Consider the following 57671-nt stretch of genomic DNA (forward strand, 5'->3'; position numbering starts at 1 on the left):
AAAACTCAAAACTCAAAACTCAAAACTCAAAACTCAAAACTCAAAACTCAAAACTCAAAACTCAAAACTCAAAACTTTCCTGCTCCCTATTTCAACAGTCGAATAAACTCTAGTGGCAATCCGTCCGTGTCGGCGATGAAGGCGACTTCGTAGACGAGATCGCCGATCATTTGTTGCTCTGGTTCTAGCAATATCTGAAGCGGTGGCAGTTGAGCGTGTTTGAACTGATCTTGAAGCGTGTTAAGCCAAGTTGCAAGATCGGAAGTGTGGTGAGTCAGGTCAAAAGAAAGATGGTAATACCCCACATAATGTTCGTCGTGAAAGGCATCGGGTGCGGGTTTAGGCTGGGGAATTTGAATCAGTTCAATCCGTCCCCCCAACCCTTCCATCCAGCACGCCAGGGTGTAACCTGTGGTAAATCGCTCGTTTACGGCAAAACCGAGCATTTCGTAGAACGCGATCGCCTGATGAATATCTGCCGTCCGAATTGAGATGTGATGCATTCAAATCACTAGCTTATTGCCAGAGCTAATCTATTGCCGAACATAATCATCTTGAAAACGGATAATATCATCCTCTCCGAGATAATCTCCATTCTGTACCTCTATCACAATTAAAGGAATCACTCCAGGATTTTCCAACCGATGCACTTTGGTTTGAGGAACATAGGTGGATTGATTGCTGCACAGCACGATTTCTTCTCGATCACAGGTCACTTTTGCCGTGCCAGACACCACAATCCAATGCTCACTTCGATGGTAGTGCATTTGTAAGCTAAGACGATGCCCCGGATTGACTTCAATTCGTTTAATTTTGTAGCCGACTCCTTCATCCAAAACGGTGAAAGAACCCCAAGGGCGCGTATCGGTGACTCCAGTCATTTGAGCAAATGCCAGCGCAGTCGCAACGGCTGCGGTTTCAGAATCATGGTGTAGTAATGCCATAAGTATTATCGGTGTAAATACGCTGCAATCTGTCTTATTAAGCCCAAAATAACGCGATGTGCAACTAAGTTCTTGCAAGAAAAGTCCCACTGGACAATGCTAGAAGTACAACCTATCTAGCTGGAGTGGGACTGATGTTTACTATTGAAGAGTTTATCATCGCTGTTTTTTGCTGTGTAGATGACTTGCTTAAGGAGATCCCCCAAGGGCAACCGATTCGAGCAAGAAGTGCTGACGATGGAAATTGTGGCAGGCGTTGCATAATTAAAGGATGATATTGAGTAAATGACCTATGCAATGCCCGGAATGTGGATCGACTAACATCCGTAAGAATGGACATCGAAGAGGTAAACAAAACCACATTTGTGCTGATTGCCGACGACAGTTCCTTGAGGATTATCAAGTTCATCTGGGCTATCCCGATGAGTTCAGGCAGGAATGCCTCAAAATGTATGTCAATGGCATCGGCTTTCGGGGCATTGAACGGGTTAAAGGAGTGCATCATACGACGGTGATTAGCTGGGTCAAAACGGTCGGTGAAAATCTCCCGGATGCCGATGATCCAGACCAAATTCCCCAGGTAGGTGAACTGGATGAACTGGAAACCTTTGTGGGATCAAAAAAAACAAAATTTGGCTGTGGACAGCGGTAGACCACTTTTATAAAGGCATCTTAGGCTGGGTCTTGGATGAAAAATATGTATTGGTCTACCATGCGCCCGAACCGGATCGATTGCTGCGGCTTCAAGATGCGTTAGAAGGGGACGCGATCGTTCCAGGATTTTCGATGTCGGTTGTAGAGTTGTTTGAAGAGTGGGATTTTTAGCGATCGCGGATACAAGATCTGATTGAGACTTATAACTTTAAGTCCAGAAGAACCACCGGAATTAAGCTAAAAACTTTTGATGATCTCAATAGACCCAGTTTGATTGGGAACCCTAACGTATAGCTTTTACACTTCAAAATCACCTTCACTTTCAAACACAACGATTATGGGATTCCTCATTTTTCTGGTCATGCTCGTGCTGATGATTGGCGTGATCATCATGAACGCCTACAACAGCCTAGTCACGCTGCGAAATCGTTACAAAAATGCCTATAGCCAAATTGATGTTCAGCTTCAACGCCGTTACGATCTGATTCCCAACCTGGTAGAAACTGCCAAAGGGTATATGAAGCATGAGCGGGAAACCCTAGAAGCGGTGATTACTGCCCGGAACGCTGCCATGAGTGCCAACAGTCGCGCCGCCCGAAACCCCGGTGATCCGCAAGCAATGCAGCAATTAGAATCGGCTGAGGCAGTTCTGACGGGCAGTTTGGAGCGGTTACTGGTTTTGTCAGAAGCTTACCCAGATTTGAAAGCGGACCAAAATATGGCGCGGGTCATGGAAGAGCTAACGTCTACAGAAAACCGAGTTGCCTTTGCTCGTCAAGCTTTCAATGATGCAGTCACCGTCTATAACACCAAGCGTGAAGTATTTCCGAGCAACTTGATCGCGGGTTCATTTAACTTTCAAACGGCAAACTTGCTAGAAGAAGCCACTCCAGAAGTAAAGGCTGCTCCACGAGTCTCGTTTTAAAGATGTATTCGCCCTTTTTTCACACTTGGTACTGACTCATGAACTTCTTTGAGCATCAAGACCGTGCCCATCAAAATACTCGTCGGTTGGGGTGGCTGTATTTATTGTCGTTGGTCGGTATTATTGGCGCTATTCACTTCGCTCTATGGCTGATCTGTCGGCTGATTTTGAAGGCGAATATTAGCTTGCTGAGTCCAGGGATGTTGCTCAGCGTGGCGGTGCCAACGTTGCTGTTGATTTTGAGTGGAACGCTGTTTAAGCTAATCAAGTTGAGGCAGGGCGGGGCAGCGGTGGCAAAAGAGCTTGGGGGGCGGTTGATTGAGCCAGAACAGGCAACCGTCCTAGAAAAGCAGTTGTTGAATATTGTGGCGGAAATGGCGATCGCGTCTGGGATTCCGGCTCCTCAAGTCTTTGTGCTCGATCTCGAAACCAGTATTAATGCATTTGCGGCTGGTAATTCACCTCAAAAAGCGGCGATCGGGGTGACTCGTGGCTGTTTAGAAACACTGAACCGAGATGAATTGCAGGGCGTAATTGGGCATGAGTTTAGCCACATTTTGAATGGCGATATGCGGCTCAACATGAAGCTCATCGGCTTGCTCCATGGCATTGTGCTGATCTATATTTTGGGTCGTTTTGTTCTGCAATACAGCCCTGACATTTCCTTCACATCGGAAAAAGAGTCTGATTCCGGCTCAAACTTTTTCGCGACTATCGCACTGGGCATCGCTTTAATGGCGATTGGAGGAGTGGGATATTTCTTTGGACGGATTCTGCAAAGTGCGGTGTCGCGGCAACGTGAATTTTTGGCAGATGCTTCTGCTGTGCAGTTTACTCGTAACCCCGATGGACTGGCTAGCGCTTTGCAAAAAATCGAATCTCATGTCAACCATGCGAGGGTGTCAGCACCTCAAGCGGCGGCAATGAGCCATCTCTTTTTTGGGGAGGCAAATACTAACTGGCTGAGTGCCGATTGGTTTGCAACTCATCCCCCTACGCGCCAACGTTTGCAGCGGTTGAGTGGGGTCGCCCGTCAAGTACCGCCTGAAGCGGTTGTGGGAAACGCGATCGCTAGCCCTTCAATCGCTTCTCAGTCATCTCAGCCATCCCAGTCATCCAGCGTGATGGGTTTCGCCGCCACACCCGCTGCTTCGTCAGTCGTTTCAAATACCTCAAGTGCTTCCCAGCCTCGCAGTCAAGCTCCTTCTTCATCTCGATCGACTTCATTACCCAATGCGCGAGTTGCTCCAGTGCCAGAAATCTTACAGCAGGGAACCCAAACCTTGGAAGGCGCGATCGCGATCGCCCAAAGCCTCATGCTGGACTATCAAAATCCTTCTGTTCGCGCCCAGCAAGAAATGTGGCTACAGCAAACGGTGCCTGTTTCCCTTGCCGATCTAACGATCCAGAGCGGTAAAGTTTTGGAGACCTCCAATCCCCGTTTGCGCCTGCCGCTGCTTGATTCGGCAATTCCTGTTTTGCAGCAAGCTACTGTTAGCGAATTGCAGCAGTTGTTCAAAGTTCTCCAGGGCTTGGCAATCGTGGATAAACGCTGGTCACTCACCGAGTTTGTGATTTATACAGGACTTCAGCATCGATTGCAGCCTCGTGTACCACAACCCGCGATCGCGGCAACCGATCCATTAGAGTCCGTTTGGCAAGACTGTTTGATGGTTTTGGCAGCCATGGCGCGAGTCGGGCACACGGAGCCGGATACTATTGCCTATGCTTTTCGATCGGGGGTGTATCAGTTACCCGGAGCCAGTACGCGAGAAATTCCTACTACGACACCCAACGGCAACTTTAACCAGTTGAAAAGCAGCCTGGAACGGCTGAGTTCGCTGTCTGCCAAACTGAAACAAGTGATCGTCAGTGCCTGTAGTGTGATTGCGCTCCAAGATCAAACCGTGACGCTGCCAGAATCAGAGTTGCTCTGGGCGATCGCGACATGTTTAGATTGCCCCCTACCGTCTTGCCTGCATCTCAACAAGCAAAAGGCAAGACTAGCAGTATCTTAGGGAACAAAGGGCGCGCTATAAGATTGCCCACCGGGTAAGAAACTACGACACTAGGAACCGAGTTGGCGGTCTGCTCTCAGTGGATTAAGCAGAGTCGCAATCCACTGAACTGATGAGTACTCAGAGAAAGTACTTATTCCCTTTTCACCAGTTAATTTTAAGATTCTGTAAATTTACGGAATATTTAATTAATTAGTCATAGAAATATTTTATAGTTTTGTCAAATCTACGCTAGGGAAATTGACAGTAGATAATTTACGGGTATTCACAGAACCCAAGTCTCAGGACAATAAGAGTTGCTTTTTTAGGGGCAGCCTTTATTGCCGTGGAAAATTTTCGATTTCCTTGGGCGGCGGATATCTGTATGTAGTTTTTATCACAGTTTGATATTTTATAGGCGAGTAATTGTAATGATTGATTCCCAAGTCCCAGTGTCCGCGATCGCGCGTCCTGTTCCAACGTTTGATATGCCTGCCTCCCTGTGGGTTGCTTCTCCCCTGAGCGAGCCGTTTGCACCGCTGGCTTTGAGCAGGAGCAGCACTAGCAGCGCGATTCCCGTAGGGAGTCCTGTGGGAAGCTTCGCGAACGTTTCACGAATCGCCTTTGTCGATACGGGGTTATCCGACTATCAAACCCTGGTGGATGGACTCGCCCCCAACACTGCGGTCTATCTGCTCAATCCCGCTGGCGATGAACTGAGCCAGATCAGCCAAGTGTTGGCAGGCTACAGCAATTTGGCTTCGGTGTCAGTGTTTTCCCACGGCAGCAATGGCGCGTTGCAACTGGGCAATACCAGTCTAAATAGCGCTAACCTGATCGACTACGCCGGAATCTTGCAATCCTGGTCAAGGTTCCTGACTGAAGACGCAGACTTGCTGTTCTACGGCTGTGATCTAGCGGCAGATGCCACGGGACAGAATTTTGTTAGTCAGATTGCGGCACTCACGGGAGCAGATGTGGCGGCATCGAGTGACCTGACGGGCAGTAGTGCCTTGGGTGGGGATTGGGAACTGGAATTTGCGACGGGCAGTATTGAAACCTCCGAGTTTCTCTCCGACTGGGCACAGGCAGCCTACCAAAACGTCCTGGCAACCTATACAGTAACGACGACTAACGACGTAGTAGATGCAGGTGACGGAGTTCTTTCATTGAGGGAAGCGATCGACCAGGCAAATGCTAGCGTTGGAGTGGCAGACACGATCGACTTCAACCTCAGCGGCACAATTACCCTCGACAGCCAACTGGGACAACTGACGCTGACCGATAGCGCCAAAACCACCATTAATGGGGGCAATGCCATTGCCGTCAGCGGCAATAACGCTGTCCGCGTCTTTCAAGTCAACATTGGAGCCACCGCAGAATTCAACGGGCTGACCATCACAGGCGGTCGGGCTACAAACACTTCTACCAGAGACTTTTATGGTGGCGGCATCAACAACCTGGGTGCCCTGGTGGTGAATAACAGCACGATTACGGGGAACACAGCGACTCGCACGGGTGGCATCAACAACGGTGGCAGGGACAGTGCCTTGGGAGGCAATGTCCCTGCCACATTAACTGTCAACAACAGCACCATCAGCAACAACACGTCCACCAGTAGTGGTGCGATCGGCAACGTCGGCACCACCGCGATCAATAACAGTACTGTCTCTGGCAATAGCGGTGGCACGAACGGGGGAGCCGTTGCCAATGAGAGTGGGACGTTGACGCTCAGTAATAGTCTCCTGACTAATAATTCGTCCAGCAGTAGCGGTGGTGGCATCATCAACGGGGGCAGAGTGAATGTGATCAACAGCACCCTCTTTGGCAACTCGAGCGGCAGCGGCGGTGGCATCTTCAACCGTGGCAGGGTCGATGTATTCAACAGCACCATCAGCGGCAATACCGCAACAAACTCAAACGCCTCTTTCGGTGGCGGCGGCGGCATCTTCAACTTCAGTGGCACGCTGAATTTGAGCAACAGCATTGTGGCAGGCAATATTGCCCCGATTGGCTCGGAAATTAGGAGCGATTTCTCAGTCACCTCGGACGGCTACAACCTGTTGGGCGACAGCAACAAAACCACTGCCCAAGCCCTGGTCAATTTCACGCCCCTCGCCAGCGATATCCTGGCAACCAGCGATAGTCTGACACCCGCCGCCCTCGCCAGCATCCTCGGTCCCCTTGCCACCAACGGCGGTGCTACCCAAACCCTCGCCTTGGTAGCGGGGAGCCTCGCGATTAATGCGGGTAGCAACGCTCTGATTCCCGCCGGAGTCACCACCGACCAGCGCGGCTTTGTTCGCATCATCGGCGGCACCGTGGATATTGGAGCTTTTGAGTTTGGCTCTTCCCTCCCTAACACCCCCCCTATTGCTACCAATGACAGCTTCACCACCAATGAAGACACGACGCTGACGGGTAACGTGATCACCAACACCACTCCTAACGGGGCGGATAGCGACCCAGATAATAATCCGTTTACCGTCGCTACTGTCAATGGCAGCGCCGCGAATGTCGGCACGGCAATTTTCCTCACCAACGGCATCCTCACCCTCAATGCCAACGGCAACTTCACCTACACCCCCACTGCCAACGCCAACGGCAGTGATTCCTTCACCTACACCCTCAGCGATGGCACCTTTGCCTCCAACACGGCAACAGTCGGGCTTACCATTAACGCCGTCAACGATGCGCCCATTGTTGCCAATCCCCTTGGTAATCAGAGTAGTCCTGAAGACACAGCGGTGAATTTCACGATTCCTGTTAACACCTTCAGCGATGTGGATAATTCCACCCTTGCCCTAAGTGCCTCCCTCGCGGATAACACCGCGTTGCCCAGTTGGCTCAGTTTTGACTCCGCAACAGGCACTTTCTCCGGAACTCCGCCGCTCAACTTCAACGGCACCCTGGCGCTGAAAGTCACCGCTACCGATGCCGGAAATCTCTCTGCCGCCAGCAACTTCAATCTGGTGATTACGTCGGTAAATGATGCGCCAGTGGTTAGCACGATCGCCGACCAAACCACTGGGCAGAACACCGCCACCTCTCCCATTTCCTTCACCATTAGCGATGTGGAAACCGCCGCGAGTTCCTTAACCATGACGGCAACCTCCAGCAACACTGCCCTATTTCCCAACGGCAACATTGTCTTCGGTGGCTCTGGTGCCAATCGTACTCTGATCCTCACTCCTGCCAACAACCAATTTGGCACCGCAACGATTACCGTCAATGTCAGTGATGGCAATCTCGTCACACCCACCACCTTTACCGTCACTGTTGGACGCAACCTGAACGGGGGCAATGGCAAAGATACCCTAAATGGCACTGCCGGGAACGATCGCATTAATGGCGGCAATGGCGAAGATACTTTGTTTGGAGGGGCTGGCAATGACTTCCTGTTGGGTGGTAATGGGGATGATGTGCTGCGCGGCGGTCTGGGCAACGACATCCTCAACGGGGGCAACGGCAGCGATCGCTTTGTCCTGACGGCAGGCGAAGGGACTGACACGATTCAGGACTTCCAGAATGGTACGGATAAATTCGTTTTAGCAGGGGGATTGACCTACAACCAACTGACGGTTCAGCAGGAGGGTACTCGTACCCGGCTGTTGGTGACGGCAACGGGTGAAGTATTGGCATATCTGGATAATGTGAACTTCAACCTGATTGATGTCACCGATTTTGTGGTGGTGTCCTAACCCCATTTATTGTTTAGACGCTCTAGCTAAAGATCCCCTTGCCCCCTCAGTCCCCCTCTTATCAGGGGGGACTGAGGGGGAGTGCGTTGACCGCACGCTTCGCGAACAGTGCAAGAAATATATCACTATTACTGCTGAAATCGGTATGGCTAACAGTAAGTACTATCCGAGGTTAAGAGACGGCGCTGAAACTGAATTTATAGTCATTTCCTCGTAAATTGAGTACTATTGCCAACACTAAGCTTCCGATAGAGCTAACTGCGATTGTTTGGTCTTTTTGCAGGTTGGGAGTAGGATGTCAACGGTGTGAATTGCAGCAGGGCTAAAGAATGGCTCTCTAAGATGATTTATGGCTAGAGAACGAGGAAATCCGGAGCAACAGCCAGCGCGGCAGACCCAGATCCCACAGGATGAATGGCAGAGAGAGTCGCGATCTACTGGGCAAGGCATACCGCCTTTAGCCCCCAAGCGGACGGCAAGAGCAGTTCCCCCGCCTGTTTCTCAGCCTGCTTCAGTGGCAAGCGATCGCCCAGTTTCAGGAGCCATCAAACCTCCAACTAGAACCGAGAAGGCAACCCAGGTTCAACCGCGATCGCCCGCTTCGCATCCTGCATCTCAACCCTATAAAGATTTGCAGCAATTCCCTTCTTTAAATAAGCCCGCAAACAAGACCGCTGGTTCTCAGCCTACGCAACCCCAAAGAAGCCAACTGCGGCAATTGGGCGATCGCTGGCGACGGCGACTGTTGAACTGGAAAACATTGTTGCTTGTTAGCTTTATAGTCTGCGGTGGCTCTGCGGCATTGGCACTGGCATATATTTTTCAACTACCAGGATTGCCCAACTGCCCAGCGGTGTTTTGGCCTCTTGCCTCTGCCTCGATGCGGTTTGAATGTGCCCGAATTGCGGCAAGTAAGCAAACGGCGAATGATTTGCTCGAAGCGATCGTCTTAGTGGATGGCTTGCCCGCCGATCATGCCATGCGCGCAGAGGCAAACCGACTGGTAGAACTATGGTCGCAAGAAGTACTGAAGCTCGCAGAAGACCTGTTTCAACAAGGAAAGCTTCAGGAAGCGATTGATGCGGCTCAAAAAATCCCGACTCGCGTGACGGCGCATAAGCTGGTTGAGAAGCGGGTAAACCATTGGCAAACGATTTGGGCATCGGCAGAAAAAGCCTACCAAAATGCCGAAGCAGCGATGAAAAAGCGGCAGTGGCGACAAGCTTTTCAGTTTGCGATCGATCTATTGAATCTAGATAATCGCTATTGGCAAACCACGAAATATGATGAGTTGACCAATCGGATCAACACCGCTCGCATTGATGGCAACAAGCTGTATGAAGCAGAACGGTTAGCCGATGACGGCGGCTTGGCAAACCTACTAGAAGCCGTCAAGTTAGCAGAGCAGATTCGCCCAGACAGCTACATCTATCCGCTGGCTCAATCCAAAATCAAAGGGTTTGGGCGCAAAATGTTAGCGCTTGCAGAAGAGACATTGGAGCGCAGAAATTTGCAGGAGGCGATCGCGATCGCCAACAAAATCCCTAAAAACGCGAAGCTCGAAGAAGAAGTAAAGGACTTTACTATCCTGGCAAATGCTCAGTCGCAGGCATGGCAAGATACCGTTGTTAACCTGGAAGCTGCCATTAGTCAGGCGCAGCGCCTTCAGCCCAACCGTCCACTTTACAAAAAAGCGCAGCAGTGGATTACTCGCTGGCAGTACAGCATTACCGGATTGGCTCAGCTTGAGCGTGCCCGTCTACTGGTGCAAGCCAGAGGGGGAAGTTTGGAAGCCGCGATCGCCGCCGCCTCGCTGATTTCTCCGGCCAATCCTCGCTATCGGGAAGCGCAAACTCAAATTCAAGCGTGGGAGTCCGAAGTTCAAATTTCGCAAGATCGCCCCATTCTCGATCAAGCCGACCAGCTTGCCCTGCCGGCTGATGTGGCTTCCCTGCAAGCGGCTGTTAATCAGGCAAATCAGATCGCAGCGGGACGCGCCCTTTCCAAAGAAGCTCAGAGCAAAATTCAGCAGTGGACGAGCCAAATTCAGCAGATTCAAGATCAGCCCTATCTCGATCAAGCGCGTGCCTATGCCAATGCTGGAAATTTGCGAACTGCCATTAAAATTGCCGAACAAATTCGGTCTGGGCGATCGCTCTATGGTGAAGCGCAAGCGGCGCTGGCTCCTTGGCGTAGGCAACTTCAAGCAGACGCTGACCAAGCCCAGGCACAAAGTGATCTTGCCCAAGCGGAACGGACTCTGCAAGATGCGCGACAAATTGCCAGCGTTGGACTCCCTGCTAGCCTTGCCAATGCCATTCAACTGGCAAATCAAATCACTCGCCCCGCCGCTCTGCGCTCTGAAGCTACAACCGCCGTTAATGATTGGAGTCTGCAACTTCTGCAACTCGCCCAACAGCAAGCAACAAGCAACCCCGCCGCCGCGATCGCGATCGCCCAACGCATTCCCTCCAACACTTCTGTTTATTCAGAAGCTCAAACCCAGATTGCCACCTGGCAAAAAATGATTCCAGTGCCGTATTGAATAACGCAATGTGCGACTTTCCTGAAACAATGCAAAGACCGCCCTCACCCTAGCCCTCTCCCATCGGGCGAGGGAACCGGAAATGTCTGAAAGCCCTTCTCCTTGCAAAGACCGCCCTCACCCTAGCCCTCTCCCATCGGGCGAGGGAACCGGAAATGTCTGAAAGCCCTTCTCCTTGGGGAGAAGGGTTGGGATGAGGGCGAATTAGTTGCACATTAGGTTAAACAAGTTCTTTAGATTCAGAGATCAACTTCGGCGCTCTTGCAGCTTGCGATACACAGCTTTGAGATCGACGTTGTGATGAGCCAAGGCAACCAGCGTATGGTAGAACAAATCGGCAACTTCGCCCGCGATCGCCGATTGTGTCACCGCATCCTTGGCAGCCGGATCATCATCCTTACACGCCATCACCACCTCAGCGGATTCCTCGCCAATTTTTTTGAGAATTTTGTTATCGCCTCCCGCAAACAGCTTAGAGGTATAAGAGGTTTCGGTGGGATGATCGCGGCGATCGCGCACCACCGCATACACCTGAGATAGCGTATCCGCAGGGGGTGCCTCCACATGGCTATTCACGCGATGAAAACAGCTTCGTTCCCCCGTATGGCAAGCAATATCGCCAATTTGCTCTACGGTAATCAGCAAACAATCGCTGTCGCAGTCATAGCGTAACGATTTCACGAGTTGCAAATGACCTGAAGTTTCGCCCTTATGCCAAAATTCCTGCCGCGATCGACTCCAAAACCAGGTTTCACCCGTTTCAATCGTCTTTTGCAACGACTCTTGGTTCATCCATGCCATCATCAGCACGGTGCCATCCAAATAGTCCTGCACAATTGTCGGAACTAAACCGCGATCGTCGTATTTAATAGCTTCAACCGGAATCGCTTGATTGCCCATGTCCACCTATCCTCCAGATCTCTGCATTGTTTAATCATCTCATTCCCCTACCCCTATCCACTTTCATTTATGACTTCTGCCTCGCTCCAACTGACCCACATTGGCGTTCCCCCCATCAAATGCCAGGGAATTAAAACAAAATTGGTGCCTTTTATCTTGAACCAAATTGTTTGGCAAGAAACAAAGGATGCCACCTGGATTGAACCCTTTTTAGGATCGGGAGTAGTTGCCTTCAATCGGCTTCCTCACCGGGCAGTGCTTGCCGATACCAATCCCCACATCATTGGGTTTTATCAAGCGATTCAGCAGGGAACTATCGATCGCGCATCGGTACAAAAATTTTTAGTCCAAGAAGGCGAAATGTTACGGCAACACGGAGCAGAATACTACTACACAGTGCGCGATCGCTTTAACCAAGCGCCATCCCCCTTAGACTTTTTATTTCTCAATCGCGCCTGTTTCAATGGGTTAATGCGGTTTAATAGCAAAGGACAATTCAATGTGCCTTTTTGCCAAAAACCCCAGCGATTTTCTCAGAGTTACATCACCAAAATTTCTAACCAAGTTGACTGGGTTGCCCAACGCATGATAGGCAAACAGTGGAAACTGTGTATCGCCGACTGGCAACAAACGCTCCAAGCTGCGAAGCCAGAAGATTATGTGTATTTTGATCCCCCTTACATTGGTCGCCATGCCGACTATCACAACCAGTGGAGCTTGGAAGACGCAGAGAAACTAGCCGCGATCGCCCAACAGTTACCCTGCGGATTCGCTGTATCCATGTGGCTGGAGAATCGCTATCGTCAAAATGATCATATTCAACAATCCTGGTCAAACTTAGACACGCGAACCCATCAGCACTTCTATCATGTCGGTTCCCACGAGAAACTACGCAGCGCGATGACAGAAGCGCTCATCATCAAACCAGGCTGGGTCGCATCCTAAAATGATTTCTGGTAGCTTCTAAGTCGCTGAGTGGCAAGAGAAAGAAATGCAAATATTGACGACGGATGTTTTGGTAGTCGGTGGGGGCACAGGAGGAACGGCAGCAGCACTCCAGGCAGCGCGACGGGGAGCGCAGGTCATTTTAATCAGTGAGTTTTCCTGGCTGGGGGGAATGCTGACGAGTGCTGGCGTAACGGCACCGGATGGTAACGAATTAGAGGCATGGCAAACAGGGATTTGGGGCGCTTTTTTGCGAGAATTAGAACAACGACAGCCAACCGGATTGAACCACGGCTGGGTCAGCTTTTTCACCTACGATCCGCGAGTGGGCGCTGAGATTTTTGCCGATTGGGTGGCAGCATTACCCAATTTGAAATGGATTGCAGGACAGGTGCCGCGATCGCTGTTGCGCCAGGAAAACCAGGTAGTGGGCGTTCAGTTTGCCGATTACACGATTCACGCCAAAGTGATCCTAGATGGCACAGAACTGGGGGATCTGTTGGCACTGGGCGAGATTCCCCATCGTTGGGGTTGGGAGTTGCAGGCAGAGTTTGGAGAACCCAGCGCTCCAACAGCAGCCAATGCCCTGATTGAAACCTATCCGGTGCAGGCTCCCACTTGGGTCATGGTCATGCAGGATAGGGGCGAGGGGAGCGAGGCACCTGTGATCCCGGTTCCCCCCCATTACAATCCTGAGGTATTTCAGAACGCATGGGCAGATTACGGCGGCGACAAGTTTTTGAATTATGGACGGCTTCCGGGCGATCGCTTTATGATCAATTGGCCCATTCACGGCAATGATTATGGGGAAGGCGTTCAGCGATTAATCGGCACAGAGTCCGACAAACAGCAATTTTTGCAAGAAGCGCTGTGGCATTCCCAAGGTTTTGCTCACTTTATCCAAACCCAACTAGGACGACGCTATGGGCTAGCTGAAGATGTGTTTCCCATTCAAAACTCAAAACTTAGAACTCAAAACTCGCCAAGTGCCTACGCGCTACACCCCTACTATCGAGAAAGCCGCCGATTAAGGGGACTAACGATAGTACGAGAGCAAGATCTACTCCCGATCGCCAAAGGACAGGTGGCAGCATTACCGATTGTGGTCAATGCTCAAGGCTGTGAGCAGGCTGAGAATATCTGTGATGCGATCGCGATCGGCAACTATGCCAATGACCATCACTATCCCAGTGGTGATATCAAACTTGCGCCAAAATCCATCCGGTGGGGCGGGCGTTGGACCGGAACACCGTTTACGATCCCCTATCGGGCTTTGATTCCTGAAACAATCGATGGCTTTCTAGTCTGCGAAAAAAACATTTCTGTCTCACACATGGCAAATGGCGCAACTCGTTTACAGCCTTGCGTGTTGGGGATCGGGCAAGCCGCAGGAATGGCAGCAGCACTCTGCATTGAACAAGATTGTCAGCCCCGAAATTTGCAGGTGAGATCGCTTCAAACAGCCCTACTAACCGACGCGATCGCGCCCACTGCCGTAATTCCATTATTTAACCAATCAATTGATCATCCAGAGTGGCTCTACTGGCAGCAGTTTTATTTGAATCAACCGGATGCCTATCCAGGATCAGGCTATGCTCCAACACCGCAAGAATCTACCCAAAAAACTGTAGAACGTGGTTTCTCCCCAACTCAAGTGGAACTATCGGGTATCTTTAAACGGTTAAGCAAACAGCAGTATGAACTGTTTATTACTAATCCCAAGCACCTAAGCGATCGCACCGTGAGTCTAGTAACGCTAAACGCTAGCATCGATCATCTACTTCAGGACTTGGATGCAGAACAGACTGTCGTCGTTAGCGGACATCTGAATCCCGCTGGAAATTGGTTTTTAGCAAAGCACTGCTGTCTCCTGAGTACCCATTAGCAACTCACCAAGGTATTGACAGTCAAACAAGCGCTAGAACCTTTATCAATCAGGATTCGTTCACTTCTTACAGAACAGAGACTTCTAGGCTTTTGGTAGGCGATTCTGCCAAGTCATCGTAAACCGTTAACTTTGTCGGCTTACACCGCTTGATTAAAACTGCAATACCTTGAGCGCCTTCCAACTGCAAATCTTCTAAGTATCCTGGCTTCTCACTTTCTGCCTCTTGGCGACTGAGAAAAGGACCGAAATAATAAGTACAGCGAGGAGAATCGGTTTTAACCTTTACCCACCAAGCAAAACCAAAAAAATCGATGAGTCTTACCAAAGATTCCTGCATTGTTATCTCGCTATTTTTTCAGTGGCATTCAGTGGCATCTTGATAAAGCTTCACAGCCTTAAATAATTTCAATTATTTCATCAGCTATGGTTTGTTATACTCTGCAACCTCACTTTTTTTCAACCCCATTGGATGAGATCTATCCAGATGTAAGGTTTTAAATTGGCGCTGGCGATAAACTTCATACAATGCCATACCGGTCGCAACAGAGGCGTTAAGGCTTGGCGTATTTCCAGCTAAAGCAATAGAAACCAATCGATCGCATCCCCGTTGAATTAGCATACTTAAGCCTTCCCCTTCGGCCCCAACCACTAGGGCGATCGCTCCCGTAAACTCAACCGTGTGAATTGGCTCACTTCCTTCCATTTCGAGTCCATACATCCAAAATCCGGCTGCCTTCAAATCTTCTAGGGCGCGATTCAAATTGACAACCCGTGCCACTGGAAAAGTTTCTAACGCTCCGGCTGCCACTTTTGCAACGGTTGCAGTGATCCCGGCGGCTCTTCGTTGGGGAATGATTAAGCCTTGTGCGCCCATTGCTTCTGCTGAACGGATAATGGCACCCAAGTTATGGGGATCAGTGATGCCGTCTGCAACCACTAGCACAGGTTGATCCACCTTTGCTTTAGCTTGCTCAATCAAAGTGGCTAGTTCAACATACTCGTAGGGTGCAGCTTGCGCCACAACGCCTTGATGATTAGCACCCTGAGTCATTTGATCTAAGCGACGGGGATCAACCTCATCAATCACCGCACCGTTAGTTTTTGCCTGCTGCAATAAAGTATGAAATCGATGATCGTAGCGTAAACGGGGAATAATCCAGATGCGATTTAGGCTACGCTCGGCTTCTAGGGCTGCCAAAACTGGATGACGACCATAAATCAACTCAGCAGAGTCGTCTTGAAGCGTAGTAGATGAATCACCCTGAGTTTCTGAAAACTCCCGTTTACCACGGGGAATAAAAGTTTCTGCCCGCGATCGCTTCGGGTCTCTAGTTCGCGCAGGATGAACAAATGCGGCGGAACGAGTTCCTTGAAACTCTCCAGAAGCAGATTCTGCGGAATTGGATCGTGTATCTCTGAAGTCTCTAGAGGCTTTCTTTGGTCTAGGTGAATAGCTTTCAGATCGTGAGCTTCTCCCATCCCTAGAAACTCGTTCAGGTCTAGAGGAATAACCTTCCGAGTGAGAGCTTCTTGCATGAGAAGCACGTTCAGGTCTAGCGGGATAGTCTGACCGTGAGCCTTTGGCATCTTTGGAAGTTCGCTTAGGTTTAGGAACATTGCTGTTTGAGCGAGATCCTTCTGAATAAGATCCCTCTGAGTAAGATCCCTTAATGTCTCTAGCCGCACGCTTGGGTCTAGAGGTGTAATCTGAGGGAGCGCTTCTACGATCCTGGGATGTCCGCTCTGGCTTGGATTTAGGAGCGGCAAGATATTCTTCATCACCAGTTTTGGAAACTGGGCGAGGTCTGCTCGTTGTAACGTGCTTTTTATGAACCTTTTTGTCTCTTGATGATAGAGCGGCATCTCCACGCACAGGACGATCTCGATCTCGCCGTGCCCCTTGGGGTTTAGGTGAACTACTACTTCTAGAATCGGTACGGGAATGTCGAACAGGCTCAGGTTTACGCTTTTTGTCGGTCATGGCTCGTTAACAATAAAAATAAGGACTGGAGACTTGATGATTAATCCAAGAAGATAAAAGTACTCATCCTTTAATAAAGGACAATTTTTCAAGTAATGAGGCGATCGCTATTCGCAAATAGCCGTCGAATCAATTTGCAAATGACCTAGCAACTCCATAAGTCGGTGCAAATCAGAAAGGTAAAGATAGCCAATTAATGTCTCCAAACTGGTTGCTCGCTGGTAGGTCTCTGGATCAATCCGTTTAGGACGGCTAGCTGTTGCATTCCGTCCACGCTTTAAGAGATCTAATTCTGTAGAAGTCAAAAAGGGGAGCAACTGATTTAAATAGTGAGCTTGAGTTTCAGCCCGCACTTGTGAGACAACTTGTTGATGATAGGCTTGGATGCGTTTGGGTGGATTTAAATAGTAGCGACGAATATAAAGCTCATACACCGCGTCTCCTAGATAGGCTAATGCTCCTAGAGGCAGTTGCTGAAGCTGATTAGATGATAGTGTTTGGCAAAATAGGGCTTGAGCGATCGCCCCTTTATCTAAATTAGCGTCCAAGGGATCACTAGCTTGCATCATCTCCAGGATTTATACCAACTTTCTGCCAGCGTTCTCTAGCATGTAATCTAGCATGTAGTAAACTACTCCATCTTATTAATCAAGAATCCCTGTAAGGAAATCTACCTATCTATTATTCAAATAACAGTTATTCAATTAATAGATTAATTGACGCAAACTTGAGGCGAACGACTAGCCCTGCTTCTCAACCGCTATATCGTTCTTCTGCCCAAGGTTCGCCCCGTTGATGGTAGCCATTTCGTTCCCAAAAACCTAGCTCCGTTTGAGCGAGAAACTCTAATCCATTAAGCCATTTAGCGCTTTTCCAAGCGTAAAGATGAGGAACCACTAACCGTAAAGGTCCACCATGCTCAGCAGGAAGCGGCTCACCAAAAAGCGTATGAGCAAAAAAGTTTTCTTCTCGCAGAAAGTCATTCATTGAAATATTGGTTGTGTAGTCTCCATAGCAATGCTCCATGATATGAACTGCTTTGGGATCTACTTCAACATGTTTCATGAAATCTACCACCTTGACACCGCGCCATTCAACATCAAGCTTTGACCAAGTGGTAACACAGTGAAAATCAGCAGTAAAGTCGCTTTGAGGCATTGCCATTAGGTCATCCCAAGTAAAGATGACCTTCTGTGCTAATCCACATATTCTCAGCGTCCAGTCTTTAAAACCTATCTGGGGAGTATCCCCATAGGTCAAAACTGGAAAACCCTTAGCTAAGTGCTGTCCTGGTGGAACTCGATCTTGTAAGGAGGGATCTGGTTTTTGGAAAAATTTTCCTAACATTTTAGAAAGCGCTCTATGCTTCTTCCTCTTCTTCTTCTGCTTGGGGATAGATAAACCCTTCAGCGCGTCCAGTCAAAATCGACTTGCCAAGTGATAGGGCACGTTGTGCCTGCAATCTCGCCTTGCCCTTCCATGTTGCCCGCCGCTTATCACGCTTGGACTTAGATGTTTTCTTTTTCGGTTGAGCCATAATAAACGGGATGATTTTTCATAACTTTTCTATTCTAAAGCATGATTTCAGTTAGTTTATACAGAATTCTGAAATGTCTGGAGTTAATGAATAGTCATGAAAAACCACTCATGGTATAAACTACATAAACCCTATCAAATAACTGGGTTTTGATTTGACAGGGCAGTAGGCACACAGTTCTAAGGCGGGTTAGAGAAGAATAGTCTTCCTACTAACGGCGTTTTCGCTCTAAAACTATTTCTTTTTTACAGTCATTTACTCTGATTTTGAGGTCGCATTCCGTGGGCATTATTGTTGAGGACGTATCCAAACAGTTTGGTAACTTTCAAGCGGTTAGTCAGGTCAGTCTTGAGATTAAAAGCGGCACTCTGATTGCATTGTTAGGTCCTTCCGGGTCAGGAAAGTCTACGCTGCTACGTCTAATTTCAGGGTTAGAAACTCCTGATAGCGGTAAGATTTGGCTCACGGGTGAAGATGCGACCCATCGAAGTGTGCAAGACCGCAATATTGGGTTTGTGTTTCAGCACTATGCCTTGTTTAAACACTTAACAGTGCGTAAAAACATTGCTTTTGCGTTGGAATTGCGAAAAACTGCACCTAAGCAGGTAAAAGCGCGAGTGGATGAATTGTTAGAACTGGTGCAACTGCATGGATTGGGCGATCGCTATCCGTCTCAACTATCGGGCGGACAACGGCAGCGGGTGGCGCTGGCGAGAGCATTAGCGGTGGAACCGAATGTGCTGCTGTTGGATGAACCGTTTGGGGCGTTAGATGCCAAAGTGCGAAAAGATTTGCGCGTTTGGCTGCGACGCTTACACGATGAAGTGCATGTCACCACTGTGTTTGTGACTCACGACCAAGAGGAAGCGATGGAAGTGGCAGACGAAATTGTGATCATGAATAAGGGCAAGGTAGAGCAAGTGGGGTCGCCGGCACAAATTTATGATCATCCCGCTAGTGCCTTTGTGATGAGCTTTATTGGTCCAGTGAACGTGTTGCCTAGTACCTCCCGAATTTTTCAGGCAAATGGGTTTGAGTCGCCCCATCCAGAGGTTTTTTTGCGACCCCAAGATATTTTGGTGGAAACCCAGCAAACGGAATCATCGGTGGCGGCAAGGGTTAACCGGATCATTCATTTGGGCTGGGAAATTCAGGCGGAATTGATTTTGGACGATGGGCAGGTACTCATGGCACATTTAACCCGCGATCGCTTTGATGAACTGAACCTAGAACCTCAGCAGCGCATTTTTGTGAAGCCCAAAGATGCCAAAGCGTTTCCCTTGTATTATTCGATTTAGCCTAATGTGCAACTAATTCGCCCTCATCCCAACCCTTCTCCCCAAGGAGAAGGGCTTTCAGATATTTCTTGTTCCCTCTCCCGCTGGGAGAGGGCTAGGGTGAGGGCAGTCTTTGTGTTGTTGCAGGAAAGTCGTACATCGCGTGATTTAGTAATTTAGTCGATGCGTGAGATGGGGAGCGCAATAGTGAAGCTTTGACTTGTCAGTTTGCACTCAGCGATCGCTCGGTATAGTGGTTTCTATGCCAAATTTTCAAACAGATTTCCAAAATCGATCAGCTAGATTTCAATTCCATTTTCCAGCCTGGAAACTCCCAGATTGGCAGTCATTGAGTATTGCTTTTTTCAGCGGTGTTGCCATGAGTTTGGCAGTTGCCCCCTTAAATTGGTGGGGTTTCGCGTGGATTGCGATCGCGCCATTGTGGGTCATCGTTAATGGCGAAAACCATAAAGCAAGTGGACGAATGATCTCCCCAACTGTCTGTGCGATCGCTTGGGGCATTGGGTATCACGGTTCGGCGCTTTTTGAGATTAGAGGCTTACATCCGCTGATGTGGCTGGGAATTCCGTGGCTTGCTAGCATCGCCATCACCTTTTTTTGCTGGGCATTCATCACACTTTGGGGTGCGGCACTTGTAGCCATTTGGCAGGGGGGCATGAGATTAGGGGTGAGGAGTTGGACTTCTGCCGCGAGCGGCAGTCGAACCAAGATAGGCAATAGTGGAGTTGCGTTCAGTCTATTTCGGGTTCTCCTAGGAACGGCGCTTTGGTGTGGAGTAGAAACTTTGTGCAACCTAACTCCCCTCGCGTGGACATCCATTTCTTACACCCAAAGTCCGGGCAACCTAGCCATTTTACATTTGGGACAGCTATCGGGCGCAATGACGGTAACGGCGGCGATCGCTGCTGTGAATGGATTAATTGCAGAAGCTTGGATCAGTTGGCAAGCAAAAGCAAAAGATAAACAGCCTTACTTTTTGGTCGCGATCGCAGTTTTACTATTCGTTATCGGTCATCTACTTGGCTACTGGCTCTATCGTCAGCCGTTAAACGATCTGGCAACCTCGGCTCTGAAAGTAGGGCTTATTCAAGGCAATGTGCCCACTCGAATTAAGCTGTTCCCGGAAGGGTTGCAACGGGCAGAAACAGGATATGCCAAAGGCTACACAACTTTGGTAGAACAGGGCGCAGAAGCGGTATTAACCCCGGAAGGAGCGCTCCCATTTTTGTGGAACGATCGCAGTCGGATCAACAGTCTGTTTTATCAATCCGTGTTAGACAAACAGAAAGTGACCTGGTTGGGGACGTTTACGGCTCAAAAGGGTGGCGTTGCTCGCAGTTTACTGACACTCAATGCTCAAGGTGACGCAATCAGCCGCTATGACAAGGTGAAACTCGTGCCCCTAGGCGAATATATTCCCTTCCAAGAACTGCTGGGGGGACTGGTTAGCAAGCTCACGACGGTTGCAGAAAATGGCTTACCTGGCGGATTGAATCAGCGTTTAGATACTCCGTTTGGTCTGGCGATCGCCAGTATTTGCTACGATTCTGCCTTTCCTGAAATATTTCGGAGGCAAGCAGCGCGAGGCGGACAGTTCATTCTTACCGCGTCTAATCTTGATCCCTATAGTGAGGTGCTAATGGCACAGCATCAAGCCCAAGACTTGATGCGGGCAATTGAAATCGATCGCTGGGCGGTGCGAGCGACAAACACAGGCTACTCCGGCGTGATTGATCCCCATGGGCGAATTGTCTGGCGATCACAGCCCCAAACTTACGACATCCACGTTCAAACTATTTATCGTCGCCAAACTCAAACTGGGTATGTTCGGTGGGGCGATTGGCTCACTCCCGTGCTGCTAATTTTGGCGGCAGTTGCTGGCGTTGTTCGCTGGGTGCGATCGCAATAATCCTTGGTCAACTGGAAAAGTCAACTTGGAAAGGCGATCGCCCTAGCCTGATACTGATACCCTAGGAGTAACCGCTAAAGCTTCTGAACCTGTATGAGATTTTCTCGTGATTGCGCGTTTGCAATACGAACCTTGACGAAAGCACCCACTCTTACGTCATCGCCAACTCTTGCTCCAGTAAAGTCTGGTCAAACGACGCGCGACCCTTATCCCAACTTTAAAGTCATTGTATTAAACGATGATTTCAACACCTTCGAGCATGTATCTAGTTGCTTGCTGAAATATATTCCTGGTATGACTCCCGACTATGCCTGGGATTTAACCAACCAAGTGCATCACGAAGGGCAAGCGATCGTTTGGGTCGGTCCGCAGGAGCAAGCTGAGCTTTATCATATGCAACTGGGGCGAGAAAACTTAACCATGGCTCCTCTAGAAGCGGCATGATTGGTTTTAGTGATTAGATTTTGCAGAATCAAGCCAAACACCGCAGGATACTACTATGGCAAGTCCTACTGGAAGACTCGTTCTTAACCATTCCACCCACATTCCAGGACTCATTGCCATTTTGGATCGTCTGACTCAAGAAGTGGGAGTTCAAACGATTACTCCAGGGGTGATTGGTCCGGTGCGATCTCATACCCCAAAAATGACGCTAAAAGTATCCGTTCCAATTCGAGGCGGCTTCAAGCTGATCGCTAGAAAAGGGAAAACTGTTCAAGAAGTGTTTGTGATTGCGACCCTAGATCAAGCCGAGCTAGAAGCCGCGATCGCAGCAATTCTAGCTCGGTAAAGCAATTATTTATTCGGCTTGCCGATCTGCGACCCGATTGAGCGGCAAACTAAGGATGCAGCTAGCGGTCAGCAAAAACGCAATGACGCTCGTTAACTTAACGCTAAGTATGGCAGTTTCCCACTCTGGCAATAGTATCTTTTGTAAGCCCACGGCTCCGCAATAAACCAACCAGTAAGAAAACGTCATCAGCATCAGCATGTGGTCGGCTGCTTCCACATCATCTTTTGTGCTGTTGCGATCGCTGACTAAGAGACTAATTCCAGCAACACAAGCAAAAGACGAAAAAATAACCAACAATTCGTGCAAAGAAAGTTCAAACATAATCTTACTCAAGCCGTTTTTAAAGAGGACGTTTTGAAGTGAGATTCAGTCTAAAGGACTATGCTGTAAGACAGATAGCAATCCTTACAAAGATCAATAAATTCAGGATTTAGCTTAACGAAACGCAAAAAATCTACCTAATTCTACTGAATTACACTGAATCAATCCCTACTATAAAAATACTCACACTAATAAACTGATCCACAAAAATTAAGCTTTGAACCAGTCTTAAAAATACTCATTGCTTAAATTCTGAACCCCAAACCCTGTACTTAAGGTACAGACAGCAACGTCGTTAAATCTTGTTTAGCTTACTTTTTGTTTCAATAAACTTGCCATTTTTCCAAACGCCCTCAAGCCGTGCGCCAGTTGCCAGCGTATAAACTCCTTTTCCACTTTGCCGCCCCATGCGAAATTCTCCTTCATAGCGCGTTCCACTCGAAAAGCGGCATACTGCAAAACTGTTCAGTAGATCAGTTTGAAACTCTCCCTCGCAGCGAGTGCCATCTGCCAGCACTAACAGCCCTCTTCCTTGTTTCTTACTATTTTGAAAATTACCTTCATACCGATTGCCGCTCGGATAAGTACAAACTCCTACCCCATTCAACATATCTCCTCGAAAATTTCCTTGGCAGCGTGCCCCGTTTGCAAAAAAGAATTGTCCTTGCCCTGCTCGAATGCCTTTTTGAAACTCTCCCTCGTAGCGATTTCCTCCTGGAAAAACGCATACGCCCTTGCCATGCAGTAAATCATTCCGAAATTCTCCCTCACAGCGAGTGCCATCCGCAAATCTGAAAACGCCTTTTCCGTGGCGCTGACTATTTTTCAGTTCGCCTTCATAGCGATTGCCACTTGGAAACGTACAGGTTCCTTTTGCTTGTAGCAATTCATCCCGCAGTTTTCCTTCGCAGTAGCTTAGTGCAAGCAGGGTGGGAGCGTTGGCTAAAACGGATGGTGCAGCACCAAGAATAGAAAAGCTGGCGATCGCGATCGCGCCGATTAGCATCATTACCTGAGGTTGGGGTAGACGATTATTTGATGCGATCGTCGAAAAAGTGGGCACACTAGAGAGGTTGTTTTTGCCGGAAGTAGACGAATGAGGAGGTTGTCGCATAAATCTGTAGCTAGGAGAGATCTTCAGTTTAGATAGTGCATTTCGTATAGTGCATTTCGTAAAAAGTATTGACAACTATCTAAAGTTTGAAGTAAAGCCAAGGAGAAAGTTGGAAAACGAAAAACGAGCAATAAATGCACTAAAGCGAAAAAGTTTAAAGAAATTGAACGATAGTAGGGTCGAAGCTTTATGTACTCGACAGCTTAAAGAAAGTACAGTAAAACTAACAAGGGGAAATTTAATAAACTGCAAGGTTTTTGTCATACAAAACAAGACTATAAGATGATTGATCTAGAGGGGCAACCTCGATTTATGATTTCAGCCGGGGCATTTTTTACTTACTATTTTTTCTAATAACCTGATCTTTCTTTTTCAAGAATGTTTTTCAAGATTGGAAATTTGTCAACACCCTGAATTAACTAGGTATCACGACTATTTAACCAATCCACTGCCACTCTCAACCCAAGGAATTCCTAAATTCACTCATGCCTTTTTTCCCTTTCGTCACTCTTGCGCAAGTGTCTCCTCCGCCATTTCTGATACCAACCCAGCCATTTCGGGGTACGCCACAAGAATTAGTTTTACCGAAAGAATCTCTCCCTGCTCAGCCTACTCTTCAAACGCAGGAAATTTTTCAGCCCCAAGAAATTCGCCCCCTGCCTGGACAGTTGGATACTGTACCTGTTCTGAATAGCAATAGTCCAGAAGTGGTGCAAACCGATGGAATCCTTACCTCTACGTTTCCACCCGTGGGCAAAGATTTTCCTAACGCTCATTTGAATTATGCTTTTCAAGGGCGGTTTGATATTTTTGCTCACCATATTGCTAGATCTCGAAGTGGTACGCCACGAACGCTGTTTCAAGCCATTATTTTAAATAACCCGACCTCTAAACCCGTTGCGATCGAAATCTTACAGGGAGCTAGCTATCTCACTCGTCCAGATGCTTCTTTCATTCAGCTACCTGCCTATGTAGAAGACCCGCTAGGAACCGTCTATGCCGGACCGGGTAGCCGAGTGATGAATGATTTACTGCGAGGTCGCCGCCAAGGATCTTTTCCGCGAATGATAGTGATTCGACCGGGTGAAAATCATTTATTAATGAACTTGCCGATTCCGGTGAGTGGCTCTCCGGGGTCAAATGGGCGAACGACCCTAATGCGATTGAAAAGTAATGGTTCCGTGTATGGGGCGAGTTTGGCGATGTTTGCCCCTTTGACTGAAGATGGACGAGAACGCAGCCCCACGCTAGAAGAGTGGCAGACGTTGGTTGTGAAAGGGGGACTGGCGGGACCGCGTGATGTGCCGCCTACGCCGCCTAATGTGAATGTCGTTAAGGTTTTTTATGGGCGCGTGTCTGGGGTGGCGATTGGTTCTCAATGGCTCTCAATGGTCACAGATTCACCAAAGGGCGATCGCTTAACAATTCCCAAGAAAGGACGGGCATTCTCCTACGGTCTAAGTACTCTCTATCGGGGTACTCTGGGTACAGGGCAAATTCAGAGTGCTAAGCTATTGGCGCGTTATCCTGATACGGCTTATCAAGCGCATGGCAATTATGGAATTCAATATAGTTTAACGATGCCGCTCTACAATCCCACAAAGCAGCGGCAAACTGTGACGTTGGCGATTCAAACTCCCTTAAAAGACGACAAAAGGAAAGGAGGGTTGTTATTTTATCAGCCACCTGAAAACCGAGTCTTTTTTCGGGGGACAGTACGGTTGCGTTATAACGATGATGCGGGAGTCACCCAAACTCGCTTTATTCACATCACCCAGCAACGAGGGGAAGCCGGAGAACCATTGTTGACGCTAAATTTACCAAGTGGCGATCGCCGTTTGGTTCAAGTTGATCTTCTCTATCCACCTGACTCAACTCCCCCCCAAGTTCTCACTGTCAAAACCCTGGATGATATTAGGGATGCCTTGAGGTAGAAGATTATTTGAGATAGCAATTAAATCATTCATGAAGCACATTAGTGAAGCAATGTTTTACTGTCTCTTGCCGCTCCACTAGGACTTAGGGACTTAACCATTCCCAGAGATTGAACTTCATATCCTAAGCGGTTGTAGAGGAGAATCGCGGGTTGATTGGATTGGAAGACCTGAAGCCCAATTTTGCGATCGCCCCGTGCGATTGCCCACTGTTCGGCATGATGCATCAGAGCCGTACCAATGCCTTGACGACGATGGGCAGGCGCGACATACAGTAAAAAAATATGGGCATGGCGATCGCCGCTCACTTGATCGATTGCCGTACCAACCCAAAGACAAGCAATGGGAGGATTTAGGGAATCTTGCAACTCATCATCGCGATTATGGTTGCGATCGCGGTTTGATTTCACCCACCAAAGCGGCGTTTCCTGAGAAAAATACTGATCTACTGTTGCTGCAAGATGAGAGTAAGCACCGATAGAATCAATTTCAGCATAGGTACGCTGCATGAACTTTACCAGCAAAGCTCGATGCAAACCAGAACCTTGGAAAAGCTGGTAATCAGGGGGAAAAGTGGCGATCGATGACAGAGCGCTCACTGTGTAAACCTACAAGGCAATAGCCCAATCAAGTGGATTCATCCGTCAGCCCTGTAATCAAAGCAGACAACGATGGGGGGAGATTTGTCGGCTTGTAAGAATTAGTGGGTTTGTATAATGCTGAATTTTGAGCTTGAGGAGACGTTAGCTCAACAGGGGCTGGAGCCGCCATATCCATCGGCATAAAGATACGAGAACTAACCGCTACTAAGGCAAACAAAAAGACAAAGACAATCAACAAGGGAGCCACATACTGCCGGAAAATCGCCATGGGAATTACAATATAATTTTTTCTTAAGAAGTAAAAGCCTTTCTGAGACTTCACTCAAGATTTGTAAAGCTTACTCACCTCATCCTACCGCAATACCCTTCTTGCCTACGAATAAATTTGCAGGTTTTCCAGCACTTTTCTTAAGCTTTGCTACCAAAAAACAACAAATCATTCTCAAGATAGATCTTCAATCATTCATTGGAATTTGAGTTGGCATAACCGCATTCCAGGGAGCAACAAATGGCAATAGGAGCAACCCTGGAAGTGATGCCAGCAAGGTGAGTAAGAAAAAGACTGACCAGCCAGTTACTTTTGCTAAATCACCTGCCGGAGCCGCCAGAATAATATTGCTAGATGCCATGAGGCTAGAGAGCAGCGCATATTGAGTGGCGGTAAAAGCATGATTGCATTGGCTCATGAGATAGGCAACAAAAGCCGCTGTTACGAGTCCGGCACAAAAGTTTTCTAGAGTGATGGCAACTAATAACCACTGGGTGCCTTGAGGCAAAAGGGTCAGGGAGAAATATCCTAGGTTGCTGAGGGCTTGTAAGCCGCCAAATATCCATAGTGCGCGGTTGATGCCGATTCGAGTGAGCAAAATACCCCCTCCCACGACTCCAAGGGTGGTTGCCAGAAAGCCGAACGTTCCTTGAAGTGCGCCGATCGCAGTTTTGCTATAGCCAATATCCAGGAGGAATGGAATTGCCATGTTGCCGACTAAAGCATCGCCCAACTTGAAAAACAAGACAAATAAAAGCACTAAGATGGCGGCTTTAACACCAGATCGACTAAAAAATTCTTTAAAGGGAAGATAAATAGCATCTTGCAGCGTTTGGGGAGCAGAAACGCGATCGCTGGGTTCCGGTGCCCATAGCGTTGCCAGGATACCAATCATCATCAGCCCTGCAAGGAGCAAATAAACCAGTTGCCAGGAAATATAATCTGCCAGAATTAGCGCCAGAGAACCGGAGACTAAAATGGCGACTCGATAACCCAAGACCCAAGTAGAGGCTCCAAGTCCCAGTTCAGATGGCTTTAATACATCCGTGCGGTAAGCATCGCTAGCAATATCTTGAGTTGCGCTCAGAAATGCAATCACTAAAGCGTTAATTGCCAGCAGTTGTAGCGCTTCCTTCGGTTGCTGAAGCGACATGGTGGCGATCGCCATCAATAGCCCAACCTGAGTAATCAATAGCCAACCGCGTCGTCGTCCCAAAAAAGGAGGGACAAACCGATCTAGAAAGGGTGCCCAAAGAAACTTGAGGGTATAGGGCAAGCCAATCAAGCTAAACCAGCCAATGATTCCTAAATCAACCTGGGAATCTTTCATCCAGGCTTGCAGAGTTCGACTAGTTAAAAACAAGGGCAAACCAGAGGCAAACCCTAACAGCAGTAATGCCGCCATTTTACGGCTGCGTAAAATCTTCAGAAGTGGTTGAACGGCGTTCATGAATACCCGTGGCTAACTAAACTGAACTATTTGATAGCAGATTTGATTCAGCCATCATGCCACAGTTAGCGCGATCGCCCTGCGGCTTTTGCCCACCGCTTGTGACACGTGATGTGCGACTTAAAGGTCATGAACGCCGTCGGTTTATGGTTCAGCCGATTGAAGAATCAGGAACAGAGAGCAGCGATTGGCGGAGAGAATTAGGCTAGTTGTCAGTGATGACTCATTAGGACTGCCCAAAGCCTTACAAAACAACTTGCCCAATACTCAACAATGCTGCATCACTCACAAAGTCCAAGGTTTATTTTGAAGGTATTGCCCCCGAAGTGTGAGTATTTTAAAGTTAGTGGCTATCAGGTTTTGGATAAATGGCTGAAAGATCGCAAGAAAGCCAAGCGTACTTTATCCTTTGATGATGTGTTGCACTATCAAAAGGTTGTGGATGCCCTTAAAGAAACCATGCAACTGATGGTAGAAATTGATCAATTGATCAACTGATTTCTGGCTTTCCAATTACATAAAAAACTAAGGGACGGGAGCCGAGACAATCCCCTGAGTTTCTAGATAGGCTGCAACTCGCAGTACAAGAGCCTCATTATGAGGAGCGGCAATCACCTGAAATCCTAGGGGAAGTTGCCCTGGACGCTGAACAGGTACTACAACAATTGGCAATCCAATCAAAGAAAGGGGCTGAGTATATAGTCCTACATTGGGACGTAGCAGAACCTCTTGCCCGTCGAGCATTAGGGTTGTCTGTCCAATTAAGGGTGCAGGACAGGGTGTGGCGGGAGCCAGAATAATATCAACTTGGGAAAATAATTCTCGAACGCGATCGCGATACCAGCGGCGAAATTTTTGCGCTTGTAAGTACCAGGTGGCGGGAATCAGTGCGCCTGCCAAAAAGCGATCGCGAGTCGCAAAATCAAAATCTTGCGGACGTTGGCGCAAATCTTCTAGATGTAAGTTGCTACCTTCACAAGCCGTGATGACAAACGCTGCTGCCCGTGCCCGATGTGCCTCTGGAATGGTGATTTGTTGATTGGTGCCCAGCGCTTTTGCCACCGTTTCTAACGCTGTTAGCACTTCGGGTTCAGCACCCTTTAAAAAATAATCATCAGCTACCGCAATCCGCAGCCCCTCCAGTCCTTTCGTGAGTTCTGGTAAGCAGGGTTGGGGCGATCTCCCAGTGCAAACTGGATCGGCGGGATCTGCACCTTGCAGTAAATCAAACACTAAGGCTAGATCGCGCACCGAGCGAGCAAAGGGACCCAGATGATCCAAGCTGTCCACAAAAGGATAAGTATGAGCGCGAGACAGCCGCCCATAGGTGGGTTTGAGTCCGAAAATGCCGCAAAAAGACGAGGGCACCCGAATAGAGCCGTTGGTATCCGAGCCAAGGGAAAGGGGAACTAAGCCGCCTGCTACGGCTGAAGCTGAGCCTCCCGATGACCCGCCTGTCATATGATCTGGGTTATGCGGGTTGCGGCTGGCTCCATAGTGGCTGTTTTCTGTGACAAATCCATAGGCGTATTCATCCATGGTTTGGGCACCGACCAAAATGGCACCTGCCTGTTTGAGGCGCGCTATTAAGGTGGCATCTTGGGTGGCGATCGCATTCTCAGCATTGATCTTGGAGCCTGCCAGGGTTGGAATGCCTGCCACATCGAATAAATCTTTGACTCCAAAGGGTACGCCTGCTAGAACGCCAGGATCGTTTCCAGCCGCGATCGCTATATCTACAGCTTCGGCATCCTGGATTGCTTTCTCTGCCAAAACGGTTGTAAAGCAGTTGAGTAGGGGATTGTGTTTCTCAATTCGGGCGAGGGCACTAGATACGACTGAAGTCGCAGAAACGTCGCGATTTCGCACACTGCCAGCAATAGCAGTCGCATCAGGAAAAGCTTGGGACATAGGTAGAGGCTGGGGATTAAGGTTCAAAAATAGGAGCAAGTTCGATATCGTCTGGCAGGGGAAATTCTATGACAAGCTGAGCGATCGCGGCGATCCGCTCAAAGTTGGCGATCACTCCTTGGCGATAGTCTGCTGGAATTGGCAGATCTATGAGTAGGGCTGCCTGGTCTACAAAGGCTGATAAATCTCGTTCTAGTTCACTCATTGCTTTTAATCCTCATTCGTGGCTTGTTGCTAATTCACCTGTTGAACTTGGTTTGCCAGTTCAGCCGTGTAAGCTCTCCATCCTCCCCAAGCAGTGATTTCTCGCTGTCCCGCGCACAAGATTGATTCTCCTAGAACTCCTAGAACCTCTTCTCCATCTGCCAAGCGCACTTTTCCAATACAAAGTCCTGGCGGCTCAAGCTGAAGCAACGTACTCATGACACTTGTTGGAACTGCCCACACTTCTACCGCGATCGCTCCCCCATTGGTTTCAACTCGCTGCATGGCGGGATGGCGATCGCCAATTGACCAGAGGCGGTAGGTCGGCTCGGTTAGAGCTTCTCGCAGAAATTTAGCTCCAATTTTTTGCAAGTTTCCATTCAGTTCTAGCCCACGCATCAATGTACCATTTACGGCAAGAAATACAGAGGATTCCATCAATAGTTAGCCATTGAATCAGGTTTATGAGTATAGTGTCGCCCGATTCAACCATATTTACTGTAAAAATGACATCTTTGAAGCGTGATGCCTGCTGAATCTCTAAGATTTTTCTCGATTAAAATAAAAGCTAGCGTCGAAGATAGTGGACTAAAGCATGAAGACCTAGCCGATAACTTTCAGCGCCAAAACCGCTAATTTGCCCGATCGCGATGGGTGCAATGTAAGAATGATGACGAAACGTTTCGCGGCTATAAATATTACTGAGATGCACTTCAACGGTTGGAATTTTAACGGCAGCGATCGCGTCTCTCAGAGCAATACTGGTATGGGTGTAAGCGCCAGCATTAATTAGCAGCCCTTGATGCGTATCAACTGTAGCGTGGATAGCATCGACTAAAACCCCTTCATGGTTAGACTGCTGACAATATACTTTTACATTGAGTAAGCTTGCTTCATGTTTAAGCAGGGCATTAATTTCATCCAGCGTAATAGAACCATAAACTCCAGGCTCACGTTTACCCAAGAGGTTTAGGTTTGGACCGTTTAGAAGCAAAACGCTAGTCAAGTTGCAAGCATCCAGTAACGAAAGCAGTAAAGCACTAACGGCGATCGTTAACGGGAATCGGAATCGGCTCGGCTTCTGGCTGAGGCTCTGGACCCAACAAGGCTTCAATCAGTTTGCGTGCCCATTCTTTAAGCTTCTCCAACACCTTTTCCAGGTAATCCATTGAATAGATAGCTCCTTGTGACAGTGCGGCTCTTGCTACAGGCGCTTATTGCGTTTCTGTAAAGCTTGAGCTTACAAAATTACATATCTAGATTGTACCCAATTTAGCTAACGAGAACTACGGGTTTTGAGTATATATACAAATTTTTAAGCAGTTTTTAAGCGATGAATGCCGGGACTTTATCATTATGCCCAATTATTCAGAGCAGTATGACTTTGCTTGCATTAAGAAACCTCTAGAATCTGACATCCAAAACCTAATCTTGTTTTGGTCACATTTCTGCTTTGAGCAATCGCCTTCTTAGGTGGTCTAGAGCCGTACAGCAGCTTAGATGCCGAACCCAGTCTCTTCCTCTTAATGCGCCGAAGCGATGCTCAAAACTTTCCACGCGATCGCGCCCTGCTAGACCGATATACACCAACCCCACTGGTTTATCATCGGTGTCGCCTGTGGGTCCCGCAATGCCTGTAATGCTCAGTCCCCAGGTTGTATTCAGGCGATCGCGCACTCCTGCTGCCATTTGCTTGGCGACCTCGTGGCTAACGGCTCCGTGAGTGGCTAAGACGTGTGGATCAACGCCCAAAAGCCCTGTTTTGACAGAGTTGTCATAAGAAATAATACCGCCCCAAAAATAAGCCGAACTGCCTGATACGGCTGTCAGCATTCCTCCTAAACTCCCGCCCGTGCAAGATTCTGCTACAGATAAGGTAGAGCCTGTTTTTTGCAGCAAGCGACCTACTGCGATCGCTAAGGTATCCTCATCCGCTCCATAACAATCAATGCCGCCGACTTGCCGCAGTGTTGCTTCTACTGGAGCAATCATTTGTTGGGCACTCGCTTCTGAGTCCGCAAACGCAGAAATTCGCAGCTTCACTTCCCCCAGATTGGCATAGGGCGCAACAGTAGGATTGATGGAATCAAACCAATTTCCCACTTTATCGGCGAGCGAAGATTCAGAAATGCCCCAAAATCTTAGAACCCGACTGTAAACCGTATTTTGTGCCCAGCCTTGACTTTTGAGATAGGGAATTGCTACCTCTTGCCACATGTACTTTACTTCTGTGGGAACGCCTGGAAAGGTGAGGATTGTGACGTTTGGGCGCGGTTGCCAGATGATTCCCGGCGCGCTGCCACCAGAGTTTGTTAGCACCTGTGCGCCTTGAGGCAGCAGAGCTTGCTTATGATTATTGGGGGTCATGGTTCGCCCCCTTTGAGCAAACTTTTGGGCAATATCTGCCAAAATTTCTGGATGCTCAACTAGGGGCACTCCAAAGCAATCTGCTAGAGTCGCATGAGTCAAATCATCGGGAGTCGGTCCCAACCCGCCTGTGAAAATCAGCAAACTGGCGCGATCGCACGCTGTTCTTACCACTTGCTGAATCCGGTCTGGATTGTCACCAACCACGGATTGATAGTAATGGGCAATTCCTAACTTCGCCAACTCTTTTGCTAAAAACTGAGCATTGCTATTCAGAATATCGCCGAGCAATAGTTCGGTTCCAACACAAATAAGTTCAGCAACAGGAGCCATAGGGCAGTAATCAGGTATAGGTAACAGGTTACGGTTAGCAAAGCAACTAAAACTCAGGATTGCTTTGCTGTTTTCCATACTTGCCAACTCGTAAAGCTCAGCAAAACAGTTGCTCCTATCGCATAGCCCCAACCGCTGGGCATATTAGAAAGAGCAAGTGCCAAGGTTCCAGCCCACAGGGTCAATGAGTAGATGAATAGTACCGCTAGCCGCTGCGACAGTCCTGCTTGTAATAGGCGATGGTGCAAATGGCGTTTATCTGCGGCAAAGGGAGATTTACCTCGACGAATGCGATCGACCACAACGGTAAAAATATCTAAAATGGGCACGGCTAGAATTAGATAGGGCAGCAATACGGCAACGGTTGTCACGGCTTTTACCAGCCCAATAATTCCCACTCCCGCCAAGGTAAAGCCCATAAAGTAGGCTCCACCATCACCCATGAAAATTTGCGCTGGGTTGAAGTTGTAGCGCAAAAAGCCGAGAGCGCCTCCTGCTAACGCAGCAGCAATTAATGCGGCGGCGGGTTGATTCATGAACAGAGTTACTATCAGCATGACTACCGCTGCAATTCCCGAAACGCCAGCGGCTAAGCCATCTAAGCCATCGATCATATTGACTGCATTTGCCATTCCTACTAACCAGATCACGGTAATTGGCAGGCTAATGAAATCTGGCAGTGCCACTAATCCTGCAAAAGGAACGGTTAAAAACTCAATTTGTACTCCTGCTTGCCAGACGATCGCGGCTACGCTTAATTGCATCACCAATCGACTGATTGCGGGCAGCGTTAGGAGATCATCGGCTAAGCCAATCAGGAAGAAAGCGACTGCTCCTAAAGTGACTCCCCACACTTCATATTCTTTTTGCGGGGACAAAATTCCAAACCCACCTGTCCACCAAACAAGCAGTAGGGCGGCTAGCGTGCCAGCAAAAATGGCGACCCCTCCTAAGCGCACCATCGGACGACTATGAATTTTGCGTCCACCGGGTTTATCAACTAAGCCGCGCTTTAGACCAAATTTCTTGATCAAAGGCGTACTCCAGAGGACAACTAAGGCAGAAACAATAAAGGCAGCTAGGTGATACCAATAATGAGTCATCTGAGATGCATGCTGAGGACAACTGACAGGAAGAGTCTACTGCATTTCAGTGAATAGTCAGCAAAGAATTGTCAATAAATCTATCTTCTTCTATATTTTTCTGAGTCAGAAGGTTGGTAACCCGGTTCAGTAGACGTTTTTAAGTGGCTTTCGGGATAGGTTTAAATTTTTTATGAATTATCAGGAGACAGATTAGTCAATTCAATTGGCACAGAGTCACCTAGGGTGAGTATCTGTGCCAAACAAAGAGGCAATAGCAGTATGACTTACGGCTTTGCGATCGCTTAAACCAAAGCAGGAACGGGTCTTTGCAGATGAGGATAGAGAGGAAAGCGATCGCAGAGATTTGCCACGCGATCGCGGCAAGTTTGCGCTACTTGATCGTCCTCTGGATTTAGTAGGCGATCGCTGATAATATTGCCGATTTCAACAAATTCAGGTGCGCCCATGCCGCGTGTAGTCATGGCAGGTGACCCTAACCGCAAGCCGCTCGTGACAAAAGGCGATTCTGGGTCAAACGGAACTGTATTTTTGTTGGCAGTAATGTTAACACCGCTAACCAACTGATCCGCCAGTTTGCCTGTCATGCCAATGGAGCGCAGATCAACCAGCATCAGATGATTGTCGGTGCCGCCCGAAACCGTTTTCAATCCACGCGCCTGAAGTTGATTTGCCAACACTCGCGCATTTTCAATCACCTGTCCCGAATAGGTGGTGAATTCTGGCTTGAGCGCTTCGCCAAAGGCGATCGCTTTTGCAGCAATCACATGTTCTAGGGGACCGCCTTGAGAGCCAGGGAACACTGCCTTATCCAGCTTTTTACCTAATTCAGCATCACGGGTCAGGATCAAGCCTCCGCGTGGACCCCGCAGAGTTTTGTGGGTAGTGGTGGTGACGACATCACAGTGAGGAAGGGGGCTAGGATGATGTCCACTGGCAATCAACCCGGCGATATGGGCAACATCTGCGAGGAGATAGGCTCCGATTTCGTCGGCGATCGCCCGAAACTTGTCAAAGTGGATGACTCGTGGATAGGCTGAATAGCCGCAAATCAACAGTTTTGGACGATGCTTTAAGGCGAGATCGCGAATTTGGTCGTAGTCTAACTGCTCGGTTTCGGCGCTCACTCCATAGTGCTGCACCTTAAACCATTTGCCGGACACATTCACGGGCGAACCGTGGGTTAAATGTCCACCGTGGGACAAATCCATGCCCATGATGGTGTCGCCGGGTTGCAGCAAGCTGAGGAATACCGCAAAGTTTGCTTGGGCACCGGAGTGAGGCTGAACATTGGCATGAGCGGCACTAAACAGTTGTTTCGCGCGATCGATCGCCAACTGTTCTGCTTCATCCACAAACTCACAGCCGCCGTAGTAGCGCTTACCGGGCAGTCCTTCAGCGTATTTATTGGTTAAAACAGATCCTTGAGCCGCCATCACGGCTGCTGAGGTAAAGTTTTCGCTGGCAATCATTTCTAAATGATCGCGCTGGCGATTGAGTTCGCGGTCAATGATGGCAGCGATCGCTGGATCAGCTTTGGCAAGAAAATCTAAATTATTGTTAGTCACACAAACCCCCAAGCAAAAATTTCAAAACAACAACATTCGCTCAAAAGAATCTCAGGTCATAGCTTGGCTCGGAACAGCACAGAAACAGGTTGCTTGAAGAGCTTACAGAGAGATTTATCATACAGTCTATTTTCCCTTCTTGGCTAACCTAAGCAAATTGCAGACCCTCCGCAAGTAGATCGTTTTAATGCATTAAGCTCTGTAATCTATGACACATCAACCTCAAAGGCTTACCCTAAAATAAAAGTAGAGAACCACGACGTTGTTGGAGGTCAAGGTGCTTGTCATCCTGATGGATAATCAGCTAATTTCTCCAAAGCAGGTATGTCAATCCTGTTTAATGGCAAATGAAAGTGGGGAACCGCGATGGTCAAGCGGAAAGCTTCGATGTGGGCGGGCACTCCATCCAATGAATCACCAAAACCCGAAGCAGTTTGAGTGTCAAATGGGTTTTCGAGTTGCCAACATCGAGTAGGATTTTGCGTCCTTTAAAGTAACTCTTGAGCGACTCATTTACATAGACCTTACGCAGAGGCGATCGCTTCCAAAGAGGGAAAATTTTTCTCCAAAAGCAGCTTGGCGCTCTTCAACGGTTCAGGGACTGGAACAGGATATTGCCCTGTAAAACAGGCTGAACAGAAGTTAGCGGGATCGTCGCGGGTTTCTTCTAGCATTCCTGCCCAACTGAGATAACTGAGGGAATCCACCTCGATCTGAGCAGCAATTTCTTCTACTGATTTAGTTGCGGCAATCAGGTGATCTTGACTGTCAGTATCAATCCCATAAAAACAAGGATGAGTTACGGGAGGAGAAGAAATACGCATGTGAACCTCGGTTGCGCCGGCATCTCGAAGCGCTTTGACAATCTTGCGGCTTGTAGTTCCCCGCACAATGGAATCATCGACTAGCAAAATGCGTTTTCCTTGAAGCACATCTCGCAGGGGATTTAACTTCATGCGAATGCCAGCTTCCCGCATACTTTGGGTCGGTTGAATAAATGTGCGCCCGACATACCGATTTTTGATTAATCCTTCCGCATAGGGAATCCCCGACGCTTGGGAAAACCCGATCGCTGCTGGAATGCCAGAATCAGGTACAGCAATGACTAGATCCGCGTCAGCAGGGGACTCTAGGGCTAGTCTCCGCCCAATTCGCATCCGGTAGGTATAAAGGCTTTCGTTTTGCATGACGCTGTCGGGGCGCGCAAAGTAAATCATCTCGAAAATGCAAAGCTTTGGTTGAGGTTGGGGCACCCAATGGTAAGAGGTCATGCCTTCATTGGTAATCCAAACCATCTCACCGGGTTCTACGTCTCGCAAATACTCGGCTCCAATAATATCCAACCCGCAGGTTTCAGAGGCGAGAGCATATCGAGTTGGATCGCTAGAATTCGCTTTCGGCAGAGCGCCTATGACTAGAGGGCGAATTCCATTGGGATCACGGGCACCGATGATGCCGTCGGGGGTGCCAATCACTAAGCTAAAAGCACCTTGACACCGATTAAATGCGTGAATACCTGCTTCTAACCAAGTTTTGCCGCTATCGACTGCTTCTGCGATCGCGAAGGCAATTAGTTCCGAATCCGTGCTAGTCACTAAATTGTGATGATTTCGCAGCAATTCTTCCCGCAGAATTGGCGTATTTACCAAGTTGCCATTGTGTGCCAACGCCAAATGTCCTAGCCGGGTAGGAACCAAAGCTGGCTGGGCGTTGACGGCGCGACTCGTTCCTGTGGTGGAGTAGCGAGTATGCCCCACTGCTAACTCTCCCACCAACGTATTGAGAATCGTTTCGTTAAACACTTGGGATACTAAGCCCATTTCCTTGTGCAAACAGGGGGGATGATCTTTGGGGAAAGTGGCGATCCCTGCGGACTCCTGACCCCGATGTTGGAGAGCATACAGTCCAAAATAAGCCAGTTTAGCGACATCTTCACCCGGTGCATAGACCCCAAACACCCCACAGGCTTCTTCGGGTTTATCGGGGCGATCGCACGAGGTAACCTGGGACTCTAAATCATCAAAATCAGCAGCAGAAGCACCCGTTTGAGAAAGGGAATTGGGTAACATGCGTCAGTGTTGCTCCAAGGATTGCTAGCGAGGGAAAAAAACAGGAAATACAGGAAATAAACGGCAATGGCGATTAAATAGCTTAAAAGTTATTTAAATTTTGATTAACTCTTGTTTCCATCGTAACAGGCACAGGGTTGACTCTAAATCGGCTTTTAAGAAATAGGTGGAATCAATCGACTAAATAGGATTCGATCGCGCCCTGCCAGCGATCGCGAAGCGTATCTATCTCTACTTTAATCGCGGAATTTGCGAACGTAATCCTTAAACCAGCAGTTCGACTATCCACGCCTCCCAGCCTTTGCCAATCATTTTCTAGATGCGTTTGCAGATAGGTTTCCCACTCAGCTTGATGCGATCGCGCCACAGACACAATAATCCGCGCCCCACCTTCTGCAAACAAGAGGTGATCTAGACGGCATGGGGAATCGGGAAAAGTGAGAGTCGCGCCCAAGTTGCCGCTAATGCAGGATTCCGCGATCGCTACTGCAACGCCACCCTCTGCGGAATCGTGAGCAGACCGAACCCAGCCTTGACGAATTCCTGCTCGGCAAACGGTTTGCACCCGGCATTCCAGTTCAAAATGAACGACAGGCGGCTGTCCGGCAATTACCCCCTGAACCGCTGCCAGATACTCTGATCCTCCTAGCGTCATTGTGGGCGATGGCTCCGCGTCTAAAGGCACACCCAGCAGATAGATCAAGTCGCCTTCTGCCTGCCAACCTTGCCCACAAATTTTAGTCAAGTCGGGAATCAGCCCCACCATGCCAACCACTGGCGTTGGATAGATGGGTTGGGGCTTGCCGTTGGCATCAAGGGTTTCGTTATAAAGCGAGACGTTGCCGCCCGTAACTGGGGTGCTAAAGGCAGTGCAAGCTTCGGACAAACCCCGACAGGCTTCTGATAGTTGCCAGTAGCCGATCGCGTTTTCAGGACTGCCAAAGTTGAGATTATCGGTGACTGCCAAGGGTTCTGCGCCCACACAACTTAGGTTTCGAGCGGCTTCGGCAACGGCGGCTTTGGCTCCTTCGTAGGGATGCAAGTAAACATGGCGGGCGTTGCAATCGACGGTGGCGGCGACTCCAGGGAAGGAGTTAGAGTTTTGAGTTTTGAGTTTTGAGTTTTGAGTTTTGAGTTTTGTAAGTCCTTCGGACTGGCTTTGCCAACGCGTAGCGTTTCCGTCGGAAATATTTTGAGTTTTGTCTAGGTTTTCAGAGGATATAAGGGGGCGGATGCGGATGACGGCGGCATCGGCTCCACCGGGCATGATCACGGTGTTGTTTTGAACTTGGTGATCGTATTGGCGATAGACCCACTGTTTTGAGGCGATCGAGGGCGTTGCCAGCAGTTGAAGGAGTATTTCATTCCAGGTGAGGAATTTTCCTTGGGCTTCAATGCCCGTGGCGGTGCAATCCGGTAAGCTAGCTGGAGTCCACGCCCAGGCTTTTTGGGCATAGTCGGGTGGTTCGCTCAGCAGTTCTCGATGGTAAATTGGTGTGTTGTCTGCTAGAGCGGTGGCGGGAATTTCGGCGGCGATCGCCCCTTGAAACAAAATCCGCACTATTGGGTCAGCAATCACGCTGCCTGCGACGACGGCATAAAGCCCCCAGCGCTCAAAAATATCAATCAGTTCTTGCTCTCGTCCTGCCTCTGCCACGAACAGCATCCGCTCTTGCGATTCCGATAACAGATATTCGTAGGGCACCATGCCTGTTTCGCGCACAGGAATTTTGTCGAGATCCAGTTCAATGCCTACGCCGCCTTTCGCCGCCATTTCCGACGTAGAGCAGGTGATCCCCGCTGCGCCCATGTCTTGCGCGGCGACCACGGCTCCGGTTTTGAAGGCTTCTAGACAGGCTTCGATCAGAGATTTTTCTAGAAACGGATCGCCCACTTGCACGGCGGGGCGATCGTCCATGGAAGCATCGCTCAATTCGGCACTGGCAAAGCTGGCTCCGCCCATACCATCGCGTCCGGTGGTAGACCCGACATACAAAACCGGATTGCCAATCCCTTTTGCGCCCGATTTGACGATTTCCTCTGTTTCCATCAGACCCAGCGCCATCGCGTTGACTAATGGATTACCCGAATACGCCGGATCAAAATAAACCTCGCCACCCACAGTGGGCACTCCGACGCAGTTGCCGTAATGAGAAATTCCAGCGACAACCCCGCTAAATAGCCGCCGCGTCCGGGCATCATCCAAGGAGCCAAACCGGAGTGAGTTAAGGATAGCGATCGGTCGGGCACCCATGGTGAAAATGTCTCGCAAAATGCCGCCTACGCCAGTTGCCGCACCTTGAAAGGGTTCCACAGCAGAGGGGTGATTGTGAGACTCAATTTTAAATGCGAGATGTAAACCGTTGCCCAAATCTACCACGCCTGCATTTTCACCGGGACCGACTAAAACGCGATCGCCCTTCGTGGGAAACTGTTTCAGCAAAGGGCGCGAGTTTTTGTAGCAGCAGTGTTCCGACCACATCACGCCAAACATCCCCAGTTCCGCCTTATTAGGATGTCGCCCCAACCGCTGCACAATGTCAGCATATTCCTCTGGCTTAATGCCCTCCGCAGCAATTTCGTCAGCAGTAAACGGGGCAGAGGAAACAGACATAGGGCACTCCAACAGGAAATAGACAGGCATCGCGCCTCAAGACCGCTCTATTCTACCAATGTCTTTCCAGTAACCCTGAATATTCGCCTGAGCGATCGCTGTCTACTGAATGGTTACAGATTGCTCAAGCCGAACGGCGATCGCTGACTTATCTATCTGATCAGTGACAGCTTACAAAACCAGCGTGTAGGAGTCCTCATTCGTCAGCGTCAATCTGTAGCCGTTAATCCGCAAAAAAGTATCCATCACAGCCAATGCGGTTCGTTTACTAACCGTCTACAACAGAAATTCAGGAGTTGGCAAGGCGACGATAAACCTCCTCATATTGCTGCACAGAAGCAAGATACGCCTGCCCAACCCGACTGTTGTGATCAGATGTTGTGTCTGGTTCAGCTTTGAAGGAACGCACCAGCGCCAACACCTCCTCTAGCTGAGCCTCCGGCAGTTGCTCCAGTTCTTGAATAAGCTGCTCTTTAATCGTCATAAAGCTACCGCAACAGAATCTATTAACCAGTTTAACGCCCAAACCCATCTACCCAGGCTGCCAAAACCCTTTGACAAGGCAATAACAGATGCAATCCTACCTATTTTGATTTACTGGCGTTGACACTGCGATCGCGGCTTTTTGGGGAGGGGCGATCGCTCTCCATAGCTGCCAACTTGTAGAATGAATAAAGCAAATCTATTGCAGGAGTTGAGTGCGTGGAGTCCCGTTATACCCCAGGATCGAGCGCAGCACCGCTACAGGAAATTAAAGCGCAGGTAGTCAAGCTATCAATTTCTGAGCGTCTAGAACTGATGAGTGCGATCGTGCAATCATTGCAGGTAGATCAGGCTGAAAATTGGCAATACTTGGAGTCTCGTTCTCATGCTTGGCGGCAACAACTTTACCTGAAAGGACGGAAATTGCTGGCTGCGATCGTCTGGCAAGACATGATGGCAAATCAACTGTCCTCAGAGCAAGCGGCTGAAAATTGGAGCTTGCCCCTTGCGGCGATCGATGAAGTAATTCGTTACTGCGACAGCCATCAAGAACTGCTGAAGTTGGAAGCGGCGGAGGAACGAAATCGGTTAGCCGCTGGGGGAGTGTCGCTTGAGCTTACGACTACTGCTGGATGAAGATTCTCAGGCAAAGTATTTACTGAATTTGCTACGACTAGCAGGACATGATGTGATCACGGTCAACGAAGCGGGTTTAGAAGGACAAGTCGATTCTGAGGTTCTCAACTATGCAATTCAGGATAGGCGATCGCTGCTGACTCGCAACTGCAATGATTTCCGAGAGCTTCACGAAATAAATCCTAATCACTCAGGGGTTTTGGCAGTTTACCAAGATGCTGATCTAGCTAAAAATATGAGCTATCAAGCGATCGCCCCGGTAATTAATCTAGACGGATAGCCGTCCAAAATTAGTGGGTGATCATCACTAGAAATACCGCTCGTGCTGAGTTTGAGATTATTTGCGATCGCAGCCAAGAATGTTAGCATTCCGCACGCTGACGTACTTTCAAAATGAAAGAAATTAGATTTACTTGACGAGTATTTGTACTTTCTGAAAATCTAATTTCTTAAAAATCTTGATAATGTTTGCGATTGGGTAAATGTCTGTTCTTTCAAATCGGTGAGGTGGCTAGCATTAGTACCAAGTTAAATTTAGTTGGACACAGTAAGATTGATCTAATCTGTACTTGGTTCTGTTGTGACTACTGAAAGACATGACTCAAAAATGGAGCGGTTGCTTCAATCTGACTGGCGAAAACAAACTATTCCAAAAATAGGCAAGGAAACTTGGGTTACTGTTTATTTGAGTGAAAAAAATAAAGATGAAGATATTAGTATATTTTCCGCTTTAATTCCTAACAAATCAGTTGAGATTGCATCAAATAGGACATCTTGGGAATTTTATATTGGCGATGGACACCCTAATTGTGTAGTCAGTCATCACCAAGATGATGAGCAGGTTACTTACCTCAGATTTGGCAATACAGAAGGAGTAGAACCTTTCATTATTAAGCGAAATTTTAATGGTATTCGCAAGTCATATAATGAAATTACCGAGGAATTTCGACACTATCATCGGCTGTATCATGACTTTGATACAAACCAGCTTCTTAAATATGATGACAGAGGCGATGAAACTATAGTTGCCAAAATTGAATCTGATCGAGTTCAAGTTCGCCTCCAAGAAATTCGCCAGTTCCTTGCGATCAAGGAGATGCACTTAGCAATCTACTTCGACCTCATACGTTACTCCGATTTGGCACTAGACAAACCGCCTATTGATTTAGATTACACAGATGATCTGACCTGCTATGTTTGTCGCGCTGACTCTGCACAGTTTCTTTTGGGAGACGGTTACAACTCTTTTTCACGGCTTCTTGGGAAAAAGCTAATCGCTCCATTACCAATTGAAAAATGTGGGCTATGGCCATTTGATGAAGAAAAAGAAGAATACGTTGATTTTATAATTGATGCTGATGAGAACGGAGATTCAATAACTTACTCTTCTGAGCCAGATAAACTTGCAAACTATTTTGGTGCTAATCCAGATGCACCAAATTATCTTAAGCCTGTATTTTTCCAACGCGAAGTACTTACAAAGTATTATGCCCATCCAGAGCGTTTTTCAGTCGAAGATGGTTTCTTAAGATGTCAAGGATTGTGGGGAATTCAAATTGACAATAACAATAGTGATTACGTTGCTGTTTTTCTTGGAGATTTAGGCAGGGACTTGCCTTATAAGGAGCAGTTATACTGGCGCAGTTACAATATTTTACCGGAAGGAAAAATTAGCGAGGTTAACTTCAAGCGTAGTTTTTTAGCAGAAGCAACTGATCCTAATCAAATAGATCTCGTATTCAAGTTGCGATTTTCTCATTTTTCAGAGAGGTGGACAGAAAAAATGGGTTGGTCACTTTTTCTACGTTTGGCTGATTCTGATCAGCATCTTTACGAAGCCTTGCGTACGCCACTTACAAATAGCCAAGCAGAATTTGATTCACAGGTACTAGCGCTCACTAAACTGATGATTGATTCGCTTAATGAGCGGGAACTTATGAAAGCGTTACCAGAAGCCAATAGTGAAATCAAAGGCAGTATATCTAAGTTTGAACGATTTCTTCAGGTATGTAATTTCCCAAACGTGCAACAGCACATCCAATTTCTCAGAAAAGTTCAGGGACTTCGATCAGCTAGTGTTGCTCATCGGAAGGGGAGCCAGTACGAAAAGATAGCATTGAGTTTTGGCATAAAAGAAGGTAATCGGGCTGCTATTTTTGAGAAAATTCTTGTTGATGCTACAAGCTTAATTTCTGACATTGAAAAACATTTTCTGCAAGAGTCCAGCAGTGGCATAGATGCGACATAACAATTTGGTTGCAGCGAACCAAAAGATATTGGCGTGGATACAAAGGATTGTTCAAAGCCCTGAAGCCCGATTAGGTCGGCAAGATGAGTTTGGGCAACGATACACTCTAGACTTTGCGCTTGAATGGCAGAATAAAAATGCCACCGTGCGGAGTGGCTGGATTGTTGAGCATGGTTCAGAGATCCCGAAGTTAACGACCTGCTATCCTCTGTAGTCAGTAGAGGTGATAAGTGTGATAAACAATACTGCCAAATTGCTAGACGTTGTAGCCTTGACTGTTGACCTTCCCCAGTATCATTTGTGGCGAGGACAGGTTGGTACGGTGGTTGAAATATTAGCGAATGGCGCAGCACTTGAAGTTGAATTCAGCGATCGCAATGGTCGCACCTATGAGTCTTTAGGGTCGCGTCCAGAGCAAATCATGGTTTTACGGTTTGAGCCAGCGTCGCCTAATCTAGAGGCTGACATGGTTACAGCATGAGCAGTCCTATTTTGCTTTGGCTTCCAGGGTTTCTAGGCGACTTTTCAGATCTTGATTTTCCTGTTTGAGTTGGTCGAGTTCGGTGCGGAGTTGTTTGACGGCTTTGTCTGATCCGGCGTTTTTTTGGACTTTTTGGACGGCTTCTTCGGCGATGCGGCGCACTCGACCATCGGGGGTTTGGTTTGCCAAGCTTTGGAGAATGGCGATCGCTTTGGCGGTTTCCATTTGTCCGAGGGCATTGGCAACGGAGACTTGGGTGAGGAAGAAGCTTTCTCGCGAGAGTTCTTTGAGCCGATTGAGAATGCGTTCTAAATTGACGTTGGTTTGTCCGCTGGAGATGGCACCGAGGGCGCGAATGGCACCGAGCCGCAGGGCTTGGGGAATGCCGGGTTCGGTGTAGTCGAGAATGATGTCGAGTGCGGCGACCGAGGTTTTCATGTGGCTGAGGGCAGCGATCGCGCCTGATCTGACGACTTCATTCCAGCCTTGCCGCTCTTTTAGCACCGACTTCAGCAGCTTCAAGGTTTTTTCTTCTTTCTCCTCCATTAGGTTTGCTCCGGCAATGCTGCCTAGGGCGCGAATGGCGGCGGCTTCGACGTAGTAGCTGGCATCACCTTTTTCAACAATGGGCTTCAAGGCTTTGTAGCTGTCTGCGGTTTTGATGGTTGATAAAGCTTCCACGGTGGCGCGACGCACTTTAGCATCCGCATCTTTTAGCCCCACTAGCACTCCTGCAAAGGCTTGATCTAACTTGATGCTTGCCAAATTTTTCACCACTTCCACGCGCACTCCCCAAAATGGCTCTTGCTTTAGGGCGGCGGCTAAGGCTCTCACGGATTCCAAGCCACCTTTTTTTGCCAATGCTTCGGCGGCATAGATGCGAGAAACGGGATCGGGATCGTGCTGTAGCTGAGCTTTCAGTTCGGGGATTGGATACTCTAGCGCTACGGTTTTGAGGGTGGGATTTTTAGCGTCGAAGCTGATGAAGTTGGGCTTTTGTTCTAGCGGGAAATAGAAGGATTGTTCGCGATCGCGAATTCGTACAGTAAAGGGCTTCAGGTGTTTTTTTTCGTCTGTTTCTGTCACATAACCAAATGCGATCGCGATTTTTAAGTCGAACAGGTCTTTGCTGTTGTTGTCTTTGGCTTGGGTTTGGGTGACGGTGACTTTTGCCAGGTTGCTGTCGTTGTCCCAGGAATAGGCGACTTTGTAGTCGGGGTGTCCGCCGCGAAAAACATATTGATCGAAGAGAAACAGCAGGTTGCGTCCGGTGGCGGTTTCAATGGCGCGCAGCAGATCCACGGTTTCGACGGTGCGGTGGGCGTTGTCGTTGACGAATCGGGCGATCGCGTTCCAAAAAAGCTCTTCGCCCAACTCTGCCCGAATCATGTGATAAACGCAGGCTCCTTTTTCGTAGAGGTGGCGATCGTAGAGTTCGATCGCTTCTCGGTAAACATGGGTGACGATGGGGCGGCGATAGCGAGATTTATCTTCATCTAAATAGTTGCGGGCTTCGTTGAGCAGATAATAGGCGGCATCGTCGGCACTATATTCGTGATCCGTCCACATGACTTCGGAATAGGATGCCATGCCTTCTTTCAGCCAAGCGTGAGACCAATGTTTGATCACGACGAGATCGCCAAACCATTGATGTGCCAATTCATGGGCAACTAAGCTTTCAGTATTGCGGTTGTCGATCGCGGCGCGTTCGTCAATCAAGCAGCGATCGGTGAGCAGCGTCGTGGAGGTGTTTTCCATGCCGCCAAAGATAAAATCATCAACGCACACCTGAGCATATTTGGGAAACGGGTAAGCGTAGCCGTACTTTTCGCTAAAAAACTCAATCATGCGCGGCGTTTTGCCCATGCTGATTCGGGCTTCGGCTTCTTTGCCCTTTTCCACGTAGTAAGTCACGGGTTTGCCGTTCCATTCGTCGCGCAGTTCGGCAAAATCGCCCACGGCAAGGGTCATCAGGTAAGTCGGATGCACCTGTTTTTGATGCCAGTGGAAAATCTTGAAGTCTTTGCTTTCTTTGGTTTCCACCAATTCACCATTGGAAATGGCAATCAGATTTTTGGGCACCCGCACCCGAATTTCTGAGGTTGCCAGTTGCCCCGGATAGTCGAAGCAGGGAAACCAAAAGCGGGAGTCTTCATCTTCGCCCTGAGTCCACACTTGCACGGGCTTATTGGGATAGTGTTTGTCTGGCGCGATGAAGTACAGTCCACGCTGGGGTTTTTCTACGCAATAGGCGATCGCCACGGTTACTATTTTCCCAGCTTCCGTTGGCTCCGTCAGATTCACCTGTAACTGCTCCCCGTCATAGTCGAATTTCTGCGGGATTTCTGCCACCGTCACCGAGTTGATGATTAGATTAACGGCATCAAATGTGAAGCGATCGATGCCACTGCGGACTGGCTTAATCTGAATGCTGCACGTTCCTTCATAGCTCTGGTTGGGAATATCTAAGATCAGATCTAAGAAAATATGCTCGACCTGCCCAGGGCGATCCGGGTTGTAGTGCGGTTTTGCACCGGGCAACTCAAAAGATTTATGACCGTTATCAGGATTCAGGTGTGACTGCATGATGGGGCAACTAAAGAATAACCAAGAAAAATAATTGTAGTCCTTAGTCGCTTGCCTGGGCTACTTGCTGGATAATAGAGTTTATACGATGTGCAACCTAATTTACCCTCATTCCAACTTCGCCCTCATCCCAACCCTTCTCCCTAGGGAGAAGGGCTTTCAGAATCCTCCGGTTCCCTCTCCCTTGGGGAGAGGGCTAGGGTGAGGGCAGTCTTGGCAAGTATTTCAAGAAAGTTGCACATTGGTAAGTTTATCTATTTAGAACCGTATTACCTAACTTTTTATGACTGCTACTGTTTCAGCCCCCAGCCTCGCCTCTCGGTTAGTCAACGGCATTTTGGCGATTAAGCCGATCGCGGCTCTGGCAAAAAATCGCGCTCGTCAAATGATGATTCAACGGGCAGATGATATTGGTGTGCCCTGGTTAGAGGAAGTGGCAACTCTGAGGGCGCGAGACTGGAGTGCTGATTTGGCTGCGGTGCAAAATCCCGATTTGCACTATCCCGCTTATTACACGACCTCCTTTCACGCCTATGAAGAAGGAAATTTGGGTTGGGAGCCTGCGCTGGAAGTGGAAGTTGCCGCCCACGCGGTTCATGCGCGAATTTGGCAAGAGGGCGACGCAACGGGAGACTCTCGGTTGCGCCAAAGCTATCACGAAGCGATGAAAGCTCAGTTGTCAGAAGAGCCTAACGACATTGTGGATTTGGGCTGTAGTGTGGGCATGAGTACGTTTGCGCTGCAAGCTGCTTTTCCTGATGCGAAGCTTACTGGAGTGGATTTGTCACCTTATTTTCTAGCGATCGCTCACCACCGCGCCCAACTGCGATCGCAAGGCACCGCCAACGGAGTTCAAGCTCGCTTTCTGCCGCTTGAGACTCTAGCCTCTGCGCCTCTTTGGGTTCATGCGGCTGCCGAAGCCACAGGTCTACCCAGCGCTTCCTATGATTTGGTATCGTCTTGCCTGATGTTTCACGAACTGCCTCAAACAGCCGCGATCGCGATTTTGCAAGAAGCGCGGCGCTTGCTGCGTCCCGGCGGTCACTTGGCGATTATGGACATGAACCCCAAATCAGAGATCTATGCCAAAATGCCGCCCTACATTTTGACGCTGCTGAAAAGCACTGAACCCTATCTGGATCAATACTTCGCGCTAGATATTGAACAAGCGATCGCCGATGCTGGATTTGAGCGTCCCACCATTACCCACAATACGCCTCGCCATCGCACGATTGTTGCCCAAGCGATCGGCTGAAATCAGTCTACGAATTGCGTTATAACCACAAGGGAAGCCTAAACAGAGTGCATGGAGGCGACGATGCGGTTGGCTGCCGAGTGTGAAATTTTGTTTGAAGCGAGCGAACCGACCCCAGTCATTTTCATGCTGCGCCCTCGGAGTGGTGAGGGGCAATGGGTTGTAGCTGAAACTTACTTGCTTGAACCGAGCGTTTCGGTCACCGAATATACCGATACCTTTGGCAACTTATGTCAGCGGTTAGTAGTGCCAGTTGGGGCTTTTCGGCTACATACGACTGCTTGTGTTGAAGCCGCTGCCGAGATTGACGTGTATCCAGGTGCGCCTTTTGTGCCGATTCAGCACTTGCCAGAAGAAGTTCTGCGGTTTCTGTTGCCCAGTCGCTATTGCCAATCGGATCAAATAGGCAATTTGGCGCTAGAAATTGTGGGCGATGCAGAACCGGGATATGACCAGGTAGAAGCGATTCGCCATTGGATTCAAACTCATGTGGACTATCAGTATGGCACTAGCGATGCTTCAACTTCTGCTCTAGACACTGCCCAAAGCCATGTGGGAGTATGTCGCGATTTTGCCCATTTGGGGATTGCCCTTTGCCGTAGCCTAAACATTCCTGCTCGGATGGTAGTGGGCTATCTCTATCAACTTGACCCGATGGATCTTCATGCTTGGTTTGAAGCTTATGTGGGCGATCGCGCTGAATCTCCAACGGTTGGACGCTGGTATACCTTCGATGCGACTCAAAAAGAACCACGCGGTAACCGAATTGCGATCGCGTATGGATGTGATGCGACTGACGTTGCCCTGTCTACTCAATTTGGAGCAATGCAACTGTTAGAGATGAAAGTTGCAGTGGAGGCTTTGGAAGAGGAAATCAATATAAAAGTCAGGGATAGCCTTCTATCTGATCCCTGACTCTTTAAATTTAAACCTGTTGCTGGACCTAGATTAGCCGAGACAAGATTAAACGGCTTTAGCAGCAACTTACCCTTATAAGGAGTCTGAGCAATCTATTTGGGTAGATTACCAACAATTTGGTCTTTCAGTTCTCCTAGCTCCTGCCCTAGTTCTTGGCGAGTGGATGCCTTCAACATATAGCGGTAGACAAACCAAGCGCTATATCCCAGCCCCACTAACTGCAAAATAGGAGCCAGTAACGGAATATCATCTACCGCATCAAGAAGCGCTAAAGTCATTTTAACGGCTAAGATACCGCCAAAAAGGAGACCTAAAGTGATCAAAGGACGACGGTATTCGCTAAAAAAGTCAGATAGATATTCTGGCAAGCCAGCCAAAAACTTGGATATACGCTCTCCAATCTGGCTGATCTGCTGATTAACGTCGCTAGTAGATTCACCAGCAGGGAGAAGAAGAGGCTCATCCGTTATTGGCAACACGGTAGGATCGGTGAAATCGGGGGCGCTTGCCATTGGAATTTCAGTTTCTCTAATTTCAGAGTTCATATTTATTACCTGGAACAACAACCTAAATGCTGCCTGTTAGATGAGTCGCCACCACTAAAGCACTAACGGCTTGAAATTACTATTTTGACTAACTTTTGAATAACTGACATATGCAGTCAGATAGATAAATATCCGATATTCTTGAATCTGTAAACGGTAGTTAACAATTTTCTATGTGTTTTTCTTGACCATGCTGTTCTATTTTAGGTTTTGAGAGGTAAAAATAGCTAAAGCTTTGGAGGCAATGCTAATGTGCTAAGGAGGAATGCGATCTCAGCGGTTTAGGTTCATCTAACTTTTGAGTGGTTGCCGTATAGATTTCTTCTTGGGCATAGTAAATCGATAGGTGAGTTGCTCCTACCAGCACCCAAGCTTCCCAGCAAATTTTTTCTATGTCGTATAACAGTTGATCGACCATCCAAGGCTCAGCACAATGGATAGCTAGCGTATTTTTAGGGTTTAGATGCAGAAAGCAAAGTGATAAAGAATCAAGAGAAGTAGACCGAAATCGCTCTATCCGCTGCTGCTCAAGAGTGAGTAAATCATTGTGGTTCAGGTCTAAAAACATAGGACGATCTCGGTTCGGAACAATACCTTGATTTAACCGGACTTGAGAAAATGTCCCTACGGTAAAACCTAGGATATTTCTAGTTAGCTTCATAAGCAGCTAAGGAAATTTACGTAGACTCTAGTCCATAGATCAAGTCAAGATGCCCTGAGCATTATGCGTGATCAATCCAAAATCATTGATGTTGAATTATGAAGAGTGAAAACTGAGTGGGTAGTGTCTCTGTATCGTGGGAGATTGATAGGACAAGAGCAATCGCGATCAAGGTGACATGGTGGGTTTACGGTAATTTTATTGCGATCGCCGAATGTCAAAATAGGCTTCTAGCAGATCTTGCCAGCGTGGATGGTGTTGGAGTCGTAGCTGCTGCCATTCCATCGCTGTTTGTTGAATAATCTCGGCAAAACTGGAAGATAGCACGATGAGATCTGCTAATGCTGAAATTTTGAGGCGTTGTTGGAAGGCGATCGCGAGGGTGCCAATCCATTCTGCTGAGCTAGCTCCAACGATATGGGCACCTAACAAGGTGCCGTTTCGCTGCACAATCAGCTTGCAAAAACCAGTTAGGTCACTGTGGATCTGCGCTTTTATCAGGCGATTAAACGGCTGGCGCAAAATTAAGACATTGTTGCCATATTGTTCGATCGCTTGGGGTGCAGTTAACCCTATCCAAGCGGCAGTAGGATTGGTGTGAATGCTAAAGGGACGAGATCGGTAATCGGTGTGTTGATTTGAGAGAAACAGCGCATTTTTAACGGCAAGTTTGGCTTCATAAGCAGCTAGATGGGCTGAGAGTAAATGTCTCGTTCTACCTTCGCAGATGTAAATGTTGGGATTTGTGGTTTGCAACTTAGAATTCCGTAAAATCCCATAGTTTCGCCTTTTTACCCCTACTGCTTCTAGGTTCCAGGTTTCTACGGTGGGGATTGGCTCCACCGCTAGCAAAATGTTATCGGCAACTAAGGAATGAGTGCCAAACTGAATTGATTTCTTGCCATTAACCAATTGGATATCACTCACATTCACATTCAGCCAAACTTGTACTCCTTCTGCTTCAAGCTGCGCCTGGATGAACTGGGACACCTCTGGGTCAGCCTCGCTGAGTAGATGAGCGGTGGTCATGAGCAGGATGATCTGACATCCGAGCCGCTGAAGGGCTTGGGCGAGTTCCACGGCAGCAGTCGTATTGCCAACGATCGCTAAGGTTGCAGGTAAGGAAGGCAGTTGCAATAGTGTTGTCGGAGTTTGATAGCCTGTGTGCAAACCAGAAATTGCCGGAATCAGCGGATGATGAGCCGGGGCAAGCAGGTAGGAGCGCGATCGCAGCAGCCGTCCATCGACAAAGAAGCCAGGGGCGGGTTTACGGCAAAATTCGCCGCTATGGGGGATGATGTCAATGCCAAGGGTTGCTAAGGCGGAGGGCGAGTGGCGTTCATCCAAGTTATGGGCGATCGCTTGTATCCAGGGTTTGACAGCTTGCCAATTTAAAGCTGGAGGTGCGGAGGCGTGCTGACAGAGGGGCGATCGCTGCCAGTGTTGCCCTGATTCAGTCATGCACCCAAGTTGGGCTAAGGCTGGCATCAGCAAAGAATCTGGCAGCGTGGAAAAAGCTATTCCCTGTGTCACTAGCGCCACACGCGCTTTAAACTGCGCTGCAAAAATGGCGGCTTCCACTCCCGCCGTGGTGCCGCCAATGATAACCAGATCGTAGTCAACAGGCATGGCGCTGACTACTCCTCGTATTCGGTGATGCTACCATTCCTCAATGTCGCCAGTGACGGGATTGATAGGAGCTTCAATATCATCAAGGGGGGCGGCAGTGGTAGCAGTTGCAGTGGGTTGCAACTGAGGCTGAAACTGGAACAGAGAATAAACCACATTCCGGCGAATATCGGTCATCATTTCCAAGAAGAATTCGTAGCCTTCGCTCTTGTATTCAATCAGCGGATCTTTTTGCCCATAGCCGCGTAAGCCGACGGATTCGCGCAGCCCATCCATTTGCTGGAGGTGTTCACGCCAGAGGGTATCAATCTGCTGCAAGATAAAGAACCGCTCTGCCTGCCGCATTAATCCGGGCTGAAGTTGATCAACTTGTGCCTCTTTGATATCATAGGCAATGCGGACTTGCTCATGTAAGAAGGCTTTAATTTCCCCCAGGGAAAAGTCTTCTAGCTGCTTAGGTTCTAAATCTGCCAGTAGGTAGACAAATTCTTTCACCTTGCTAGAAAGCTTCTCTAGTTCCCATTCTTCGGGGGGCAATTCTGGATTGACGAAAGCACCGACAATATCATCCATGGTCAATTCGGCATACTTGATCATCTGTTCTTTCAAGTCTTGCCCTTCCAGCACTCGGCGACGTTCGGCGTAGATCGCTCGACGTTGGTTGTTCATCACTTCGTCATACTCAAAGACTTGCTTGCGAATGTCGTAGTAATAGGTTTCAACTTTTTTCTGCGCGCCTTCCAAAGAGCGAGTTAACATGCCGGATTCGATCGGCATATCTTCTTCTACGCGAAACGCATTCATCAAGCCAGCGACGCGATCGCCGCCAAAAATCCGCAGCAGGTTATCTTGCAAGCTGAGGAAAAATTTGGTGGAACCGGGGTCACCTTGGCGGGCGGCGCGTCCTCGCAGTTGATTATCAATCCGGCGAGATTCATGGCGCTCTGTGCCAATGACGTGCAAACCGCCCAGATTCACCACTTCATCGTGTTCTGCGCTGGTAAACACTTCGTACTCTTGGCGAATTTGATTGTAAATTTGGCGCAATTTTTGAATTACGGGGTTATCCGTGGGCGCTTTTTCGGATGCAACCGCTACCATGTCTTCTGCCTCAAGTTCAGGCAGCGATCGCTCTCCATACTGTTTCACCGCAAATTCCACTGCCTCTTTCAACAGTTTTTCGGTATCTTTTGACAGGCTGGTTGGATAAATTTGGGGCGATGCTTTCCAGCTTTTCATCTTGCGACCGGGAACAAAGCCCTGTCCGCCACCTTTGCCACCATGGGCAGCAGGGACATCAGTGATGGCAAATTCGTCTTCATCTTCCGGCTGGACAATTCGGGGCATGAAGTATTCCCGCACCTTCAGCCGCGCCATATAATCCGCGTTGCCGCCTAAAATAATGTCGGTGCCGCGCCCTGCCATGTTTGTTGCAATCGTGACCGCACCTTTCCGTCCGGCTTGCGCCACAATTTCTGACTCTCGCTCTACGTTTTCGGGTTTGGCATTGAGCAAGTTGTGGGGAGTGTTGACTTCTGCTAGCAACCGAGAGAGCAACTCGGATTTTTCGACGCTGGTGGTGCCAACGAGAACGGGGCGACCGACTTGATGCATTTCAGCACATTCGAGGGCGATCGCGTTCCACTTTGCGTCTTCGGTTTTGTACACCACATCCGATTGATCTTGGCGAATATTGGAGCGGTTGGTTGGAATGGTGGTGACTTCCAGGTTGTAAATCTTGCCAAGCTCTGCTTCTTCGGTTTTGGCGGTGCCTGTCATTCCTGCCAGATTAGGATAGAGCAGGAAAAAGTTTTGGTAGGTAATCGTCGCCAGAGTTTGGGTTTCGGGCTGAATTTCTACGTGTTCTTTGGCTTCGATCGCTTGATGCAATCCATCGCTCCAGCGACGACCCGGCATTACTCGCCCGGTAAACTCATCCACAATCACCACTTCGTCGTTGCGAACGATATAGTTCACGTCTAGGATGAAGAGTTCTTTGGCTTTAATGGCATTAAAAATATAGTGCGCCCAAGGATCTTTTGGATCAAACAGATCGGTTACGCTTAAAAGCTGCTCTGCTTTAATAAAGCCTTCATCGGATAGCAAGACGTTTCGCTGTTTCTCGTCCACTTCATAGTGTCCTTGAGTGTCATCTTCATCGACTTGGCGAACCAGTTGAGCCGCTACTTGAGCCGCTTGCAGATATTTTTCGCTGGGGCGATCGACTTGTCCTGAAATGATCAGCGGTGTGCGGGCTTCGTCAATCAAGACCGAATCAACTTCATCAATCACGCAATAGTTAAACGGACGCTGCACCACATCTTGAATGGAGGTTGCCATGTTGTCGCGCAGATAGTCAAATCCCAATTCGCTGTTGGTGCTGTAGGTGATGTCGCAGGCGTAGTTTTTCTTGCGCTCCTCTGGGGTCATGGTTTGCTGAATTAGCCCCACGCTTAACCCTAAGTATCGATGCACTTGCCCCATCCATTCGGCATCGCGGCGCGCTAAGTAGTCGTTGACGGTGACGACATGCACTCCTTTTCCGGCGATCGCATTCAGGTAAGCAGGCAAGGTAGACACCAGGGTTTTTCCTTCCCCTGTCCTCATTTCGGCAATCTGACCTTCGTGTAAAATCATGCCGCCTAGCATTTGCACATCAAAATGGCGCATTCCCAAAACTCGTCGGGCGGCTTCTCTCACCACTGCAAAGGCTTCGGGTAGCAAATCATTGAGGGATTCACCTTTTTCAATCCGCTGCCTAAACTCAACGGTTTTCCCTTTTAAGTCTTGGTCTGAAAGGGGTTGAATGTCGGCTTCAAATAGAGCAATCTCGGTCACAATCGGCTGATACTTTTTGAGCTTCCGCGTATTCGGATCGCCCAGCAACATTTTTAACATGGCAGAATGATGGCAAATTTCTAAGTTTTTATGGGCAAGAGTAAAATGTTGGGCATTGCTGAATCTGAGATGAAATTCGTAGGGGCAATCCCTTGTGGTTGCCCTCGATCTCTAGCAGGGTAGGCACAAGATCTACCCCTACAGTCAGCAATCATACTTACATTCAGCAACGTCGAATGTTGAAGAGGAGAGGCGAAGGATTAGGACTAATTGTCAATCGCCGTAACTCCTACGGAGACGCTATGCAAACGTCAATCGTCAATCCTCACGGTGCATTCTGCCACTCGGCGCTGAGGCTGCGGAAATCATAAGTTCCGGCTCCGGGATGGCAAGAGATGCAAGTAATTAGGCTTGCCCGTTCGGGGAATTTGACTCGCGGATGGAGCAATTTGAAGTAGGAAGACTGATAGATCCGGTAGGGAATGGATTCGTCAGCGCCCAGTGGACGAGAATAGTCTCGCAGATATTGCCAGACAATTTGGACTTCAGGATTTCCTAAGGGTTTAATGGTTGTGCCATAGTGATCGGCATCTTGCAGCAGCGATCGCCAAGTTTGAGACGGCATCACGGCAGGCGGCAAACCAATATGACAGGTGGCACAATTTTCCAAATAAAGCTGTTGTCCCAATTGGTAGCGTTCTGGAACCAGGTCCACTGTGCCGATCGCCGCAGTCGTTGTATTTGGCTGAGCAGCATCAGACGGTGTAGCAAGTTGAGCCGTCAAATCTCGTTCTTGCAGCGGAATGATTGCCGATTTTAAGGGTTCTATGGCTTGCGCTAATCCAATTCCCAAACACAAACTCCATAGGAGTAATAGCACTAACAAGACCCAAATAGACCGCTGCCGAGGAGGTTGAAACTGACGGTTTTTGCGCCTTGTGCGATCGCGGTTTATTGAAGAATTGCGTTTAGGAGAATGGGTCATGCCAGCTAGAAATGCCAGTCAGAATATTGAGATGAAAGGGCTGTGAGGGATCTAAGTCCCACATTGTATTCTAGCGTCGCCTGTATGCAATCAGGCGCGTAACTTTTGCCAAGAAGCTGTAAGTCTTTTAAAAAGACACAGGTTTCTGCATCAAAGGACTCATTTATTCACGAAATAGTTCTTGTAGTCTAAATAAAATCGTTCAATGCAATAGGACTATGGATTGTCGAAAAATTCAGTTTTGCGATCGCCGTTCTCAAGTTGATTTTCAGCAGCTTCAAGCATTGTTCAACTTGGCTGCATTTTGGGCACACGATCGCCGCCTGGAAGATCTGCAAATGGCGGTTGCCAACAGCGATCCAGTGATTACCGCTTGGGATACCCTGGAAGTTCCCTACAAACAGCGCATGATTGGCTTCGCCCGTGCCAACTCAGACGGCATTTATCGCGCCACTATTTGGGATGTGGTGATTCATCCCGACTATCAGGGCGCGGGACTCGGACGAAAACTTGTCCAAACCGTAATCAGTCATCCTAAACTAAGCCATGTAGAGCGGGTTTACCTGATGACCACCCATCAGCAGGAGTTTTACAAAAAAATTGGATTTGAATCCAACTCCAGCACCACAATGGTGTTACACAATCAGCCGATTGAAAGGATTAGGGATCAGGTGTTGGGGGGTAAAGAATGGCAAATGGCGAGTGACGAATGGTGAATGGCGATCGCATAGCGCCTCCGCAGGAGAGATGTCCAATGGCGAGTGACGAATGGCGAGTGATAAAACGCAGCAGAGGATAACACTAGGGAATAAGTGTCACGATGGCAATAGTTTTAGTAAAAGTCCAACTCTTACCGAAACCCGAACCCTATTTGTAAAATCTGTCCATGAAAAAACGCCTTACGCTTACCTTTCCAAAGCGATCAGTGCAAATGCCAGTTACCTATCGGCTGGCAAAAGATTTTAATGTGGCGGCAAATATTATTCGTGCCCAGGTCGCTCCTAATCAAATCGGCAAGCTAGTAGTCGAGCTTTTAGGCGACATTGATGAGTTAGAGGCGGCGATCGAATGGATGAGATCGCAGGATATCGGCGTGTCTTCATCCAGCCGCGAGATTGTGATTGATGAGAATTTATGTGTTCACTGTGGGCTGTGTACGGGCGTGTGTCCTACAGAAGCACTTACCTTAGAGCCGGAGTCCTTTAAACTTAATTTCACGCGATCGCGCTGTATTGTTTGTGAGCAGTGTGTTCCTACTTGCCCTGTACAAGCAATTTCTACCAATCTTTGAAGTGAAAAGGCAAGAAGCGAGAGGCAAGGGGGTGAGAGGCGTGATAGATAAGAAACGCTTTATCAAAACAAACTATTCAAAACTCAAAACTCAAAACTCAAAACTCACCATTCATCTCTCCTCTGCTTCCCTCGGTTCCCACAAAGCCGTAGACTTAGACATACAAGACTAAAAAATCAAGATCTACAAAACGCAGTCTTGTCATGTTTACCCTATTGAGCGACCCGTGCGTAAGAATGTAATTGCTGGCAACTGGAAAATGTATAAAACCCAAATGGAAGCCTCAGAGTTTCTGCAAGGGTTTATGCCGCAGTTGGAAGATACTCTCCCCGATCGGGACATCATCTTATGTGTACCCTACACCGATCTCTTTGCCATGTCCCAAAATTTGCACGGCAGCAGTATTCGCCTAGGCGCACAAAATGTCCATTGGGAAGCGTTTGGGGCTTATACAGGTGAGATTTCTGCCCCGATGCTGACTGAAATGGGGGTGCGCTATGTGATTGTGGGACATAGTGAGCGGCGGCAGTATTTTGGTGAAACCGATGAAACGGTGAATATGCGTCTTAAAGCGTCTCAAAACGCGGGCTTGACTCCCATTTTGTGTGTGGGTGAAACAAAGCAGCAGCGGGATATGAATGAAACTGAGTCTATTATTTGCGATCAGCTAAAAGGTGGGTTGGCGAATATTGATCAGACGAATTTGATCATTGCTTATGAGCCAATTTGGGCGATCGGGACAGGGGATACCTGCGCGGCAAAGGAAGCAAACCAGGTGATTGGGTTAATTCGTAGTCAATTAAAAAATGCAGATGTGTCTATTCAATATGGTGGATCGGTGAAACCAGATAATGTAGACGAGATTATGGCGCAGCCGGAAATTGATGGTGCTTTGGTGGGCGGAGCTAGTTTGCAGCCTGATAGCTTTGCGCGAATTGTCAATTACCAAAAAATCTAGGATGACAGCCGTTGTTGATTCGCAACTATTCATTCTCTTGGGGCGATCGCACCTATATTATGGGTGTTCTGAACACTACTCCAGATAGTTTCAGCGATGGAGGGGAGTTCAATACTGTCGAAAAAGCAGTAGTGCAGGCGCGATCGCTGCGGGATGCGGGGGCAGATATTTTAGATATTGGTGGACAATCGACCCGACCCAAAGCCGCAGCAGTTTCTTTGCCAGAAGAACTCCAACGGGTGATTCCGGTGATAGAAGCGGTACGCCGAGAAATGGATTTGC

At 48.4% G+C, this 57671-nt stretch carries 55 protein-coding genes and 2 pseudogenes (1 of these 57 running past the window's edge); 27 read left to right on the forward strand and 30 right to left on the reverse strand.

The genetic code is table 11. The features are described 5' to 3' along the window. Positions 1-86: 86 nt before the first annotated feature. Positions 87-503, reverse strand: a complete 417-nt coding sequence (locus tag AB3R30_RS13630; protein ID WP_458649742.1) for a VOC family protein — start codon at positions 501-503, stop codon at positions 87-89. Positions 504-533: 30 nt separating this feature from the next. Then, the gene (locus AB3R30_RS13635) at positions 534-881 is read right to left on the reverse strand and encodes a phosphomannose isomerase type II C-terminal cupin domain (RefSeq protein ID WP_458649823.1); all 348 of its coding nucleotides are present in this window, start codon (positions 879-881) and stop codon (positions 534-536) included. A 197-nt stretch (positions 882-1078) separates the two neighbouring features. On the opposite strand from AB3R30_RS13635, the pseudogene AB3R30_RS13640 reads away from it, so the two are divergent. The 7 genes and pseudogenes from AB3R30_RS13640 to AB3R30_RS13670 all read left to right on the forward strand — a co-directional run. Next, positions 1079-1171 (forward strand): annotated as a pseudogene (locus AB3R30_RS13640) (IS982 family transposase); the annotation flags it as partial. A gap of 65 nt (positions 1172-1236) precedes the next feature. Next, positions 1237-1637 (forward strand): annotated as a pseudogene (locus tag AB3R30_RS13645) (IS1 family transposase); the annotation flags it as partial. Next, the gene (locus AB3R30_RS13650; protein ID WP_458649824.1) at positions 1629-1769 is read left to right on the forward strand and encodes a hypothetical protein; all 141 of its coding nucleotides are present in this window, start codon (positions 1629-1631) and stop codon (positions 1767-1769) included. The pseudogene AB3R30_RS13645 and the gene AB3R30_RS13650, both read left to right, overlap by 9 nt. Before the next feature lie 166 nt (positions 1770-1935). Beyond that, on the forward strand, positions 1936-2523 hold the full coding sequence (locus tag AB3R30_RS13655; RefSeq protein WP_458649743.1) for a LemA family protein: 588 nt from the start codon (positions 1936-1938) through the stop codon (positions 2521-2523). A 38-nt stretch (positions 2524-2561) separates the two neighbouring features. After that, positions 2562-4541, forward strand: a complete 1980-nt coding sequence (locus tag AB3R30_RS13660; RefSeq protein WP_458649744.1) for a M48 family metallopeptidase — start codon at positions 2562-2564, stop codon at positions 4539-4541. A gap of 410 nt (positions 4542-4951) precedes the next feature. Further along, the gene (locus AB3R30_RS13665; RefSeq protein ID WP_458649745.1) at positions 4952-8221 is read left to right on the forward strand and encodes a DUF4347 domain-containing protein; all 3270 of its coding nucleotides are present in this window, start codon (positions 4952-4954) and stop codon (positions 8219-8221) included. 349 nt (positions 8222-8570) lie between these two features. Next, positions 8571-10766: a hypothetical protein gene (locus AB3R30_RS13670; protein ID WP_458649746.1), complete on the forward strand. Its 2196-nt coding sequence runs from the start codon at positions 8571-8573 to the stop codon at positions 10764-10766. 246 nt (positions 10767-11012) lie between these two features. Here the strand turns inward: AB3R30_RS13670 and hisIE are convergent, their stop codons facing one another. Next, positions 11013-11666, reverse strand: coding sequence for a bifunctional phosphoribosyl-AMP cyclohydrolase/phosphoribosyl-ATP diphosphatase HisIE (gene hisIE / locus AB3R30_RS13675; protein ID WP_458649747.1), 654 nt, complete (start codon positions 11664-11666; stop codon positions 11013-11015). Positions 11667-11735: 69 nt separating this feature from the next. Here hisIE and AB3R30_RS13680 point away from each other — a divergent pair, with 69 nt between their 5' ends. Together AB3R30_RS13680 and AB3R30_RS13685 are read left to right on the forward strand one after the other, a co-directional pair. Next, positions 11736-12611, forward strand: a complete 876-nt coding sequence (locus AB3R30_RS13680) for a DNA adenine methylase (protein WP_458649748.1) — start codon at positions 11736-11738, stop codon at positions 12609-12611. Between the two features lie 46 nt (positions 12612-12657). Beyond that, the gene (locus AB3R30_RS13685; RefSeq protein WP_458649749.1) at positions 12658-14496 is read left to right on the forward strand and encodes an FAD-dependent oxidoreductase; all 1839 of its coding nucleotides are present in this window, start codon (positions 12658-12660) and stop codon (positions 14494-14496) included. Between the two features lie 67 nt (positions 14497-14563). Here the strand turns inward: AB3R30_RS13685 and AB3R30_RS13690 are convergent, their stop codons facing one another. From AB3R30_RS13690 to AB3R30_RS13710, 5 genes are all read right to left on the reverse strand, one after another. Then, positions 14564-14836 carry a DUF1816 domain-containing protein gene (locus AB3R30_RS13690; protein ID WP_458649750.1) on the reverse strand — a complete coding sequence of 91 codons (273 nt, stop codon included), beginning with the start codon at positions 14834-14836 and terminating at the stop codon, positions 14564-14566. 84 nt (positions 14837-14920) lie between these two features. Beyond that, positions 14921-16480, reverse strand: coding sequence for a 23S rRNA (guanosine(2251)-2'-O)-methyltransferase RlmB (gene rlmB / locus AB3R30_RS13695; protein WP_458649751.1), 1560 nt, complete (start codon positions 16478-16480; stop codon positions 14921-14923). A gap of 107 nt (positions 16481-16587) precedes the next feature. After that, complete coding sequence (locus AB3R30_RS13700; RefSeq protein WP_458649752.1) at positions 16588-17049, reverse strand: Mini-ribonuclease 3; 462 nt, start codon at positions 17047-17049, stop codon at positions 16588-16590. A gap of 184 nt (positions 17050-17233) precedes the next feature. Next, positions 17234-17827, reverse strand: coding sequence for a sulfite oxidase-like oxidoreductase (locus AB3R30_RS13705; protein WP_458649753.1), 594 nt, complete (start codon positions 17825-17827; stop codon positions 17234-17236). Positions 17828-17840: 13 nt separating this feature from the next. Beyond that, entirely contained in the window at positions 17841-18017 is a 177-nt protein-coding gene (locus tag AB3R30_RS13710) for a 50S ribosomal protein L32 (RefSeq protein WP_458649754.1), read from the reverse strand. Positions 18018-18298: 281 nt separating this feature from the next. On the opposite strand from AB3R30_RS13710, the gene AB3R30_RS13715 reads away from it, so the two are divergent. The 4 genes from AB3R30_RS13715 (at position 18299) to AB3R30_RS13730 (ending at position 22014) form a co-directional block, all read left to right on the forward strand. Then, positions 18299-19315 carry a sulfate/molybdate ABC transporter ATP-binding protein gene (locus AB3R30_RS13715; protein ID WP_458649755.1) on the forward strand — a complete coding sequence of 339 codons (1017 nt, stop codon included), beginning with the start codon at positions 18299-18301 and terminating at the stop codon, positions 19313-19315. A gap of 328 nt (positions 19316-19643) precedes the next feature. After that, positions 19644-21224 carry an apolipoprotein N-acyltransferase gene (gene lnt / locus AB3R30_RS13720; protein ID WP_458649756.1) on the forward strand — a complete coding sequence of 527 codons (1581 nt, stop codon included), beginning with the start codon at positions 19644-19646 and terminating at the stop codon, positions 21222-21224. 132 nt (positions 21225-21356) lie between these two features. Further along, a complete protein-coding gene (clpS, locus tag AB3R30_RS13725; protein WP_458649757.1) occupies positions 21357-21668 on the forward strand; it encodes an ATP-dependent Clp protease adapter ClpS in 312 nt (103 codons plus the stop codon). Positions 21669-21723: 55 nt separating this feature from the next. Next, positions 21724-22014, forward strand: coding sequence for a DUF2103 domain-containing protein (locus tag AB3R30_RS13730; protein ID WP_458649758.1), 291 nt, complete (start codon positions 21724-21726; stop codon positions 22012-22014). A gap of 9 nt (positions 22015-22023) precedes the next feature. Here the strand turns inward: AB3R30_RS13730 and AB3R30_RS13735 are convergent, their stop codons facing one another. Next, entirely contained in the window at positions 22024-22338 is a 315-nt protein-coding gene (locus AB3R30_RS13735; RefSeq protein ID WP_458649759.1) for a hypothetical protein, read from the reverse strand. Positions 22339-22633: 295 nt separating this feature from the next. After that, a complete protein-coding gene (locus tag AB3R30_RS13740) occupies positions 22634-23452 on the reverse strand; it encodes an MORN repeat-containing protein (RefSeq protein ID WP_458649760.1) in 819 nt (272 codons plus the stop codon). A 518-nt stretch (positions 23453-23970) separates the two neighbouring features. Here AB3R30_RS13740 and AB3R30_RS13745 point away from each other — a divergent pair. Next, positions 23971-25386, forward strand: a complete 1416-nt coding sequence (locus tag AB3R30_RS13745) for a DUF3370 domain-containing protein (protein ID WP_458649761.1) — start codon at positions 23971-23973, stop codon at positions 25384-25386. Positions 25387-25427: 41 nt separating this feature from the next. Here the strand turns inward: AB3R30_RS13745 and AB3R30_RS13750 are convergent, their stop codons facing one another. The 3 genes from AB3R30_RS13750 to AB3R30_RS13760 form a co-directional block, all read right to left on the reverse strand. Continuing rightward, a complete protein-coding gene (locus AB3R30_RS13750) occupies positions 25428-25985 on the reverse strand; it encodes a GNAT family N-acetyltransferase (RefSeq protein ID WP_458649762.1) in 558 nt (185 codons plus the stop codon). A gap of 28 nt (positions 25986-26013) precedes the next feature. Then, positions 26014-26256 carry a hypothetical protein gene (locus tag AB3R30_RS13755; protein WP_458649763.1) on the reverse strand — a complete coding sequence of 81 codons (243 nt, stop codon included), beginning with the start codon at positions 26254-26256 and terminating at the stop codon, positions 26014-26016. A gap of 187 nt (positions 26257-26443) precedes the next feature. Next, positions 26444-27706, reverse strand: a complete 1263-nt coding sequence (locus AB3R30_RS13760) for an AmpG family muropeptide MFS transporter (protein ID WP_458649764.1) — start codon at positions 27704-27706, stop codon at positions 26444-26446. 56 nt (positions 27707-27762) lie between these two features. On the opposite strand from AB3R30_RS13760, the gene AB3R30_RS13765 reads away from it, so the two are divergent. Further along, positions 27763-27915, forward strand: coding sequence for a hypothetical protein (locus tag AB3R30_RS13765; protein ID WP_458649765.1), 153 nt, complete (start codon positions 27763-27765; stop codon positions 27913-27915). Between the two features lie 64 nt (positions 27916-27979). Beyond that, positions 27980-28204 (forward strand): type ISP restriction/modification enzyme, encoded by a 225-nt coding sequence (locus AB3R30_RS13770; protein ID WP_458649825.1) that lies wholly within the window; start codon positions 27980-27982, stop codon positions 28202-28204. Between the two features lie 27 nt (positions 28205-28231). Here the strand turns inward: AB3R30_RS13770 and AB3R30_RS13775 are convergent, their stop codons facing one another. The 11 genes from AB3R30_RS13775 to AB3R30_RS13825 form a co-directional block, all read right to left on the reverse strand. Continuing rightward, complete coding sequence (locus tag AB3R30_RS13775; protein ID WP_458649766.1) at positions 28232-29617, reverse strand: AtzE family amidohydrolase; 1386 nt, start codon at positions 29615-29617, stop codon at positions 28232-28234. 16 nt (positions 29618-29633) lie between these two features. Then, positions 29634-29822, reverse strand: coding sequence for a DUF4089 domain-containing protein (locus tag AB3R30_RS13780; RefSeq protein WP_458649767.1), 189 nt, complete (start codon positions 29820-29822; stop codon positions 29634-29636). A gap of 29 nt (positions 29823-29851) precedes the next feature. Beyond that, positions 29852-30259: an allophanate hydrolase-related protein gene (locus AB3R30_RS13785; RefSeq protein ID WP_458649768.1), complete on the reverse strand. Its 408-nt coding sequence runs from the start codon at positions 30257-30259 to the stop codon at positions 29852-29854. 130 nt (positions 30260-30389) lie between these two features. Next, on the reverse strand, positions 30390-30827 hold the full coding sequence (gene aroQ, locus AB3R30_RS13790) for a type II 3-dehydroquinate dehydratase (RefSeq protein WP_458649769.1): 438 nt from the start codon (positions 30825-30827) through the stop codon (positions 30390-30392). 34 nt (positions 30828-30861) lie between these two features. Further along, positions 30862-30990: a hypothetical protein gene (locus AB3R30_RS13795; RefSeq protein WP_458649770.1), complete on the reverse strand. Its 129-nt coding sequence runs from the start codon at positions 30988-30990 to the stop codon at positions 30862-30864. Between the two features lie 271 nt (positions 30991-31261). After that, positions 31262-32521 (reverse strand): competence/damage-inducible protein A, encoded by a 1260-nt coding sequence (locus tag AB3R30_RS13800; RefSeq protein WP_458649771.1) that lies wholly within the window; start codon positions 32519-32521, stop codon positions 31262-31264. Between the two features lie 53 nt (positions 32522-32574). After that, the gene (locus AB3R30_RS13805; RefSeq protein WP_458649772.1) at positions 32575-33624 is read right to left on the reverse strand and encodes a glycosyltransferase family 4 protein; all 1050 of its coding nucleotides are present in this window, start codon (positions 33622-33624) and stop codon (positions 32575-32577) included. A gap of 284 nt (positions 33625-33908) precedes the next feature. Then, positions 33909-35192, reverse strand: coding sequence for a serine hydroxymethyltransferase (glyA, locus tag AB3R30_RS13810; RefSeq protein WP_458649773.1), 1284 nt, complete (start codon positions 35190-35192; stop codon positions 33909-33911). Positions 35193-35716: 524 nt separating this feature from the next. Further along, positions 35717-37261, reverse strand: a complete 1545-nt coding sequence (purF, locus tag AB3R30_RS13815) for an amidophosphoribosyltransferase (RefSeq protein WP_458649774.1) — start codon at positions 37259-37261, stop codon at positions 35717-35719. A 172-nt stretch (positions 37262-37433) separates the two neighbouring features. Continuing rightward, complete coding sequence (gene purL, locus AB3R30_RS13820) at positions 37434-39875, reverse strand: phosphoribosylformylglycinamidine synthase subunit PurL (protein WP_458649775.1); 2442 nt, start codon at positions 39873-39875, stop codon at positions 37434-37436. A gap of 289 nt (positions 39876-40164) precedes the next feature. Further along, positions 40165-40359: a hypothetical protein gene (locus tag AB3R30_RS13825; protein ID WP_458649776.1), complete on the reverse strand. Its 195-nt coding sequence runs from the start codon at positions 40357-40359 to the stop codon at positions 40165-40167. A 218-nt stretch (positions 40360-40577) separates the two neighbouring features. Here AB3R30_RS13825 and AB3R30_RS13830 point away from each other — a divergent pair, with 218 nt between their 5' ends. The 5 genes from AB3R30_RS13830 (at position 40578) to AB3R30_RS13850 (ending at position 43723) form a co-directional block, all read left to right on the forward strand. Then, positions 40578-40994, forward strand: coding sequence for a hypothetical protein (locus AB3R30_RS13830; protein WP_458649777.1), 417 nt, complete (start codon positions 40578-40580; stop codon positions 40992-40994). Then, positions 40969-41274, forward strand: coding sequence for a DUF5615 family PIN-like protein (locus AB3R30_RS13835; RefSeq protein ID WP_458649778.1), 306 nt, complete (start codon positions 40969-40971; stop codon positions 41272-41274). Before AB3R30_RS13830 ends, AB3R30_RS13835 begins: the two co-directional genes overlap by 26 nt. A 300-nt stretch (positions 41275-41574) precedes the next feature. Beyond that, the gene (locus AB3R30_RS13840; RefSeq protein ID WP_458649779.1) at positions 41575-43242 is read left to right on the forward strand and encodes a hypothetical protein; all 1668 of its coding nucleotides are present in this window, start codon (positions 41575-41577) and stop codon (positions 43240-43242) included. After that, entirely contained in the window at positions 43232-43456 is a 225-nt protein-coding gene (locus AB3R30_RS13845; RefSeq protein WP_458649780.1) for a DUF6883 domain-containing protein, read from the forward strand. Before AB3R30_RS13840 ends, AB3R30_RS13845 begins: the two co-directional genes overlap by 11 nt. An 18-nt stretch (positions 43457-43474) precedes the next feature. Then, the gene (locus tag AB3R30_RS13850) at positions 43475-43723 is read left to right on the forward strand and encodes a DUF4926 domain-containing protein (RefSeq protein ID WP_458649781.1); all 249 of its coding nucleotides are present in this window, start codon (positions 43475-43477) and stop codon (positions 43721-43723) included. Positions 43724-43729: 6 nt separating this feature from the next. Here the strand turns inward: AB3R30_RS13850 and AB3R30_RS13855 are convergent, their stop codons facing one another. Further along, positions 43730-46309, reverse strand: a complete 2580-nt coding sequence (locus tag AB3R30_RS13855; RefSeq protein ID WP_458649782.1) for a M1 family aminopeptidase — start codon at positions 46307-46309, stop codon at positions 43730-43732. A gap of 283 nt (positions 46310-46592) precedes the next feature. Here AB3R30_RS13855 and AB3R30_RS13860 point away from each other — a divergent pair, with 283 nt between their 5' ends. Both AB3R30_RS13860 and AB3R30_RS13865 read left to right on the forward strand, forming a co-directional pair. Continuing rightward, entirely contained in the window at positions 46593-47564 is a 972-nt protein-coding gene (locus AB3R30_RS13860) for a class I SAM-dependent methyltransferase (RefSeq protein ID WP_458649783.1), read from the forward strand. A 51-nt stretch (positions 47565-47615) separates the two neighbouring features. Beyond that, entirely contained in the window at positions 47616-48479 is an 864-nt protein-coding gene (locus tag AB3R30_RS13865) for a transglutaminase domain-containing protein (protein ID WP_458649784.1), read from the forward strand. Between the two features lie 95 nt (positions 48480-48574). Here the strand turns inward: AB3R30_RS13865 and AB3R30_RS13870 are convergent, their stop codons facing one another. From AB3R30_RS13870 to AB3R30_RS13890, 5 genes are all read right to left on the reverse strand, one after another. Then, the gene (locus AB3R30_RS13870) at positions 48575-49027 is read right to left on the reverse strand and encodes a CAAD domain-containing protein (RefSeq protein WP_458649785.1); all 453 of its coding nucleotides are present in this window, start codon (positions 49025-49027) and stop codon (positions 48575-48577) included. A 247-nt stretch (positions 49028-49274) separates the two neighbouring features. Continuing rightward, a complete protein-coding gene (locus AB3R30_RS13875; protein WP_458649786.1) occupies positions 49275-49688 on the reverse strand; it encodes a hypothetical protein in 414 nt (137 codons plus the stop codon). A 198-nt stretch (positions 49689-49886) separates the two neighbouring features. Further along, a complete protein-coding gene (locus AB3R30_RS13880; RefSeq protein WP_458649787.1) occupies positions 49887-51317 on the reverse strand; it encodes an FAD-dependent oxidoreductase in 1431 nt (476 codons plus the stop codon). A gap of 30 nt (positions 51318-51347) precedes the next feature. Further along, positions 51348-54215, reverse strand: a complete 2868-nt coding sequence (secA, locus tag AB3R30_RS13885; protein WP_458649788.1) for a preprotein translocase subunit SecA — start codon at positions 54213-54215, stop codon at positions 51348-51350. Between the two features lie 265 nt (positions 54216-54480). Beyond that, on the reverse strand, positions 54481-55140 hold the full coding sequence (locus AB3R30_RS13890; RefSeq protein WP_458649789.1) for a diheme cytochrome C: 660 nt from the start codon (positions 55138-55140) through the stop codon (positions 54481-54483). A gap of 218 nt (positions 55141-55358) precedes the next feature. On the opposite strand from AB3R30_RS13890, the gene AB3R30_RS13895 reads away from it, so the two are divergent. The 4 genes from AB3R30_RS13895 to folP form a co-directional block, all read left to right on the forward strand. Beyond that, the gene (locus AB3R30_RS13895) at positions 55359-55856 is read left to right on the forward strand and encodes a GNAT family N-acetyltransferase (protein WP_458649790.1); all 498 of its coding nucleotides are present in this window, start codon (positions 55359-55361) and stop codon (positions 55854-55856) included. A 170-nt stretch (positions 55857-56026) separates the two neighbouring features. Continuing rightward, positions 56027-56431, forward strand: a complete 405-nt coding sequence (locus tag AB3R30_RS13900) for an NIL domain-containing protein (RefSeq protein ID WP_458649791.1) — start codon at positions 56027-56029, stop codon at positions 56429-56431. A gap of 226 nt (positions 56432-56657) precedes the next feature. Beyond that, positions 56658-57389, forward strand: coding sequence for a triose-phosphate isomerase (tpiA, locus tag AB3R30_RS13905; RefSeq protein WP_458649792.1), 732 nt, complete (start codon positions 56658-56660; stop codon positions 57387-57389). An 11-nt stretch (positions 57390-57400) separates the two neighbouring features. Continuing rightward, positions 57401-57671 carry the 5' end (the start) of a dihydropteroate synthase gene (gene folP / locus AB3R30_RS13910; RefSeq protein WP_458649793.1) on the forward strand. Its footprint extends 566 nt past the window's final position, so 271 of the gene's 837 nt are visible here — the first part of the coding sequence; the start codon lies at positions 57401-57403; its stop codon lies off the right edge, out of view.

Source organism: Sivoneniella epilithica UHCC 1019 (assembly GCF_040830845.1).
In the GTDB taxonomy this organism is placed as follows: domain Bacteria; phylum Cyanobacteriota; class Cyanobacteriia; order Leptolyngbyales; family Leptolyngbyaceae; genus ULC077BIN1.

Excerpts from the sequence above, each read along its gene's own strand:
- hisIE (WP_458649747.1), bottom strand. The coding sequence starts at position 11,666 with ATGGGCAATCAAGCGATTCCGGTTGAAGCTATTAAATACGACGATCGC.
- AB3R30_RS13685 (WP_458649749.1), top strand. The coding sequence starts at position 12,658 with ATGCAAATATTGACGACGGATGTTTTGGTAGTCGGTGGGGGCACAGGA.
- AB3R30_RS13860 (WP_458649783.1), top strand. The coding sequence starts at position 46,593 with ATGACTGCTACTGTTTCAGCCCCCAGCCTCGCCTCTCGGTTAGTCAAC.
- AB3R30_RS13670 (WP_458649746.1), top strand. The coding sequence starts at position 8,571 with ATGGCTAGAGAACGAGGAAATCCGGAGCAACAGCCAGCGCGGCAGACC.
- AB3R30_RS13805 (WP_458649772.1), bottom strand. The coding sequence starts at position 33,624 with ATGACTCATTATTGGTATCACCTAGCTGCCTTTATTGTTTCTGCCTTA.
- AB3R30_RS13825 (WP_458649776.1), bottom strand. The coding sequence starts at position 40,359 with ATGACGATTAAAGAGCAGCTTATTCAAGAACTGGAGCAACTGCCGGAG.
- AB3R30_RS13730 (WP_458649758.1), top strand. The coding sequence starts at position 21,724 with ATGGCAAGTCCTACTGGAAGACTCGTTCTTAACCATTCCACCCACATT.
- AB3R30_RS13800 (WP_458649771.1), bottom strand. The coding sequence starts at position 32,521 with ATGGCTCCTGTTGCTGAACTTATTTGTGTTGGAACCGAACTATTGCTC.
- AB3R30_RS13900 (WP_458649791.1), top strand. The coding sequence starts at position 56,027 with ATGAAAAAACGCCTTACGCTTACCTTTCCAAAGCGATCAGTGCAAATG.
- AB3R30_RS13765 (WP_458649765.1), top strand. The coding sequence starts at position 27,763 with ATGCCACAGTTAGCGCGATCGCCCTGCGGCTTTTGCCCACCGCTTGTG.
- AB3R30_RS13775 (WP_458649766.1), bottom strand. The coding sequence starts at position 29,617 with ATGTCCCAAGCTTTTCCTGATGCGACTGCTATTGCTGGCAGTGTGCGA.
- AB3R30_RS13770 (WP_458649825.1), top strand. The coding sequence starts at position 27,980 with ATGCTGCATCACTCACAAAGTCCAAGGTTTATTTTGAAGGTATTGCCC.
- AB3R30_RS13735 (WP_458649759.1), bottom strand. The coding sequence starts at position 22,338 with ATGTTTGAACTTTCTTTGCACGAATTGTTGGTTATTTTTTCGTCTTTT.
- AB3R30_RS13855 (WP_458649782.1), bottom strand. The coding sequence starts at position 46,309 with ATGCAGTCACACCTGAATCCTGATAACGGTCATAAATCTTTTGAGTTG.
- AB3R30_RS13880 (WP_458649787.1), bottom strand. The coding sequence starts at position 51,317 with ATGCCTGTTGACTACGATCTGGTTATCATTGGCGGCACCACGGCGGGA.
- AB3R30_RS13895 (WP_458649790.1), top strand. The coding sequence starts at position 55,359 with ATGGATTGTCGAAAAATTCAGTTTTGCGATCGCCGTTCTCAAGTTGAT.
- AB3R30_RS13635 (WP_458649823.1), bottom strand. The coding sequence starts at position 881 with ATGACTGGAGTCACCGATACGCGCCCTTGGGGTTCTTTCACCGTTTTG.
- secA (WP_458649788.1), bottom strand. The coding sequence starts at position 54,215 with ATGTTAAAAATGTTGCTGGGCGATCCGAATACGCGGAAGCTCAAAAAG.
- AB3R30_RS13665 (WP_458649745.1), top strand. The coding sequence starts at position 4,952 with ATGATTGATTCCCAAGTCCCAGTGTCCGCGATCGCGCGTCCTGTTCCA.
- AB3R30_RS13690 (WP_458649750.1), bottom strand. The coding sequence starts at position 14,836 with ATGCAGGAATCTTTGGTAAGACTCATCGATTTTTTTGGTTTTGCTTGG.
- AB3R30_RS13700 (WP_458649752.1), bottom strand. The coding sequence starts at position 17,049 with ATGATGCAAGCTAGTGATCCCTTGGACGCTAATTTAGATAAAGGGGCG.
- AB3R30_RS13785 (WP_458649768.1), bottom strand. The coding sequence starts at position 30,259 with ATGGAATCCTCTGTATTTCTTGCCGTAAATGGTACATTGATGCGTGGG.
- AB3R30_RS13845 (WP_458649780.1), top strand. The coding sequence starts at position 43,232 with ATGCGACATAACAATTTGGTTGCAGCGAACCAAAAGATATTGGCGTGG.
- AB3R30_RS13890 (WP_458649789.1), bottom strand. The coding sequence starts at position 55,140 with ATGACCCATTCTCCTAAACGCAATTCTTCAATAAACCGCGATCGCACA.
- AB3R30_RS13780 (WP_458649767.1), bottom strand. The coding sequence starts at position 29,822 with ATGAGTGAACTAGAACGAGATTTATCAGCCTTTGTAGACCAGGCAGCC.
- AB3R30_RS13655 (WP_458649743.1), top strand. The coding sequence starts at position 1,936 with ATGGGATTCCTCATTTTTCTGGTCATGCTCGTGCTGATGATTGGCGTG.
- AB3R30_RS13870 (WP_458649785.1), bottom strand. The coding sequence starts at position 49,027 with ATGAACTCTGAAATTAGAGAAACTGAAATTCCAATGGCAAGCGCCCCC.
- AB3R30_RS13710 (WP_458649754.1), bottom strand. The coding sequence starts at position 18,017 with ATGGCTCAACCGAAAAAGAAAACATCTAAGTCCAAGCGTGATAAGCGG.
- AB3R30_RS13660 (WP_458649744.1), top strand. The coding sequence starts at position 2,562 with ATGAACTTCTTTGAGCATCAAGACCGTGCCCATCAAAATACTCGTCGG.
- AB3R30_RS13630 (WP_458649742.1), bottom strand. The coding sequence starts at position 503 with ATGCATCACATCTCAATTCGGACGGCAGATATTCATCAGGCGATCGCG.
- AB3R30_RS13755 (WP_458649763.1), bottom strand. The coding sequence starts at position 26,256 with ATGGCGATTTTCCGGCAGTATGTGGCTCCCTTGTTGATTGTCTTTGTC.
- AB3R30_RS13705 (WP_458649753.1), bottom strand. The coding sequence starts at position 17,827 with ATGTTAGGAAAATTTTTCCAAAAACCAGATCCCTCCTTACAAGATCGA.
- purL (WP_458649775.1), bottom strand. The coding sequence starts at position 39,875 with ATGTCTGTTTCCTCTGCCCCGTTTACTGCTGACGAAATTGCTGCGGAG.
- AB3R30_RS13680 (WP_458649748.1), top strand. The coding sequence starts at position 11,736 with ATGACTTCTGCCTCGCTCCAACTGACCCACATTGGCGTTCCCCCCATC.
- AB3R30_RS13875 (WP_458649786.1), bottom strand. The coding sequence starts at position 49,688 with ATGAAGCTAACTAGAAATATCCTAGGTTTTACCGTAGGGACATTTTCT.
- rlmB (WP_458649751.1), bottom strand. The coding sequence starts at position 16,480 with ATGACCGACAAAAAGCGTAAACCTGAGCCTGTTCGACATTCCCGTACC.
- AB3R30_RS13740 (WP_458649760.1), bottom strand. The coding sequence starts at position 23,452 with ATGCGACAACCTCCTCATTCGTCTACTTCCGGCAAAAACAACCTCTCT.
- AB3R30_RS13795 (WP_458649770.1), bottom strand. The coding sequence starts at position 30,990 with ATGGATTACCTGGAAAAGGTGTTGGAGAAGCTTAAAGAATGGGCACGC.
- AB3R30_RS13865 (WP_458649784.1), top strand. The coding sequence starts at position 47,616 with ATGGAGGCGACGATGCGGTTGGCTGCCGAGTGTGAAATTTTGTTTGAA.
- purF (WP_458649774.1), bottom strand. The coding sequence starts at position 37,261 with ATGTTACCCAATTCCCTTTCTCAAACGGGTGCTTCTGCTGCTGATTTT.
- AB3R30_RS13760 (WP_458649764.1), bottom strand. The coding sequence starts at position 27,706 with ATGAACGCCGTTCAACCACTTCTGAAGATTTTACGCAGCCGTAAAATG.